Origin of the sequence: Blautia sp. MB18-30, assembly GCF_023669475.1 — a bacterium.
GTDB lineage: Bacteria > Bacillota > Clostridia > Lachnospirales > Lachnospiraceae > Blautia_A > Blautia_A fusiformis.
The window spans coordinates 1-57671 of the sequence record NZ_JAMOYY010000004.1 but is presented as its reverse complement, the minus strand read 5'-3'; the positions used below and the strand labels follow the sequence as shown (position 1 = coordinate 57671).

General features: G+C 44.9%; 54 protein-coding genes, 1 tRNA gene, 1 other RNA gene and 1 pseudogene (1 of these 57 running past the window's edge). 45 read left to right on the top strand and 12 right to left on the bottom strand.

The window, feature by feature from the left end; translation table 11 throughout:
- From NCY57_RS02785 to NCY57_RS02760, 6 genes are all read left to right on the top strand, one after another.
- On the top strand, nucleotides 1-916 hold the 3' portion of the coding sequence (locus NCY57_RS02785) for a DUF5702 domain-containing protein (RefSeq protein ID WP_022426241.1). The gene continues 578 nt to the left of window position 1, outside the view; only the last 916 of its 1494 coding nucleotides appear in the window; its start codon lies beyond the left edge, outside the window; it ends in the stop codon at nucleotides 914-916.
- A 195-nt stretch (nucleotides 917-1111) separates the two neighbouring features.
- Nucleotides 1112-1711: a hypothetical protein gene (locus tag NCY57_RS02780; protein WP_250789462.1), complete on the top strand. Its 600-nt coding sequence runs from the start codon at nucleotides 1112-1114 to the stop codon at nucleotides 1709-1711.
- An 11-nt stretch (nucleotides 1712-1722) separates the two neighbouring features.
- Nucleotides 1723-2139 carry a prepilin peptidase gene (locus tag NCY57_RS02775; protein WP_173761354.1) on the top strand — a complete coding sequence of 139 codons (417 nt, stop codon included), beginning with the start codon at nucleotides 1723-1725 and terminating at the stop codon, nucleotides 2137-2139.
- Entirely contained in the window at nucleotides 2136-2567 is a 432-nt protein-coding gene (locus tag NCY57_RS02770) for a TadE family protein (protein ID WP_021652838.1), read from the top strand. The genes NCY57_RS02775 and NCY57_RS02770 overlap by 4 nt, the downstream gene beginning before the upstream one ends.
- 1 nt (nucleotide 2568) lies before the next feature.
- Nucleotides 2569-3999 carry a DUF6382 domain-containing protein gene (locus NCY57_RS02765; RefSeq protein WP_173758273.1) on the top strand — a complete coding sequence of 477 codons (1431 nt, stop codon included), beginning with the start codon at nucleotides 2569-2571 and terminating at the stop codon, nucleotides 3997-3999.
- Between the two features lie 157 nt (nucleotides 4000-4156).
- Nucleotides 4157-4759, top strand: coding sequence for a rhomboid family intramembrane serine protease (locus NCY57_RS02760; protein WP_114001496.1), 603 nt, complete (start codon nucleotides 4157-4159; stop codon nucleotides 4757-4759).
- Here NCY57_RS02760 and NCY57_RS02755 read toward each other — a convergent pair.
- Complete coding sequence (locus NCY57_RS02755) at nucleotides 4726-5400, bottom strand: two-component system sensor histidine kinase NtrB (RefSeq protein WP_173758274.1); 675 nt, start codon at nucleotides 5398-5400, stop codon at nucleotides 4726-4728. The two genes, NCY57_RS02760 and NCY57_RS02755, sit on opposite strands and share 34 nt — an antisense overlap.
- A gap of 130 nt (nucleotides 5401-5530) precedes the next feature.
- Between NCY57_RS02755 and NCY57_RS02750 the strand changes: the two genes are divergently transcribed.
- Both NCY57_RS02750 and NCY57_RS02745 read left to right on the top strand, forming a co-directional pair.
- Nucleotides 5531-5935 (top strand): HIT family protein, encoded by a 405-nt coding sequence (locus tag NCY57_RS02750; protein ID WP_015525628.1) that lies wholly within the window; start codon nucleotides 5531-5533, stop codon nucleotides 5933-5935.
- A gap of 23 nt (nucleotides 5936-5958) precedes the next feature.
- Complete coding sequence (locus NCY57_RS02745) at nucleotides 5959-6486, top strand: RNA polymerase sigma factor (RefSeq protein ID WP_118368464.1); 528 nt, start codon at nucleotides 5959-5961, stop codon at nucleotides 6484-6486.
- A gap of 64 nt (nucleotides 6487-6550) precedes the next feature.
- On the opposite strand, the gene NCY57_RS02740 is transcribed toward NCY57_RS02745, so the two are convergent.
- Nucleotides 6551-7618: an undecaprenyldiphospho-muramoylpentapeptide beta-N-acetylglucosaminyltransferase gene (locus tag NCY57_RS02740; RefSeq protein WP_092072263.1), complete on the bottom strand. Its 1068-nt coding sequence runs from the start codon at nucleotides 7616-7618 to the stop codon at nucleotides 6551-6553.
- 92 nt (nucleotides 7619-7710) lie between these two features.
- On the opposite strand from NCY57_RS02740, the gene NCY57_RS02735 reads away from it, so the two are divergent.
- From NCY57_RS02735 to NCY57_RS02720, 4 genes are all read left to right on the top strand, one after another.
- On the top strand, nucleotides 7711-7938 hold the full coding sequence (locus tag NCY57_RS02735) for a hypothetical protein (protein WP_250789461.1): 228 nt from the start codon (nucleotides 7711-7713) through the stop codon (nucleotides 7936-7938).
- A gap of 155 nt (nucleotides 7939-8093) precedes the next feature.
- The gene (locus NCY57_RS02730; RefSeq protein WP_250789460.1) at nucleotides 8094-8543 is read left to right on the top strand and encodes a DUF4367 domain-containing protein; all 450 of its coding nucleotides are present in this window, start codon (nucleotides 8094-8096) and stop codon (nucleotides 8541-8543) included.
- A gap of 66 nt (nucleotides 8544-8609) precedes the next feature.
- A complete protein-coding gene (locus NCY57_RS02725) occupies nucleotides 8610-9089 on the top strand; it encodes a DUF6147 family protein (RefSeq protein WP_250789459.1) in 480 nt (159 codons plus the stop codon).
- A 354-nt stretch (nucleotides 9090-9443) separates the two neighbouring features.
- On the top strand, nucleotides 9444-11060 hold the full coding sequence (locus NCY57_RS02720; protein ID WP_173761360.1) for an MBL fold metallo-hydrolase RNA specificity domain-containing protein: 1617 nt from the start codon (nucleotides 9444-9446) through the stop codon (nucleotides 11058-11060).
- A 117-nt stretch (nucleotides 11061-11177) separates the two neighbouring features.
- Here NCY57_RS02720 and NCY57_RS02715 read toward each other — a convergent pair whose 3' ends face one another.
- A complete protein-coding gene (locus NCY57_RS02715) occupies nucleotides 11178-11426 on the bottom strand; it encodes a TIGR03905 family TSCPD domain-containing protein (protein WP_015525634.1) in 249 nt (82 codons plus the stop codon).
- Nucleotides 11427-11600: 174 nt separating this feature from the next.
- Here NCY57_RS02715 and NCY57_RS02710 point away from each other — a divergent pair, with 174 nt between their 5' ends.
- From NCY57_RS02710 to NCY57_RS02670, 9 genes are all read left to right on the top strand, one after another.
- Nucleotides 11601-12302: a 5'-methylthioadenosine/adenosylhomocysteine nucleosidase gene (locus tag NCY57_RS02710; RefSeq protein ID WP_015525635.1), complete on the top strand. Its 702-nt coding sequence runs from the start codon at nucleotides 11601-11603 to the stop codon at nucleotides 12300-12302.
- A 78-nt stretch (nucleotides 12303-12380) separates the two neighbouring features.
- Nucleotides 12381-12761 carry a hypothetical protein gene (locus tag NCY57_RS02705; RefSeq protein ID WP_021652849.1) on the top strand — a complete coding sequence of 127 codons (381 nt, stop codon included), beginning with the start codon at nucleotides 12381-12383 and terminating at the stop codon, nucleotides 12759-12761.
- A 113-nt stretch (nucleotides 12762-12874) separates the two neighbouring features.
- Nucleotides 12875-14044, top strand: a complete 1170-nt coding sequence (locus NCY57_RS02700; protein WP_015525637.1) for a class I SAM-dependent methyltransferase — start codon at nucleotides 12875-12877, stop codon at nucleotides 14042-14044.
- Nucleotide 14045: 1 nt separating this feature from the next.
- Nucleotides 14046-16499, top strand: a complete 2454-nt coding sequence (locus NCY57_RS02695) for a C39 family peptidase (RefSeq protein WP_250789458.1) — start codon at nucleotides 14046-14048, stop codon at nucleotides 16497-16499.
- 139 nt (nucleotides 16500-16638) lie between these two features.
- Nucleotides 16639-18129, top strand: coding sequence for a UDP-glucose--hexose-1-phosphate uridylyltransferase (galT, locus tag NCY57_RS02690; RefSeq protein WP_044962316.1), 1491 nt, complete (start codon nucleotides 16639-16641; stop codon nucleotides 18127-18129).
- Between the two features lie 54 nt (nucleotides 18130-18183).
- Nucleotides 18184-19665, top strand: coding sequence for an InlB B-repeat-containing protein (locus NCY57_RS02685; RefSeq protein ID WP_250789457.1), 1482 nt, complete (start codon nucleotides 18184-18186; stop codon nucleotides 19663-19665).
- 203 nt (nucleotides 19666-19868) lie between these two features.
- Nucleotides 19869-21260: an asparagine--tRNA ligase gene (gene asnS / locus NCY57_RS02680; protein ID WP_173758277.1), complete on the top strand. Its 1392-nt coding sequence runs from the start codon at nucleotides 19869-19871 to the stop codon at nucleotides 21258-21260.
- Nucleotides 21261-21371: 111 nt separating this feature from the next.
- A complete protein-coding gene (locus NCY57_RS02675) occupies nucleotides 21372-22433 on the top strand; it encodes a metallophosphoesterase family protein (protein WP_250789456.1) in 1062 nt (353 codons plus the stop codon).
- Between the two features lie 27 nt (nucleotides 22434-22460).
- Nucleotides 22461-24008, top strand: a complete 1548-nt coding sequence (locus NCY57_RS02670) for an ATP-binding protein (protein WP_250789455.1) — start codon at nucleotides 22461-22463, stop codon at nucleotides 24006-24008.
- Nucleotides 24009-24175: 167 nt separating this feature from the next.
- Here NCY57_RS02670 and NCY57_RS02665 read toward each other — a convergent pair whose 3' ends face one another.
- The 4 genes from NCY57_RS02665 to murC form a co-directional block, all read right to left on the bottom strand.
- A complete protein-coding gene (locus NCY57_RS02665) occupies nucleotides 24176-25360 on the bottom strand; it encodes a ribose-phosphate pyrophosphokinase (protein ID WP_015525646.1) in 1185 nt (394 codons plus the stop codon).
- A 1-nt stretch (nucleotide 25361) separates the two neighbouring features.
- A complete protein-coding gene (locus NCY57_RS02660; protein ID WP_092072239.1) occupies nucleotides 25362-26348 on the bottom strand; it encodes an ATP-binding protein in 987 nt (328 codons plus the stop codon).
- Between the two features lie 22 nt (nucleotides 26349-26370).
- Complete coding sequence (locus NCY57_RS02655; protein WP_015525648.1) at nucleotides 26371-27468, bottom strand: DnaD domain protein; 1098 nt, start codon at nucleotides 27466-27468, stop codon at nucleotides 26371-26373.
- 330 nt (nucleotides 27469-27798) lie between these two features.
- On the bottom strand, nucleotides 27799-29178 hold the full coding sequence (murC, locus tag NCY57_RS02650; protein ID WP_015525649.1) for a UDP-N-acetylmuramate--L-alanine ligase: 1380 nt from the start codon (nucleotides 29176-29178) through the stop codon (nucleotides 27799-27801).
- Between the two features lie 313 nt (nucleotides 29179-29491).
- Between murC and NCY57_RS02645 the strand changes: the two genes are divergently transcribed.
- The 4 genes from NCY57_RS02645 to NCY57_RS02630 all read left to right on the top strand — a co-directional run bounded on the left by NCY57_RS02645 (nucleotide 29492) and on the right by NCY57_RS02630 (nucleotide 33895).
- Entirely contained in the window at nucleotides 29492-30769 is a 1278-nt protein-coding gene (locus NCY57_RS02645; RefSeq protein ID WP_059086196.1) for a glucose-1-phosphate adenylyltransferase, read from the top strand.
- The gene (gene glgD / locus NCY57_RS02640) at nucleotides 30766-31887 is read left to right on the top strand and encodes a glucose-1-phosphate adenylyltransferase subunit GlgD (protein WP_021652857.1); all 1122 of its coding nucleotides are present in this window, start codon (nucleotides 30766-30768) and stop codon (nucleotides 31885-31887) included. The genes NCY57_RS02645 and glgD overlap by 4 nt, the downstream gene beginning before the upstream one ends.
- 57 nt (nucleotides 31888-31944) lie before the next feature.
- A complete protein-coding gene (gene spoVG, locus NCY57_RS02635) occupies nucleotides 31945-32241 on the top strand; it encodes a septation regulator SpoVG (protein WP_015525652.1) in 297 nt (98 codons plus the stop codon).
- Between the two features lie 265 nt (nucleotides 32242-32506).
- A complete protein-coding gene (locus NCY57_RS02630; RefSeq protein ID WP_250789454.1) occupies nucleotides 32507-33895 on the top strand; it encodes a PcsB-like coiled-coil domain-containing protein in 1389 nt (462 codons plus the stop codon).
- A gap of 155 nt (nucleotides 33896-34050) precedes the next feature.
- On the opposite strand, the gene pduB is transcribed toward NCY57_RS02630, so the two are convergent.
- Complete coding sequence (gene pduB, locus NCY57_RS02625; protein ID WP_015525654.1) at nucleotides 34051-34773, bottom strand: microcompartment protein PduB; 723 nt, start codon at nucleotides 34771-34773, stop codon at nucleotides 34051-34053.
- A 278-nt stretch (nucleotides 34774-35051) separates the two neighbouring features.
- On the opposite strand from pduB, the gene NCY57_RS02620 reads away from it, so the two are divergent.
- From NCY57_RS02620 to NCY57_RS02595, 6 genes are all read left to right on the top strand, one after another.
- Complete coding sequence (locus tag NCY57_RS02620; protein ID WP_118607955.1) at nucleotides 35052-35603, top strand: biotin transporter BioY; 552 nt, start codon at nucleotides 35052-35054, stop codon at nucleotides 35601-35603.
- Complete coding sequence (locus NCY57_RS02615; protein ID WP_178818107.1) at nucleotides 35593-36033, top strand: DUF1284 domain-containing protein; 441 nt, start codon at nucleotides 35593-35595, stop codon at nucleotides 36031-36033. Before NCY57_RS02620 ends, NCY57_RS02615 begins: the two co-directional genes overlap by 11 nt.
- 404 nt (nucleotides 36034-36437) lie before the next feature.
- Nucleotides 36438-36608 (top strand): hypothetical protein, encoded by a 171-nt coding sequence (locus NCY57_RS02610; protein WP_250789453.1) that lies wholly within the window; start codon nucleotides 36438-36440, stop codon nucleotides 36606-36608.
- Between the two features lie 186 nt (nucleotides 36609-36794).
- On the top strand, nucleotides 36795-39944 hold the full coding sequence (locus NCY57_RS02605; RefSeq protein ID WP_250789452.1) for an Ig-like domain-containing protein: 3150 nt from the start codon (nucleotides 36795-36797) through the stop codon (nucleotides 39942-39944).
- A gap of 209 nt (nucleotides 39945-40153) precedes the next feature.
- A tRNA-Pro gene (locus NCY57_RS02600) sits at nucleotides 40154-40227 on the top strand.
- 135 nt (nucleotides 40228-40362) lie between these two features.
- Nucleotides 40363-41475, top strand: coding sequence for a DUF6128 domain-containing protein (locus NCY57_RS02595; protein ID WP_250789451.1), 1113 nt, complete (start codon nucleotides 40363-40365; stop codon nucleotides 41473-41475).
- 55 nt (nucleotides 41476-41530) lie between these two features.
- Here the strand turns inward: NCY57_RS02595 and NCY57_RS02590 are convergent, their stop codons facing one another.
- Nucleotides 41531-42226, bottom strand: a complete 696-nt coding sequence (locus NCY57_RS02590) for an anaerobic ribonucleoside-triphosphate reductase activating protein (protein ID WP_021650953.1) — start codon at nucleotides 42224-42226, stop codon at nucleotides 41531-41533.
- Nucleotides 42227-42389: 163 nt separating this feature from the next.
- Between NCY57_RS02590 and NCY57_RS02585 the strand changes: the two are divergent.
- The 3 genes and pseudogenes from NCY57_RS02585 to NCY57_RS02575 form a co-directional block, all read left to right on the top strand.
- Nucleotides 42390-42578, top strand: a pseudogene (locus tag NCY57_RS02585) (family 1 glycosylhydrolase); the annotation flags it as partial.
- A gap of 303 nt (nucleotides 42579-42881) precedes the next feature.
- On the top strand, nucleotides 42882-43442 hold the full coding sequence (tadA, locus tag NCY57_RS02580; RefSeq protein ID WP_330638960.1) for a tRNA adenosine(34) deaminase TadA: 561 nt from the start codon (nucleotides 42882-42884) through the stop codon (nucleotides 43440-43442).
- Between the two features lie 122 nt (nucleotides 43443-43564).
- Nucleotides 43565-44002 carry a GatB/YqeY domain-containing protein gene (locus tag NCY57_RS02575; protein WP_022426683.1) on the top strand — a complete coding sequence of 146 codons (438 nt, stop codon included), beginning with the start codon at nucleotides 43565-43567 and terminating at the stop codon, nucleotides 44000-44002.
- 94 nt (nucleotides 44003-44096) lie between these two features.
- Here the strand turns inward: NCY57_RS02575 and ffs are convergent.
- Both ffs and NCY57_RS02565 read right to left on the bottom strand, forming a co-directional pair.
- An RNA gene (ffs, locus tag NCY57_RS02570) (signal recognition particle sRNA large type) lies at nucleotides 44097-44358 on the bottom strand.
- Nucleotides 44359-44411: 53 nt separating this feature from the next.
- A complete protein-coding gene (locus tag NCY57_RS02565; RefSeq protein ID WP_250789450.1) occupies nucleotides 44412-45173 on the bottom strand; it encodes a hypothetical protein in 762 nt (253 codons plus the stop codon).
- Between the two features lie 290 nt (nucleotides 45174-45463).
- Here NCY57_RS02565 and NCY57_RS02560 point away from each other — a divergent pair, with 290 nt between their 5' ends.
- The 8 genes from NCY57_RS02560 to NCY57_RS02525 all read left to right on the top strand — a co-directional run bounded on the left by NCY57_RS02560 (nucleotide 45464) and on the right by NCY57_RS02525 (nucleotide 53189).
- Nucleotides 45464-46546 (top strand): 6-phosphofructokinase, encoded by a 1083-nt coding sequence (locus tag NCY57_RS02560; RefSeq protein WP_021977972.1) that lies wholly within the window; start codon nucleotides 45464-45466, stop codon nucleotides 46544-46546.
- Between the two features lie 70 nt (nucleotides 46547-46616).
- Nucleotides 46617-48239 carry a DNA polymerase III subunit gamma/tau gene (gene dnaX / locus NCY57_RS02555; protein ID WP_092072216.1) on the top strand — a complete coding sequence of 541 codons (1623 nt, stop codon included), beginning with the start codon at nucleotides 46617-46619 and terminating at the stop codon, nucleotides 48237-48239.
- 31 nt (nucleotides 48240-48270) lie between these two features.
- The gene (locus tag NCY57_RS02550) at nucleotides 48271-48627 is read left to right on the top strand and encodes a YbaB/EbfC family nucleoid-associated protein (RefSeq protein WP_015525666.1); all 357 of its coding nucleotides are present in this window, start codon (nucleotides 48271-48273) and stop codon (nucleotides 48625-48627) included.
- A complete protein-coding gene (gene recR, locus NCY57_RS02545) occupies nucleotides 48627-49223 on the top strand; it encodes a recombination mediator RecR (protein WP_015525667.1) in 597 nt (198 codons plus the stop codon). The genes NCY57_RS02550 and recR overlap by 1 nt, the downstream gene beginning before the upstream one ends.
- 87 nt (nucleotides 49224-49310) lie before the next feature.
- Nucleotides 49311-50429, top strand: a complete 1119-nt coding sequence (locus tag NCY57_RS02540; protein ID WP_059086187.1) for a LacI family DNA-binding transcriptional regulator — start codon at nucleotides 49311-49313, stop codon at nucleotides 50427-50429.
- Nucleotides 50430-50703: 274 nt separating this feature from the next.
- The gene (gene fsa, locus NCY57_RS02535; protein WP_015525668.1) at nucleotides 50704-51357 is read left to right on the top strand and encodes a fructose-6-phosphate aldolase; all 654 of its coding nucleotides are present in this window, start codon (nucleotides 50704-50706) and stop codon (nucleotides 51355-51357) included.
- A gap of 66 nt (nucleotides 51358-51423) precedes the next feature.
- Nucleotides 51424-52263, top strand: coding sequence for a transketolase (locus NCY57_RS02530; RefSeq protein WP_015525669.1), 840 nt, complete (start codon nucleotides 51424-51426; stop codon nucleotides 52261-52263).
- A complete protein-coding gene (locus NCY57_RS02525; RefSeq protein WP_015525670.1) occupies nucleotides 52251-53189 on the top strand; it encodes a transketolase family protein in 939 nt (312 codons plus the stop codon). The genes NCY57_RS02530 and NCY57_RS02525 overlap by 13 nt, the downstream gene beginning before the upstream one ends.
- Here NCY57_RS02525 and yyaC read toward each other — a convergent pair.
- Nucleotides 53162-53749, bottom strand: coding sequence for a spore protease YyaC (yyaC, locus tag NCY57_RS02520; protein WP_114001482.1), 588 nt, complete (start codon nucleotides 53747-53749; stop codon nucleotides 53162-53164). The two genes, NCY57_RS02525 and yyaC, sit on opposite strands and share 28 nt — an antisense overlap.
- Before the next feature lie 157 nt (nucleotides 53750-53906).
- On the opposite strand from yyaC, the gene NCY57_RS02515 reads away from it, so the two are divergent.
- From NCY57_RS02515 to NCY57_RS02505, 3 genes are all read left to right on the top strand, one after another.
- Nucleotides 53907-55169 carry a LysM peptidoglycan-binding domain-containing protein gene (locus tag NCY57_RS02515; RefSeq protein ID WP_250789449.1) on the top strand — a complete coding sequence of 421 codons (1263 nt, stop codon included), beginning with the start codon at nucleotides 53907-53909 and terminating at the stop codon, nucleotides 55167-55169.
- A gap of 66 nt (nucleotides 55170-55235) precedes the next feature.
- Nucleotides 55236-56468 carry a DUF5711 family protein gene (locus tag NCY57_RS02510; RefSeq protein WP_250789448.1) on the top strand — a complete coding sequence of 411 codons (1233 nt, stop codon included), beginning with the start codon at nucleotides 55236-55238 and terminating at the stop codon, nucleotides 56466-56468.
- Nucleotides 56469-56478: 10 nt separating this feature from the next.
- Entirely contained in the window at nucleotides 56479-57186 is a 708-nt protein-coding gene (locus NCY57_RS02505) for a CvpA family protein (protein ID WP_021650939.1), read from the top strand.
- Nucleotides 57187-57671 lie beyond the last annotated feature (485 nt).

Genomic DNA, 57671 nt, shown 5'->3' with positions numbered 1-57671 from the left:
AAAAAACCAGGGAGATTTTTCGGATGCAGGAAATGGGGATGATTTTACCGGTGGTGTTGATGAAAGCGTGGAAAATCCTATTCCGATCATCAGAAGAGTCCGTAAAATGGGACTTCTTGATCTGGTAGTACCATCCGAACGGGGAATATCGGATGCGGTTACAGACAGAAAAAGCCTTACATCCGGAAGAAAGCTCCAGACAGGACTAATGTTGGATACGGATATACGATCCGATAATTCGTATACGTCCGGAATATTGTTTGGACAGTATCTGCTAAAGAAACTGGGAAATTATCGAAGACCGGCAGCGGCAGGGTTGAATTATCAGGTGGAATATATTCTTGGAGGGAAGAACAGTGATCGGGAAAATCTGAAGTCCGTGGCAGGAAAACTTCTGGTGATCCGTCAGGGGGTTAACATGGCGTATCTGCTTTCAGATGGTGGAAAACGGATACAGGTCGAAACACTGGCGTTGGCGATTGCATCAGGTTTTCTGATCCCACCGGCGGCAGCAGTGATCGAAGCGGCACTGATCTTTTGCTGGGCATTTGCGGAGAGTATTCTGGATGTCCGGGAACTTTTTGCAGGAGGACATGTACCTCTTATAAAAAACTCCTCAGACTGGCAGCTGTCTTTGAGTAATCTGCCCAATATCCTGGACAAACTGGATTCTTCAAGAAAGGATGCAGGGAATGGAATGTCTTATGAGGATTATCTTCAGGTTCTGCTTATGGCGAAAGGAAAACAGGATAAAGTTCTGAGAGGAATGGACATGATCGAGTGCTCTGTACGTGAAAAGGGAAAAAGACCAGGTTTTCAGATGGATCACTGCATCACTGCCATGGAAGCGTCTGCAGATGTAAAAGCAAACAGACGGAAAATATTTACAGTTACACGTCAGTATGCGTATGAATAGAAAGAGAGGTGTACAGGGATGCTTTTTCAGAAAGAAAAAGAAGATAAAAATCAGATAAACAGACTGGATCAAAAAAGAGAAAGGCGCTCTCGAAGAGCTTTTTTCCTGCTTTCCCCGATAAGCCGGAAAACGCTTTCTGGAAAAGTATCCCTGTGCGCCTTTCTGAAAAAAGCAAGTCTCACCCTGGAGACGGCGATGGCTTTGCCGCTGTTTTTTTTCGGAGTGCTCACGCTGCTTTCTTTTATGGATATTTACAAGGTACAGACGGAGCATCTGACCGGCTTGTGCCAGAAAGCAAAGGAAGCAGGTATGTATGCGTATGGTGCCGGCGGTTCAGGTACAGAAACGATCACATTGCCGGACATATATTCCTATCAGCCCATAGGCGGTCTGATCCCGCTTCCTAAAATATGGTTCCATAATACGGTAAAGGTTCATACGTGGAATGGTGTGGTATACGAAAATGGAAAGGATACAGTGGAGAGCCAGCCTATGGTGTATGTGACAGAATCAGGAAGTGTGTATCACAGAAAATTGGGGTGCAGTTATCTGAATCTGTCTGTTCAGCAGATATCAGGCTCTTCGGTTAAAGCTTTAAAAAATGCATATGGAGAAAAGTATCAGGCCTGTGAGCTGTGCAGTCGTGGGCAGGAACCGGCCGGAGTGGTATATATCACAAAAAAGAGTAACCGTTTTCATAACAGGGAAAGCTGCAGCGCATTGAAACGATCTGTACGGATGGTGAAAGAAACCGAGGTTTCCGGTGAAATGAGTGCCTGCGGACGATGTGGCTGAAGGGAGAGATCATGAGCAGTGTAAAAATTTGCATGACTGTACTTCTTGTAATTAATACCTGGACAGATATCCGAAAAAAAGAAATCTGTTTACCGGTGCTTTTTATATTTCTGGCAGGCGGGATCCTGTGGCGGATCAGGCAGGGGCTTCTCTGGCCGGCAGGGATTATTTCCATGGGAATCGGAGTATTTATAATTTTGATCGCTTTGATCAGTGGAGGAATGGTCGGATTTGGAGACGGATTGCTGATACTGACAATGGGCTCTGTGCTGGGAGCCGGAGAACTGGCAGGGATCCTCTGTGGTGCATTATTGTTGTGTGGAATCTACTCAGGCATTGAGTATCTTATGCTAAAAAAGAGTCGAAGTGAGGAAATTCCTTTTGTACCGTTTCTGCTGATCGGATATTTGGGAGGGATATTTTTGTGAGAAAAATAAAAAAGGGAAGCTTTACAATAGAAGCTGCATTGCTCATGCCGCTGGTGCTTATGATACTGATCGGAGTGCTGTATCTGGATTTTTTTGTACATGACAGAGCATATCTTACTGCGGCAGCTTATGAGGCAGCAGTCAGCGGCAGTATGGAAGGATATAAAAAGAAAGGAAACATATATGAAAAGGCGGATATACAGGGTAGAATGCTGGGAGATATCGGGCTGCCGGGAGGAGAGAATCTGAGCATGCAGACAAATGCAGGAAAAACTGTGAAAGTAACTTACAGACTGGAAGTACCTGCCGGTTTCCTGGGGCAGAAATGGAAGCTGGAAGTCAGTGGTAAGGCAAAGCCTCTGCGGCCTGTGGGATGGATCCGCAAGGTAAAAGGAACTGTGGATATGCTGGGAGAGGTGACGCCATAAAATGAGAACGGAATATAAAAGAGATATGAATCATAATTATCTGATCCTGACAGGAGATGAGAGAATCGATACAGATTCTTATCAGGTAAGGATGATCGTGGCCAATGCTGTGCCTGATCTTCTTCAGTGTCGGATACAGGGAATCGACGGAAAATTCATGGTGTATTATGATATAACTTCCAGGCATTCCATGACTGCGCTTTTTGAGGAAAAAAAGATGGATCTGGAGTCGCTTCAGGTGATACTGGGAGGCTTTATACAGATCATGGAAGAAATGTCCGAGTATCTTTTGAATCCCTGTCAGTTGATCCTGGAACCGGAATATATCTATCTGGATGCGGAAAGAAAAAGTGTCCGATTTTGTTATCTTCCGGGATTTCATGGGGAAATACAGAAACAGTTTCAGAGTCTTGCGGAGTATATCCTTCCAAAGCTGGATCATGAAGACGGAAAAGCGGTCATGTTGGGATATAATGTATACAGACGTGCACTGGAGGACAGCTTTCATCTGGAATACATCAAGGAAGAGTTATATAAAATATGTAACAGCGACGAGGAAGATTTTTCTCCATATGAAAAAAAGAAAACAGTGCTCCAGGAAGAAAACAGGATGACAGAGGAGGAAAAAGCAGAGGATCTGTGGCAGGTGGAAGGCTGGGAAAGAGTCAGTGTGTCCGGAAATGAAAAACAGAAAAAATATTCAGCGGACTCACAGAAGCGGAAAACAAACAAAATATGGAAGCCAGTGGCTGGATTTGGTGCAGCATTGGGGCTTCTTCTGGGAATTACGGCAGGAATGGCCGGCGGATATATTCCAAGAATAAGCAAAGAAATTTTTCTTCTGGGAATTCTTGCAGCAATGATACTGGGGATGCTGAGCTATATTCTGATAAAAAAAGTCTGTGGAAAAAAGAAAAAACTGGATACGCCGGTGCCTGAGCAGAAATATGGTGCGGCGGAAAAAGAGGCAGCTGTATATTCTGAAGATCAGAAAGAATCTGGTACGCTGTCAGGGAGCAATGCCGATGACAGCAGAAAAGAACTGGAAAAGATCAAAAAAAATATCCCGACAAAAGCGGAAGATTTTTTAGATGGATTTGGTGAAACAGTAGTTCTTTCGGCAGGTGCATCCAAAGGTCCTGCTACATTAGTAAGTCGGGAACCGGGGGAATTGGCTACCATTTATCTGGAAAGAGATATCACAGTGATCGGAAAACTGGAAACTGCGGCGGATGCAGTGATCAATATACCAACTGTCAGCAGGATCCATGCCAAGATCCGAAAAAGGGAGGGGGCATATTATCTGGCAGATCTGAACTCCAGAAATGGGACTTCTGTAAATGGACAGCTTCTGAAAACAGGAGAAGATTACTTGCTGGAGGATGAGGATGAAGTTGATTTTGCACAGGCCCGTTATATTTTTTTGAAATAACAGAGCGAAAAATCCGGTTTTGTATCGTATTAATATAGGGCCGTAGGTTGTCCGCCTGATGAAAATCTGTTAAAATAATGAAATAAATTTAAATTTTCAGATTATAACAGCGAGTTATGGGGAATATTTCCGGAACCGCTGTGGAAAGAGGCCGGAATTGGAAGAAATAAAAAAAGAACCTGTGACAGTTTTACTGATCCTCATAAATACGCTGATCTTTCTTGTGGTGGAATTTACCGGCGGTTCGGAGAACGGGCAGCATATGCTGGAATGCGGTGCTGCTTATGCACCGCTGATCCTGGAACAGGGACAGTGGTATCGGCTGTTTAGCAGTATGTTTCTGCATTTTGGTGCGCCACATCTGATTAATAATATGCTGGTTCTGTTTGTGCTTGGCCAGAGGCTGGAACCGGTAACAGGAAAGATAAAATTTTTTCTGATCTATATATTTGGTGGTCTGGGCGGAAATATGCTCTCTTTGTTTTTTGATATGTATGCAGGAAACGCTTCTTTATCTGCAGGAGCTTCCGGAGCTGTTTTTGCAGTCATGGGCGGTATGATCTATGTGATCATACGGCACAGAGGAAGAGTGGCGGATCTGACTGTCAGACAGATGCTGATCATGGCCGCATTTTCACTGTATTTCGGATTTGCAAGTGAAGGCGTGGATAACGTAGCGCATATAGGCGGTTTGTTGAGTGGTTTCCTGATCGCTGTAATTCTTTATCATCCCAGAAAAATATGGAAAACAGTTCCCTGACCGGGAGCGCTCTCAAGCGTGATGTCTCCACTGTGTGCCTGAGCGATCTGTTTTGAAACAGCAAGGCCAAGGCCGGTCCCGGATTCTTTGGTTGTAAAAAATGGCTGAAATATCGTAGCCTGCTGTTCCTTTGAGATTCCACATCCGTTATCCCGGATATCAATGCGGATGCCGGAATTTTCCGGAATGACAGAAAAAGAAATCTTTCCTCCGGGAATGGGAACGGCTTCCCATGCGTTTTTCAGAAGATTTAGAAGCATCTGCCGGACACGGATCCGGTCAAGAGCCATCGATGGCAATGAATCCGGAATATCTGTTTCAAGTGTGATCTCCAGATAATCCAGAGTAGGTTTTATGGATGAAAGGATCGTTCGGAGGTAGCTGCAGGTGTCAATGTTTTCTCTTTTGACATGGCCTGCATTATTAAATGCAGAAAGTTCATCAAGAAGTTCTTTTACATAATCAAGATTATCCATAACATCATCCCAGTGCTTATATTCTTTGACCTCAGGATGTGCAGATGCGATCATCTGGAGTCCGCTGTTAATAAGAGTCAGAGGATTCCGGAGTTCATGTGAAAATTTTGAAAGTGTATAATGAAAATCGTTTTTCAATTTACTGACTGTAGTATCGTTGCACATATTATCACCTCGAAAAAATATTAACATCAGAAATTTCAAATATCAACAAGAACAGTATTGAAAAATTCGAGAAAATACGACAAAATAAGAATATAGATAAAATAATTTTGCAAACAAGGAGGACAAAATAATGGGAGATTGCATATTTTGTAAAATCGCAAATGGAGAGATTCCATCAGCAACACTTTATGAGGATGAGGAATTTCGCGTGATTCTGGATCTGGGACCGGCAAGCAAAGGACACTCATTGATCCTGCCGAAAAAGCATGCAGCGAATATTTATGAACTTCCGGATGAGACTGCTGGAAAAGCAATGATCCTGGCTAAAAAAATGGCAGGAAAGCTGAGAGATGCACTGAACTGTGATGGATTTAATGTTGTGCAGAACAATGGAGAAATCGCAGGACAGACTGTGTTTCATTTTCACATGCATCTGATTCCGAGATATGAGGGAGATGGTGTTGGTTTAACCTGGAAACCCGGAGAACTCAGCGATGAGGTGAGAGATGAAATCTTAAAGAAAATTAAAGAATGACAAATAGCCACTAAAGAGGAAAAATGAATAATCAGACATTTGAAGAGTTTTATCTTAAATACCGAAAAATATCCAGAGGGTATGCGTATGGAGTTCTCCATGACTGGAGTGCTGCTGATGATGTCAGTCAGGATGTACTTTACAAAATGTATACTATAAAGGATGGCCTGAATATTGATAATGAAAAGATGATGTTTTCTCTGATCAAGAGGGCATCTATGAATAAGGCTTTGGATTATATAAAGAAATCAAGCTCCAAGCATGAGTTTGTCTGTCAGGAAGAAGTTGCGGCATTTCTGGAAGAACAGAATTCGGTCGATGCGGAAGAGGTATTTCTGCGTAAAGAGAAGAAAGAATTTATGTATATGGTGCTGAGAAGATTTCGAAAGAAACAGCCGATAAATTATGAGATCTTAATTCAGGTCAAATATCTGGAGATTTCCGTTGAAACAGTTGCAGAAGAATATGGTCTGACGAAAAGTGGTGTCAATAACAGGATATATAAAGCGAAGCGCTGGCTGCAGGAAGAATTTCGCAAAGTATACGAATAAAAGAAAACCCTGCCAGCCCGGAAGGGAGTGGCAGAGTTTTCATATGGCTGTTGTGGAAATATAGTCAGGCTCTGGCGCATTCTTCAATAAGATCAGTGATCTTACTGATGGAATCTACCTGGCCGTTTCCTGCCATAGCATCTGTATATTTCTGACGATCGGTATAGAGCTGGCGGATGGTTTCCAGAAGCTTTTCTTCTGTAATCTCCTCTTCTTCCAGCACTTTACTGAAGCCCTGGCGTTCAAAGGATCGAGCGTTAAGGATCTGGTCACCACGACTGGCTTTTGCAGAAAGCGGGATCAGAAGATTTGGCTTATGAAGTTCGCGGATCTCACAGATTGCGTTAGCGCCTGCGCGGGAGATCACGATATCAGCCATGGCAAACAGATCCGGAAGCTCGTCCTGGATATATTCATACTGGACGTATCCGGCAGTACCGTTGAGAGATTCATCGGTTTTTCCCTTTCCGCAGAGATGAACAACCTGGAATTCCTTCAGAAGTTCAGGGAGGATCTTGCGGACATTATCATTGACAGAAGCAGCTCCCAGACTACCACCGATAACCATAAGTACCGGTTTGTCAGCAGTGAAACCACAGAATTTACGACCGTTTTCCGCATTTCCGGAAAGAAGTTCCTGGCGGATCGGAGTTCCTGTAAGAACTGCTTTGTCAGCTGGAAGATTGGCGACTGTCTCAGGAAAATTACAGCAGATTCTGGATGCAGAAGAGAGACAGAGTTTATTGGCAAGACCTGGAGTCATGTCGGACTCGTGGATCAATGCGGGGATTTTTAAACGTTTGGCCGCGATCACAACGGGAACCGTAACGAAACCGCCTTTAGAAAAAACAACGTCCGGTTTCAGCTCTTTCAGAATCTTTCTGGCCTGGCTGAATCCCTTCAGTACACGAAAAGGGTCAGAGAAGTTTTTGAGATCGAAGTAACGTCTCAGCTTTCCGGATGAGATTCCATAATATGGGATTCCAAGTTCTTCGATCAGTTTTTTTTCGATTCCTTCGTAGGAACCGATGTAGGAAATCTTATAACCAAGTTCCCTGAGCTTTGGAATCAGGGCAATATTTGGAGTTACATGTCCGGCAGTACCACCGCCGGTAAGTACGATGTGTTTCATTTGGATTCCTCCTGAATAGTCATATACTATCATTAAATATGAACTCTAACGGAGGAATTGTCAAGGAAAGATAGGATTACAGGAGAAAAATAATGGAAAATTTCAGGGATGCTGAACTGAAAAAATGGTTGGCAGAAGAATATGAAAAAGAAACCGAAGAGATGGAAAAAATCCTGTTTCCAGATGGAGTGATTCCTGATGATGGAGAAACAGAAGAGGAGGCAAAGGCTGCTTATCAGAGGCTTGTAGAAAAACTGAAAGCAGATGGTGTTTACAAAGAAGACGAAACTTTAAAACTGATGATCATAAAGAGAATGTAAAAATCGTTTATCTGCCCGAAAAGAAAAGTCATAAAGCAGCTCGCGTAGCGGCAGCAGTACTTGTATGCTCAGCCGGTATCTTCGCCGCAAGCATGACCAGCCAGGCGAACAGGAGGTATTTTATTGATTCTGTGAGGTATTGGGTTGGACATGATATGAAGATTGTGGTAGATAATGATAGAACGAATGAGAAAGAATGTGAAGATGAGCAGACAGCGTTAGATAATATTGAAAAAGAGATTAGTGCAAAAGTTCCACAATTTATGTATCGTCCAGATGGTTTTGAGTTTAAAGATTATTATGTGAGTACTTCGGCGGGATATGCAGTAATGGAATATTATTATGGGGAAAATATAATAATGGTATATATAGGAAGATATGATCAAGAAGCTAAAAGCAGTGCTTATATTTTAGATGGGAAAGTAATTGATAAGGTAAATCTTGAGAATGAAAATATTACAGTAAATATTGAAAAAGTAAAAGATGATGCAGATACAAATGAAAATTATGTAGCATGTTGGAAAGATGAATCGATATTTTATCAGATTACAGGTAAAATGCAAAAAGAGGAATTTATAAAATTTATAAAAAATATAGTTTTCTAAAGCGATTATGGAGAATATATATCGTAATATTATTGTAATGGAAGTTTAGCGGTGAAAAGGTGATACATGAAAGAGAAAATAAAGAAAACAATAATGGCGGTATTTTTAGTATTCTGTTGTTGTATGTTGCTGGGAATTCCTGTAATGGCAGAAAACTTATCAGATGATTTTTCAGTAGAAACCGATACGGATGCAGATTATGCAGAAGATACAACCTATAGCGTATTACGTGGAAATAATTTAAATTTGGGAAATTCAAGTATTAAGAAATTAGCTAGCAATAAAGTGATTATTTCTGGTCTTACGCAGTGTCATCACTCTTGCGATATAGTTTATTTAAACATGTATTTAGAACGAAAAGTTAATGGTACTTATTCAACATATAAAAGTTGGAGTTTTACAAAAAAAAATGCAACTAATTTAGTTAAAGATATTACAGTAATCGTGCCAAGCGGTTATTACTACCGTGTACGAGGCTATCACGCAGCTAAAGATGGCAGTAAAGAATCAACCACAACCTTAACCAATGGTATTCTTGTAAAATAATAAATCAACAAAATAACACACCCCCCAGCGATGCCACTCCCCCAAAAAAAATAAAAAATCCAGTAAACTTTACATTACCTTCGCTGGGGAATGTCTAAAAATTCTGAATAATATCAAAAAATCTAAAAAAATCCCCTTAAAAAAAGAAACATATTTCACAAAAAGACTGTCAAAAAACATATATTTCGTGTATAATAAATACAATAACAAACCGTTAATAAACAAAAAGTCGATTATTCTTTCTTGGAATTGTATATCACAGCGTTTCTGGACGATCGGATATCACAGAGAGATCCTTCAGGCTTTTTTTGATATGGAAATTTCAGAACGTGGGACGGAAAAGGGGGCTTGTGCATGAAGATAACATTTATCGGTGCTACGCATGAGGTGACTGGAAGCTGTTATTATCTGGAAGCGGCAGGACGGAAGTTTCTGGTGGATTATGGAATGGAGCAGGGACCGGATTATTATGAAAATAAGGAGCTTCCGGTGGCTCCGGGTGATCTGGATTTTGTGCTTCTGACACATGCACACATGGATCATTCCGGAAATCTTCCGGCCTTGTATGCAAAAGGCTATCAGGGGCCGATCTATGCGACAGAGGCAACTTGTAATCTCTGCGATATCATGCTTCGTGACAGCGCACATATCCAGATGTTCGAGGCTGAGTGGAGAAACCGAAAGGGGCGGAGAGAAGGAAAACCGGAATTTATTCCTGCATACACGATGGAAGATGCCATGGGTGTGCTCCGGAACTTTGTCAGATGCCCATATGATAAGATCATCAAACCGGCAGAGGGAATCGAAGTAAGATTTGTGGATGCAGGACATCTTCTTGGCTCCAGCAGTATTGAAGTCTGGATGACGGAAGAGGACAAAACAGAAAAGATCGTTTTTTCCGGCGATATCGGAAATATCGATCAGCCGCTGATCAGGGATCCGGTATATATCCGAGAGGCAGATTATGTTGTGATGGAATCTACCTACGGAGACCGCAGTCATGGAGAACGTCCGGATTATCCGGCAATACTGGCAGAGATCATCCAGAGGACCTTTGACAGAGGCGGCAGTTTGGTGATCCCGTCCTTTGCAGTAGGCCGTACTCAGGAAATGCTGTATTTTATCCGACAGATCAAAGAACAGGGACTGGTTCACGGCCATGATGGTTTTACGGTATATGTAGACAGTCCCCTTGCCAATGAGGCAACTACGATCTTCAGTGAGAATGCATATACCTGCTATGATGAGGAAGCAATGGATCTTTTGAATAAAGGTATCAATCCGTTATCCTTCCAGGGATTGAAGACCTCCGTTACTACCGATGATTCCAGAGCTATCAATTTTGATGAGGACTGCAAGGTGATCATTTCCGCCAGCGGTATGTGTGATGCTGGTCGTATCAAACATCATCTGAAACACAATCTGTGGAATCCCAGAAATACCATTCTTTTTGTTGGATACCAGGCTATCGGAACTCCGGGACGGGCATTATTGGAAGGTGCTGTGGAGATGAAGTTGTTTGGTGAGACTGTGCAGGTAGCTGCTGAAATATGCAAAATGCCGGGAATCAGCGGTCATGCTGATGTAAACGGACTTATAGAATGGGCGAAAGCCTTTGAGACGAGACCAAAACACGTATTTGTTACGCATGGTGATGATACGGTGACGGAGATTTTTGCCCAGAGGCTTAAAGAAGAGCTTGGGTATGATGCAACAGCACCCTTTAGTGGAACTGAATATGATCTTCTGGAGAACCGGTGTATCCATGAGGCTGTCGGTGTTCGGATCGTAAAGGCAACTGCTTCGCCGAAAACAACCAAGGCTGCCCGTGCATATGAGAAGTTGCTGGCTATGGGACGTCGCCTGATGTCCGTGATCCGGAAGAATGAAGGCTGCCCCAATAAAGATCTGGATCGTTTTGCAAGAGATATCCAGTCACTGTGTGACAAGTGGGATAGAACAGATATTTAACCGGATAACAAAGATAACATTGAAACAATTATTTTGTCAGATCATCCTAAAATCACCCTGCGGAAATTTTTCGCAGGGTGATGATAAATCCGATATACAAAATAAGATTATGTGAGATCAGCCTTCGTTCAATGCCTGGCGGATGGCTTTTGCAAGCTGATCCGGACATGAAGTTGGTTTGAATCCGCAGCGGATGCCTTCCAGACGGGAGATCACTTCATCTGCATCCATTCCCTCTGCAAGCTGTGCAACACCCTGTGTGTTTCCGGAACATCCGCCTGTAAACTTGATATTGTGAACTTTTTTATTATCGTCGATCTCGAACTCAATTCCCTGAGCACAGACGCCTTTTGTCTTATAAACCATTCTGGTTACCTCCTGTTCTGTTTATTTATCGATTATAGCATCTCTCAAAAAAAGTTTCCATAAAAAATAAAATTTGTTATAATGAACAATGTAGAAAAAGAAAAAGATACTGCTGAACGGAAAAAACTGTGAAATTCAGCGGGATATCATATTGAAAGAGAGGATTTACAGATCATGAAATGTGTTGGAATCATAGGAGCAATGGAACAGGAAGTAGCAAGACTGAAAGAGGTTATGGAGAATGTATCCATTACTACCAGAGCCGGAATGGATTTTTATGAGGGTGTTCTGGAAGGAAAGAAGGTAGTTGTGGTACAGTCTGGGATCGGTAAGGTAAATGCCGGCATGTGCACCCAGATCCTGGCAGATCTCTTTCAGGTGGAAGCGGTGATCAATACCGGTATCGCAGGAAGCCTTAACAATGATATCAATATTGGAGATATCGTACTTTCCACAGATGTTCTTCATCATGATATGGATGCAACCGGATTCGGATATCCGAAGGGACAGATCCCGCAGATGAAAGAGTTTTCCTTCCAGGCAGATGAGTGCCTTCGTAAGATCGCACATGATGTATGCGAGGAAGTAAATCCGGAGATCAGGGTTTTTGAAGGAAGAATTGCTTCCGGAGATCAGTTTGTATGTGATCAGGGTGTAAAAGATAATATTGTAAAGGAATTCAGCGCCTATGCTGTTGAGATGGAGGGCGCAGCGATCGGACAGGCAGCAGCTCTTAACGGGATTCCATTCCTGATCATCCGTGCTATCTCAGATAAAGCAGATAATAGTGCAAACATGGATTATCCGGCTTTTGAAAAGCTTGCAATTGAGCATAGCGTACGTCTGACCCAGGGAATGCTGAAACGGATGGCCTGATCGGAACTTTGGAGGGAACCGTCATTTTTCTTCTGCATATACTGTAAGAGATAGCAGAGAGAGGACAGCAGAAGAGTTATGATCTATCCAGATTTTTATCCGTTTTATGCTACACAGGGAAGTCCTGGTTTTTATAATGAAGAGAGAGAACAGGAAAAGGAATTTGATCTGATGAGATCATACTATCCGGATACAGCCCGAAGGATCCAGGAAAAAGCGGAAGCACAGTGTCAGCTTTTGGATTATGAGGGAAGCCGGCTGTATGATGAATATCCGGATCGTTTCATGCTCTATCACATCTGTCACCAGGTGAAAGGACAGATGGAAGGAGATACCAGTGTACAGGAGATTCCAGGAGGGTTCCTGGATGATCTGATCGAAGTGCTGGTGTATCAGGAGATTTCCAGACGAAGATGCAGGAGGAGAAGGTGCAGAAAATGTTTCCGCACTGAGTATTAAAATGGCGGTTTACCCATGAACGATACAGTGATACTGGCAGAAGCGACCAAAACTGGTTCGCACAACATCTGTCCATATACAATAAAACAAAAAGTGAATATAATGGAAGTATGATGAAAACAATAAGGGAATTTTTAGAAGAACAGATTAATGAACAGCTGATACAGGCTGTTGTCAGTGGCCGCAGGACTGGCGAGGGACCTTCCAAGGTGAAGCTTCGTCCTGTGGAGCTGAAGGGTCAGATTTTTTACCAGGCGTCCATGACAGAAGGGACGAAGGTTTATCATAAGAATTTTACCAGGGAAGAGATGATCGCTTATCTGGAGCATGCCATGGAGGAATTTCGTCAGCTTCAGGCAACCGGACGCAGTCAGGATGGAAGTATCCTTATCAGCAAGAAAGGGAAAGCAACCATCAAAACAAAACAACACGGGCCTGCACAGAATGAGAAGATAAAGATCGCTCCTCATAACCGGGTGAAACAGTACATTCTCAGAGAGGGAACGGCAGCTCCGTTTCTGGTGGATCTGGGAGTTATGACAAAGGATGGAAAGATCGTTGCTTCCAGATATGACAAGTTCAGACAGATCAATCGCTTTCTGGAGTTTATCAGGGATATCCTTCCGAAGCTTCCTAAAGACAGAGAGATCACGATCCTGGATTTTGGCTGCGGAAAATCCTATCTTACTTTTGCTATGTATTATTATCTCAGAGAACTGGAGGGTTTTGATGTAAACATCATAGGGCTGGATCTTAAGGAAGATGTGATACGGCATTGCAGTGAATTGGCCAGATCTTATGGTTATGACAAGCTGCATTTTTACCAGGGAGATATTGCAGGGTACGAAGGCGTTTCTTCTGTGGACATGGTGGTGACACTTCATGCCTGCGATACAGCAACAGATTTCGCTCTGGCCAAGGCAGTGGAATGGGGGGCTCAGGTGATCCTGTCTGTTCCATGCTGTCAGCATGAACTGAATCGTCAGATCCGAAACGAAATGCTCCAGCCTGTTATGCGTTATGGGATCCTGAAGGAAAGAATGGCAGCTCTGATCACAGATGGTCTTCGTGCCGAGCTTCTGGAAAGCAAAGGATATGAAACCCAGCTTCTTGAATTTATCGATATGGAACATACACCAAAGAATATTTTGATCCGCGCAGTAAAAACCGGAAAGAAAAAGAGCAGGGACAGTTTTTCGGATACCATGAAGGCTCTTCATGTGGCTCCTACCCTGGACAGGCTTCTTTATCCGGAAGAGTCAGCCTCACAGAAGGGAGAATGACATGATGAAGATCCTACGTAAGGGAGCGATACTGCTGGTGATCTTTGTGGCAGTAGTAGCCGGGACCTCATTTCTGATGAACAGTCAGTCTACAGATAACCGCTCAGATATGAACGATGCCACACTTCCGGAGGTTATGGTAAAGATCGGAAGTACCCAGGCAAATAAGATGTATGGATACAGACAGCAGATGCAGACCGATTTCATGAGAGGAAGTATTACTCCGCTGGATACAACCAAAAAAGTGTCTTTTGAGATCAACCCATATGCTGATACAGTAACAGGGCTTGCTTATGAGGTACGGACTTCAGATGGAAGCAAGGTTATGGAGAACCGTAAGATCAAGAATCTCACAAAAGAGGACAACGGCTGTTTAAGTACAGAGATTGAGATCGGCAGTGACCTTCGCATGAACCAGGAGTATTCCATGCAGATCACGCTGGATACCAGTGAGGGGGAAGTTTACTACTATACAAGAGTGGTTTCCAGAACCCAGTTGAATACAGAAGCGTATCTTCAGTTTGTCAAGGATTTTTCCACAAAGTGTCTGGACAAGGAACAGGCAGATGCGCTGACCGGATATCTGGAAGCGGAGGATATTTCCAGCGGAACGAATTACAATAATATTTCCATCAATTCCGGACTTTCCAATATCAGCTGGGGATCCCTTTCTCCGAAGCTCTACATGGAAGGAGTTCCGCTGATCGATGATATCAATGAAACGACTGCAAGTATCACGCTGGATTATCAGGTTTCCGCACAGGATGATGAGGGTAAAACCGAAATTTATGATGTTACGGAATTTTACCGTATGCGTTATACAGAAACAAGGATCATGCTGCTGGATTTTAAACGTTCTGCAACGAAGGTATTTGATCCGTCTCAGAAGGTAGTTTCCGATGCAGGCCTGCTTCTGGGTGTCCGTGACAAGAATGTCACCTATGCTTCAGACAGCAGTGGAAAGATTGTTGCTTTTGAGCAGGATGGGGATCTCTGGTCTTATGCACCGTCCAGCGGAAAGATCACAAGGGTCTTCAGCTTCCGCAAAGAGGAAGATAACGATTCCAGATATGTGCGCAACGAACATGATATCAAGATCATCCGAGTAGCAGATAACGGGGATGTGGACTTTGTATTGTACGGTTACATGAACCGTGGTGTTCACGAGGGGTACAGCGGTGTCTGTGTTTATCACTACAACAGCGACCGTAATGTGGTGGAAGAAAAAGTATTCATACCAAGTACAGAATCCTACGAGTTCCTGAAGGAAGATCTTGGAACACTCACTTATGTAAACAAAAACAATCAGCTGTTTCTGCTGTTTGCACAGAAGCTGTATCAGGTAGATATTGAGACAGGAACCTCCCAGGTTCTGGAAGAAGGGATCAAACAGAACCATTTTGTTGTGTCAGATACCAAGGCACATGCAGCATGGCTGATCGAATCCGGAGATGATGCAGGGAAGATCCGGGAAATTGAATTTGATTCTCTGAAAACAAGAGATATTTCGCCGGAAAGCGGAAAAAATCTGAGAGTTCTGGGATTTATGAATGAAGATCTGGTATATGGGATCCTTTCCGATGAAGACATTCTTACGGATGCCAATGGACATGAAACAGAGGGAATCAGCACATTCCGCATCGAGAGCTTTAAAGGAAAGGTGAAAAAAGAGTATCGTCAGGACGGCCTTTATATCACCAACGTAACGGTTGGCAGCACCATGATGGAGTTTGAACTTTCTGCAAAATCGGGGAATGCTTATACAGTCCAGAAAAAGGACAATATCATGAATAACAAAAAAGCATCCGGAAGCCAGATAGATGTAGCATTGATCACTACAAACCGTGCAGGAACGCTGATCCGCCTGACCATGACCCAGAAACCGGAGACAGACAGTCCGCTGCTTGTTTGTTCCAAGATCGAGAGTACTGAAGACTCATCGGTAACATTGGATACTACCGTTCCACAGGGAGAACTTTATTATGTTTATGCATATGGTTCTCTTGACCGTATCTATACCGATCCGGCTGCAGCTGTGAAACGCGCGGATGCGCAGACTGGAGTGGTACTTAACCGTGCGCAGCAGTATGTCTGGGAACGTGGAAACAAAAAAACAAAGCTTCAGATGAATATAGAAGATGTACCGGAAAGTATACGTACAGCCAACTGGAAGAAAAAAGAACTTCAGGATAGCCTTGGTGATATGGGAACGGTGATCGATCTGACCGGCTGCACTCTTGACAATGTTCTTTATGAGGTCAGTGCCCAGAGACCGGTGATCGCCAAGACAGGAGAAAATTCCAGTGTGGTGATCGTAGGCTATGATGAATATAATACCTATCTTTATGATCCGGCAACAGGGCAGATCAGCCCGTATGGAATGAATGACAGTACAGCGCTGTTTGAGAGTGCCGGAAATGTATTTCTCACCTATATAGAAAACGTCACAGAGTGATGCTTACAGAGCAGGCCGGATGAAGGCTATGGGTTTACAGCAGGATGGCAAGACGGGAGTTCCCGTTTGGCATAAATCGGAAAACAGGAAAAAAGTTCCTGTTTTCCGGGAAAAGCGCGACAGGAAAGGGGAAAAAGCAATGTTAAGTGAAAGTATTAAAAAACTGGTACAGTATGGAGTGGAGAGTGGTATTACTCCGGAATGCGAAAGGATTTATGCAACCAATCTTCTTCTGGATGCCTTTGGGGAAAGCGAATATACAGAACCGGAGACAGAGTATGCTAAAATCAATCTTGAGGAGACTTTGAACGAACTTCTTGATGAGGCTGTAAAGAGGGGCATCATCGAGGACAGTATTGTGTACAGAGATCTCTTTGATACAAAACTGATGAACTGTCTGATGCCGCGTCCTGCCCAGGTACAGAGAGAATTCTGGGATGCTTATAAAGAAGATCCGGAAAAAGCCACAGATTATTTTTATAAGCTAAGTCAGGACAGTAACTATATCAGACGTTATCGCGTAAAAAAAGATCAGAAATGGACAGTAGACAGCGAATATGGCAAGATTGATATCACGATCAACCTGTCCAAACCGGAAAAAGACCCAAAGGCTATCGCAGCTGCCAAGCTGGTAAAATCCAGCAGCTATCCAAAATGTCTGCTTTGTCCGGAAAATGAAGGCTATGCAGGAAGAGTCAATCATCCGGCAAGGGAGAACCACAGGATCATCCCGATTACCATCAATGACAGTCCATGGGGCTTCCAGTACTCTCCATATGTTTACTACAATGAACATTGTATCGTATTTAACAGTCAGCATACTCCGATGAAGATCGAGAGAAATACATTTATCAAGCTGTTTGATTTTGTAAAGCTGTTCCCACATTATTTCCTTGGCTCCAATGCGGATCTTCCAATCGTAGGAGGTTCTATCCTCAGCCACGATCATTTCCAGGGCGGGCATTATACCTTTGCCATGGCGAAGGCAGAGATTGAAAAGCATGTGACGATCCCGGGATACGAAGATGTGGAAGCCGGCATTGTAAAATGGCCTCTTTCCGTACTGCGTATCCGCAGCAAAGACGAGACGAGACTGATCGATCTGGCAACACATGTACTGGCAGGCTGGAGAGGATATACGGATGAGGCTGCATTTATCTTTGCAGAAACAGACGGAGAGCCGCATAACACCATCACACCGATCGCACGTAAAGTGGGAGATACCTTTGAACTGGATCTGACATTACGTAACAATATCACAACAGAGGAGCATCCGCTGGGGGTTTATCATCCGCATGCATGCTATCATCATATCAAGAAAGAGAATATCGGTCTTATCGAAGTTATGGGACTCGCTGTTCTTCCGGCACGTCTGAAAGAAGAGCTGGAGCTTCTTGAAGAATACATTTTAAGCGGCAGGGACATCGCTTCCAATGAAAAAATCGAGAAACATGCTGCATGGGTTGCAGAATTTCTGCCAAAATATGAGAAACTTGATAAAGATAATATCCAGGAAGTCCTTCGCAGGGAAGTGGGCAATGTATTTGTTCATGTACTGGAGGATGCCGGTGTTTATAAATGCACACCAGAGGGCAGGGATGCATTTATGAGATTTATCAATACTCTGTAAAAAAGTACGGAGGCATCCGGGGATGGATATGTATTTCAGGAGGAGTTTGTTTATATGAAAAACAGAGAAAAAACCGGAAAGGCCTTTCAGGTAAAATGGCTTTTGCTGGCACTTGTGGCAGCTGCACTGATCTTTGTGCCGGCTGCATCGCATAAGGTGTCGGCGGCGAAGCTTGTTTATACCGTTAAGTTCAATAATAATTCAGGTACCAGCAAAAGTAAGACGTATACCGCACTGACACGGAACGTGACATTAAATACTACGATCAAGCTTCCGGCAGTACCCAAGGCTGTGGGATATCAGAATCTCGGATGGACTACACGGAAGGGGAGCAGTAAGGTAGTATATAAAGCAGGTGCCCGCGTAAAGGTCAGAAAAGATATGACTCTGTATGCGGTCCGCAGAAAGAGTAAGTATTATACCGTAAACTTCTATCTTGGAAATGGAAGCACCAATTCCGCATATAAGAAGCTGCAGAAAAAAGTAGAAGAGGGTACATATTACACATTGCCTGCAGTTCCATCCAGATCGGGATATGTAAATCTTGGCTGGTCAACAGCAAAGAACGGCAAGGCATCTACTGCAAAAAAAGTAGGAACGAAGATTAAAATCTCCGGTAATATCAGATACTATTCCGTACAGATGCAGTCAGTAAAAGTAAATCTCCGCAAGGCAAACGGAACCGTATGGAAGACAGTAACACTTGGAAAGGGCGGTTACCTTAAGCTCCCATCTGTATCCAATGCGACAGGTTATACGTTTATGGGTTGGTCTAAGACCAGACGGACCGGTTCTTCCACAGATCCGGATTATGAAGCCGGTGAACTTCTGCGGATCAGCAAAAACACCAATCTGTATGCGACGGTATTTAACCGTGCACTGGAGAAGGACATCAGTTCCGATGAGATGGCTCATCCGGCGATCGGTATGATGTATAGTAAGGTCATTTTTGTGGGGGATTCCCGTACTGCAGGAATACAGGCGACACTGAAAAAACAGATGAGCAGTTCTGTAACAAATGGGGTTTCTTTTGTTGCAAACCCAGGAAAGGGCTTGAGCTGGTTCCGGGATACAGGATATGCACAGCTTATAGAAGAGATCGACAAAACAGAAGGTTCCAAACCGATCGCCGTTATCTTTAATCTGGGTGTCAATGACCTGGGAAATGCAGGCAATTATGTCAGCTATATGACCAGTATCGCATCCACATTGAAAAGTAAGAACTGTAAGCTCTTTTACATGTCTGTAAATCCGATCAACAGTACCATGATTACAAAAGCAGGAAGAGGCGCCCGTACAGAGGCACAGGTAAGAGAATTCAACAGCAAGATCCGTTCCGGTCTTTCTCTGGATTACAAGTACATCGATATGTACAGCGTACTTATGAAAAAAGGCTACGGGACCAATGCTTCCTACAATGGCACAGACGCTGACAGTGATGATGGACTTCACTACACAACAAAGACATTCAAGAGAATCTACTATTACTGCATTACTTATCTCAACACAGGAAGTATCAACGCATCTTATTATTAATGGTATAACAGACAGAAAAATCCCGTCTGCCGGAGACATTCCGCCAGGCGGGATTTTTCTGTTCGGCGGCCCGCTATTTTTCTGTCCGACAGGGCAATTACTCCTTGCACGAACCATGAGAATAGTCTATACTTAATTCGATACGGACGTTTGGAGGTCCGCAGGGACGTGTAATCCTGAATATGAGGAATGAGGTATAGATTATGAAACTGACAACAGTGAAAGAGATTTACAGAAACCGTGAACAGTATCTCGACAAAGAGATCACCGTAGGTGGATGGGTACGAAGTGTTCGTGATTCCAAGGCGTTTGGATTCATCGTACTTCATGATGGAAGCTTTTTTGAAACTCTTCAGATCGTATATCACGATAACATGGAGAATTTCGCAGAGGTTTCCAAGCTGAACGTTGGAGCGGCCATCATTGTTAAGGGAACGCTGGTAGCTACCCCTCAGGCGAAGCAGCCATTTGAGATCCAGGCAACAGAGATATCTGTAGAGGGAGCTTCCGCACCGGATTATCCACTTCAGAAGAAGAGACACAGTCTTGAATACTTAAGGACTATGACACATTTAAGACCGAGAACAAATACTTTTCAGGCTGTATTTCGTGTACGTTCTCTCTGTGCATATGCGATCCATAAATTTTTCCAGGAGAGAGGCTTTGTCTATGTGCATACACCGCTGATCACAGGAAGTGACTGTGAAGGTGCAGGAGAGATGTTCCAGGTAACAACACTGGATCCGAAGAATATTCCGCTGACAGAGGATGGAAGTGTTGATTATTCACAGGATTTCTTCGGAAAGGAGACAAACCTTACCGTAAGCGGACAGCTGAACGGAGAGACTTATGCACAGGCATTCCGCAATATCTACACATTCGGACCGACCTTCCGTGCTGAGAATTCCAACACTACCCGTCATGCAGCTGAGTTCTGGATGATCGAGCCTGAGTGTGCGTTTGCAGACCTTCAGGACGCTATGGAGCTTGCAGAGGCTATGCTGAAATACGTGATCCGTTATGTCTTTGAGAATGCACCGGAGGAAATGAACTTCTTCAATTCCTTCATTGACAAGGGGCTTCTTGACAGACTGGACCATGTGCTTAATTCTGAATTTGCACATGTGACCTATACAGAGGCTGTTGAGATCCTTGAGAAGAACAATGACAAATTTGATTACAAGGTATTCTGGGGATGTGATCTTCAGACAGAGCATGAGCGCTATCTGACAGAGCAGGTCTACAAGAGACCGGTATTTGTTACAGATTATCCGAAGGAGATCAAGGCATTCTACATGAAACTCAACGAGGATGGAAAGACAGTTGCGGCTATGGACTGTCTGGTGCCGGGAATCGGAGAGATCATCGGAGGAAGCCAGAGAGAGGATGACTACGACAAGCTGAGAACACGTATGGATGAGCTGGGTCTGAAACCGGAGGATTACGATTTCTATCTGGATCTTCGTAAATATGGTTCCACACGTCATTCCGGCTTTGGTCTTGGATTTGAGAGATGTGTCATGTACCTTACAGGTATGGGCAACATCCGTGACGTGATCCCATTCCCGAGAACTGTAAAGAACTGCGATCTTTGATCAGAACACTTTTGCACAGCAGGACGTTCTGTGCTCCTGAGATCAGAGAACAGCAGAGAGAAATTGGCAACAGGTATTGATATGTGTGACTGACACACAAGGGAGAACATTATGAGATTTATTCATCTTGCAGACGTGCATCTGGGCGCGGTTCCCGACAGGGGCTGCCCGTGGAGCAAAGAGCGGGAGGAAGAAATCTGGAGCACTTTCCGCCGGGTTATTGCGGGCATCCGCGAAGATCCGGTGGATTTGCTATTTATATCCGGAGATCTGTTCCACCGCCAGCCTCTTATGAGAGAGCTTAAGGAAGTAAATTATCTGTTTTCCACTATCCCGGATACCAGAGTGTATCTGATGGCAGGAAATCATGATTTTATAAGCAGAGATTCTTTTTATAATACGTTTGAGTGGAATTCCAATGTTATATTTTTCAGGAGCAGGGAACTGACCTGCGTTAAAGATCCAAGGCTTGATGTCTATGTATATGGACTGAGTTACTATGACCGGGAAATAAAAGACGGACTTTATGATCAGGCTGTCCCTGTCCAGAAAGAAGGAATCCATATTCTGCTGGCCCATGGCGGCGATGAGAAGCATATTCCTCTCAGTGCAGCAGCTCTGGCGGCGTCAGGCTTCGATTATGTGGCGTTAGGGCATATCCACAAGCCGCAGATCCTGATCCGTGACCAAGCGGCCTTTTCCGGGGCTCTGGAGCCCATTGACAGGAATGATACAGGGGAACATGGATATATGGAGGGACGACTGATTAACGGAAGGATCCGTACAGAGTTCGTTCCCTTTGCCTGTCGTTCCTATCAGCAGCTGGTAATGACACTTCACGAGGAAACTACACAGATATCTCTGGAAGAAGCGGTAAAATCCCAGATTTTCCGCAGAGGAGGAAGGAATATCTACAGGATCGTTCTTCAGGGAATGCATTCGCCGGATCTTCTTCTGATCCCTGAGAAACTGAAAAGTCTCGGAAATGTTACCGATGTTGTGGATGAATCCTGGCCGGCGTATGATCTTGGTGAGCTCTACAAACGCTACAGCGGTACTCTGATCGGTGATTATATCGGCTATTTTCTGGCCAAAAAGGGTATGGATACCGTGGAAAAAAAGGCGCTGTATTATGGGCTTCAGGCATTGCTTGAGACAGGCAGCCGGCGATAAAGGGGCAGCACAGGAGGATAGCATAAGATGGTTATCAGACGTTTAAAAATAAAAAATTTCGGGAAGATCCGGGACAAGGATATGGAGCTTTCGCCTGGGATCAACGTACTTTACGGTGAAAATGAGAGTGGAAAAACTACCACACATACATTTATCCGCTCCATGTTTTACGGCGTTCGCAGACTGCGGGGAAAGGCTGCTCTGAACGATACATATACAAAATATGAACCATGGGAAAATCCGGCAGAATATGGTGGGATCATGTGGTTCACAAGCAAGGGGAAGAAGTATCGTCTAACCAGGAATTTTTATAAAGAAAAGAAGCTGGGAGAGCTTCTCTGTGAAGATGATGGCAGTCTTGTGGATGCGGAACAGGGAGCTCTTGGGACTATTCTGGGAAATGTAAGTGAGGCAGTTTATGATAATACGGTGTCTGTGGCACAGCTGAAAAGCGTTACAGGAAAAGATCTCGTACGTGAACTGCAGAATTACATGGCCAGCTATCAGGGAACCGGTGACAGTTCCATTGACATGGGACGAGCCATGCAGATGCTGAAAATGTCCAGAAAAGGATATCTGACAGAAGCGGCCCGGCGAAAAAAGGAGCTGGAAAAGGAAAAAGAAAAGATTTCCGCAAACATGGAATATATCCGCAGAGAGATCCGTGAACTGGATGAGAAGCGTGATCGGATCATGCAGCAGCAGGACGGGATGAACATAGGGACCAGAGAACGGAGTACTGAGGATCTTCTTGAGCTTCGGATCGATCGTGTAAAAAGAAGGCGGGAGCTGGCGGATGCAGTTCTGGCAGTTGTGCTGCTTGGTGGGATTGCCGGTACCAGCTGCCTGGCGGCTTTTTCCGGGCAGGTCATTTTCAGCGTTCTGGCAGGCGTGGCAACTGCGGCGATTTCTGTAGCGGCATTGTTTTTTCGCATACGGCTCAGCAGGGAGCTGAATAAGAGAGAACGTCAGAGAGAGCGCTGGCTTTCCAGACATGAGGAGCTGACCTGGAACCGGAACAGTCTGGACAGTGACTACGAAGAGAAGCATACAGCGCTGGAGAACCTGCAGGCAGAGTTGACGGAATGTGAAGAAAACACAGAAGTGATCACTCCGGAGGAAACGGAGATCCAGGCGCTGAATATGGCTATGGAGACGATTGAGGCACTTTCCGGAAACATTACGGATCAGGTAGGGGTCCGTCTGAAAAAACGTACATCTGAGATATTAAGTGAGATCACCGGTGGCAGATACCACGAGGTTCTGATGGATGAGGCACTGCATATGTCTGTGAACACAGGGGAGCGTATCGTATCCATTGAGAGACTGAGCCGCGGGACACTGGAGCAGATTTATTTTGCCCTTCGTATGGCAGCAGGAGAGCTTTTCTGCAAAGAGGAACCGTTCCCTGTGATCCTGGATGATGTATTTGGCATGTATGATGAAGAACGTCTTGCAGCGGCTCTCAGGTGGCTGCATAAAGAAAACAGACAGGTGATCATAAGTACCTGCCATAAAAGAGAAATGGAGATCCTGGATAAAGAGAGGATTCCCTATCAGAAGCTTCCTATGTGAGCTTTTGCAGGAAGATTTCAGCATAAAGATCAAAAGCAAAGCAGACAGCAGATGCGGATCATGGATATCCGTCTGTTACAGAAATATAAAGCGGCTGCGCTTTCTGAGAGACTGTTATATCGTTCTCAGAAGGTGCAGCCGCTTTGCGTGCGTTATGATTTATTTATTTATTTCTCATGCTGGCTCATGTAATTTGTTACGCAGCGTTTGATTCTGTCTACCGGATTCAGAAGGTGGCTGACAGAGGTATCATGGTTCAGCGTATCAATGATCAGAGCAATATATTTACTCATATCGCAGCTGATGTAGTATGGCTTCTCAAGAAGCTCCGGTGACTGATAAACCAGGTTAGTAGTAAGGAGCTTGTCGAAGTAGCCCTTCTTGTAAGCATCGTCAAATTTATCAAGACCATCGGTAAAGAATCCGAAGGTAGAGCAGATGTAAACTCTGCCTGCTCCTTTCTCTTTCAGGAGAGACGCAATCTTAATGATCGTATCACCGGAGGAGATCATATCATCGATCAGGATCATATCCTTGCCCTCGATCTTTGGTCCGAGGAATTCATATGCTGCGATCGGATGACGGCCGTTTACATATCTTGAGTAATCCAGACGTTTATAGTACATACCCATATCAACACCGAGGACATTGGCGAGATAGATCGCACGGTTCATGCTTCCTTCGTCCGGGCTGATCGTCATGAAATGATCCTTGTCGATATGAAGTCCCTTTTCATTATTAAGAAGAGCCTTGATGAACTGGTAGGATGGCTGTACAGTCTCAAAACCATGAAGAGGAGTCGCATTCTGTACACGGGAATCATGTGCATCAAAGGTGATGATATTCTCAACACCCATATCGATCAGCTCATGAAGTGCATTGGCACAGTCAAGAGACTCTCTTCCGACACGTTTGTCCTGGCGACTCTCATAGAGATATGGCATGATCACGTTGACTCTGCGGGCTTTTCCGCCTACAGCGGCGATAACACGCTTCATATCCTGGAAATGATCATCCGGGGACATAAGATTCGTGTAAGGTCCGATCGGATAGGATAAGCTGTAATTTGTTACATCTACCATTACGTAGATATCATCACCGCGGACAGATTCGTTGATGGTGCATTTACCCTCACCGGAGCCGAAACGTGGAGTCTTGGCGTCAATAATGTAAGAATCGCGCTTGTATCCCTCGAATGCAAAGGAGTCCATTCCAGGATACTGTCTTTCGGCACGCCATTTGACCAGCCAGTCATTCACCTTCGCGCCTAATGAGCTGCAGCTCTGAAGGGGAATCAGTCCAAGTCTTCCTACCGGGAGTGTGGAAAAATCTTTTGTATTTACCTGTGCCATTTTAATTTCCTCCTAAAAATATTTTCTGTATACGGATGTCTTTCCCGATCAACGATATCATCTGATAGTTGCTGGCAATTCGGGAAAATGTTCTCTCGGAATAGGTATCCGAGAAATTTTTGAGCGTCAGATTCGTGGAAATGATCGTGGATTTCCTGCGCATGATCCGCTCATTGAGACAGAGAAAAAGCTGTGAAGATACGAAACTGTTGGTAAGCTCCGTTCCCAGGTCATCAATGATCAGAAGATCACAGTCATAGATCAGTTCCTCGTCTGTGCCGGTATCTTTTCGGGAAAAAGAATTCGTAGCCATCATATCAAAAAGATCGTAGGCGGAAAAGTACAGGACACAGTGGGTGGATCTGAGAAGCTCTCGGGCGATGCAGTGTGAAAGAAAGGTTTTTCCCACACCGGTATCACCATATAAAAACAGGTTTTCAAATTTATGGTCGAAGTTCTGCACAAAGCGCTGTGCAGTGTCATAGGCCCGTCTGGCTGTTTCCAGGGCAGACAGTCCCGTGGCTTCGTTTTTTATTGTAGCAGAATAATAGTCAAATGAAAAGCTGTCAAAATTCTCTTTTTCGAGAATTTCATTCAGATTGGACTGTGCATAAAGCAGTTCGATCTCAGCTTTTTTAAAACAGGTGCATTTTCGGCTGCCGATATAGCCGGTATCCTGACAGTCAGGGCAGGTGTAAGGCATCTCCAGATAGTCTCCGGGAAAGCCGTTTGCAACAAGAAGGGTGATCCGTTCATCGGAAAGCTCCTGGATGGCTGCCTTCAGATCCGAAGTTCCCTTTTCTTCGCCGTTTAAAAGGCGACGGACTTTGTCAGCACTTAAAGTTGCCACCTCGTCATCAATCTCTTTCAGACGGGGGATCTTTCCGTAGGCTTCGGCTGTGTGCTCCTCCAGAATACGGTGGTTCTGTGCCTGCCGGCGGCTGTATTCTCTCATTATAGTATCATATTGAAAATTCTGTAAAGGCATAAAGCGCTCCTTCCAGGTTCTGTTACTGATTATTTAAAAGACGTTTCTCATATTCCGCAAAATCATAATCACGCTGGTGGAAATTATTGAAGCGGTTGCTATTCTGAGGCTGAGTCTGGGGCTGCTTCTTCCTGGAAACGGATTTCTCAAGCTGGCGTTTTTTGTGTGCGGCATCCAGAAGCCGGATATCCTCCAGCGTATGTACGTTTTTCTTTTTCCAGCCGGAGAGGATCTTATCTGCATATTGGAAACTGGGCTGTCCGGTGGAAAGGACAGTACGGCTACAGGCTTCCTGGATCAGCTCCAGATCAAAACCGTAGGTCTTGCGCCAGGTATCAATGTAAGTGATCTCGTTATCAACAGGATTGCGGCCGCTGATCCCCATAGCCTTCAGGATCGTGTAATAATCCTTGGAAAAACGGGAGCTGGCATCCCGGGCCATCTCGACGGTGGTGATGCCGTCTTTTGCCCAGGCGAGTGCAACAGTTTCAATATAACGCATACTCTTGCGGCCTCTGGAAACACAGTATTCCACCAGATATTCGATGAGATCCGCAGACATATGGAGTTCATCATAGAAAAAAAGGATCTTCTGCATTTCTGTAGGCGTCAGTGTTTTGGTCAGATACTGCTCTGTGATATAGAGAAGCTGACTGATCTCTTCGTTTTGCTTAAGTTCTCTGATCCGGTCAGGAGTGAGACTGAGAATGTAATCAGCGGAGCTTGGGACTCCCGGATCCGTGTTCCCGGAAACGGAAGCAGAATTGCCGGAACCGGTGAAAGTATCCACGGAAGCGCTGCTCTCTCTATGACCGGTATCCGCAAAGGGTTCCAGCAAAGTGATCCCGGAAAGCTTCTGATCTGCAGTATAGGTTAATGCGATCAGTTTCTCACCTTCCCAGTATTTCAGCGCACGGGAAATATCTCTTTCCGTGCAGAAAAGGCTGTCTGCCATATGCTCCAGGCTGAAAGAAGAAGGAGCGGCAGATACCATCCGGAGAAGGTAGATATATACCTTTACGAACTCCCCGTTGGCACGAGGCATGAAATTGTCAATAAAGCGATTGGAAAGAATCGTTACCTCCAGTTCAGAGGAATTCTGAAGTGAAATCAGGCTCATGATCAGCAGCTCCCTTTCTAAAATACAGCAGATATTTCAGGTGATATCCCAAAGTCCGCCATGCTAAAAAGGATTATAGCACAACCGCTTTTACTTGAGAATAGTCTATTTTCACAGAAGTTGTGCACTAATTTCCATGTGGAAAATGTGGATAGTGTGGAAAACTTTGAGGATAACATTATCAGCAACTAACAAAAACCTTAATTTTGTAAGAAAAATGCGGTATTTGTTGAATTTGGCTGTTGAATTATGTCAAGTAGGTTATACACAAAAAAATCCACATGCCAGGCACGTCTGAAATGTGCATAAGCATGTGGATAATGTGGATAATTATTTTCCGAGAAGGTGTTCTCCAATATTTACAACGTCTCCGGCGCCCATAGTTATCAACAAATCACCATGTGCACAACTTTTTAAGAGGAAGCTCTCGATCTCATCAAAAGTCGGGAAATATTCGCAGGGGGTTCCAAGTTCCTGGATCTGTTTCTGGAGATCCTGGGAAGAAATACCAAGATTGTCTGTTTCACGTGCGGCATAAATATCAGCCAGTACAACATGATCGGCCAGAGTCAGCGCTTTTGCAAATTCCGGAAGAAGAGCTTTGGTACGTGTGTAGGTATGAGGCTGGAATACACACCATACCTTCTGATGCGGATAATTCTTTGCAGCATGAAGGGTTGCCTCGATCTCGGTTGGATGATGTGCGTAATCATCAATGATGGTAATACCGCCGATCTCACCTTTATACTGGAAACGACGGTCTGTACCGGTAAAGCTTCCGAGACCTTTGACGATCACATCATTCGGAAGGTCCAGAAGGCGTCCTACGGCAATGGCGGCCAGTGCATTGGATACGTTGTGGATACCCGGTACACGCAGATAATAGCTGCCGATCTTTTTGCCACGGAAGAGAACGGAGAAGGAAGGATGTCCGTATTTATCCCAGGTAATGTCTGCTGCGGTGTAATCGGCATCGTGCTCCAGACCATAGGTAAGAACATTGCATGGAAGCTCCCGGGTGATCGTCTCATACTCCGGTGTGTCGGCGTTGATGATCAGAGTGCCGTCAGCAGGGAGAAGCTCTGCAAATTTCCGGAAGGAATGGCGGATGTCATCGATGTCCTTGAAGAAATCCAGATGATCGGCATCCATGTTCAGGATCACACTGATCTTAGGGAAGAAGCTTAAAAAGCTGTTGGTGTATTCGCATGCCTCTGTGATAAAGGTCTCAGAATTTCCAACGCGGATGTTTCCGTGGATAGCAGGAAGGATTCCGCCAACACTGATGGTAGGATCACAGTCACCCTCAAGAAGGATATGGGAAACCATGGAAGTAGTAGTGGTTTTTCCGTGGGTTCCGGAAATTGCGATCGGTGTATCGTAGTTCCGCATGATCTGTCCCAGAAGCTCTGCGCGGGTGAGCATTGGAAGCCCTTTTTCTTTCGCACAGGCAAATTCCGGGTTGTCCGGGTGGATCGCTGCTGTATAGACAACCACATCTACATCATCCTTGATGTTGGAAGCGCGCTGTCCGTAATAGATCACAGCGCCACGTTCTTCCAGTGTGCGGGTCAGCGGGCTGGATTTGGCATCGGAACCGGAAATCCGGAAATTTTCTTCCAGAAGGATCTCGGCAAGGCCGCTCATGCTGATGCCTCCGATCCCGATGAAATGAATATGGAGCGGTTTATGAAAGTCTATCTGATACATAATAATCTCCTTATATATATGTTATTTTCGTAGCTCTTTTGTCTGTTTTATTATAACGCCAACAGAAACAATTGAAAAGTGGTTCTTTTGGCTAAAAAAGCGGTTTTTTCCGGAATATAAAAGTAACCAGAAAATAACATCGAAAAATGTTGAAAATTACCAGAGAAATGAAAAAAATGATGAGTCTTACCAATTTATAATATACAATAGCGATAAAAAAAGTAAAATACAGCTAAAATAATTGTAAAAAATGTTCACTAATACAGTGAAGTATGCTATAATGGAATAATCATAACATACAAGAGGTGATCGCATGATTAAGAAAGAGATGATTGCCATGCTCTTGGCCGGTGGGCAAGGCAGCAGGTTAGGAGTTTTGACAGAAAAGGTTGCAAAGCCGGCAGTCGCTTTTGGTGGTAAATATCGTATCATCGATTTTCCACTGAGCAATTGTATTAACTCGGGAATTGACACGGTGGGTGTGCTGACACAGTACCAGCCTCTCCGCCTGAATACACATATCGGTATCGGTATTCCGTGGGATCTTGACCGCAATGAAGGCGGTGTCACAGTCCTTCCTCCGTATGAGAAGAGCACAAGCAGTGAATGGTACACAGGAACTGCCAATGCGATCTATCAGAATCTGGCTTATATGGAGCAGTATAACCCGGATTATGTACTGATCCTTTCCGGTGACCATATCTATAAGATGGATTACGAAGTGATGCTGGATTTCCACAAGGCGAACAAGGCAGATATTACGATCGCGTGTATGCCGGTTCCCATTGAGGAAGCCAGCCGTTTTGGTATTATGGTTACTGATGAGAGCAGCCGTATTACTGAGTTTGAGGAGAAGCCGGAGCATCCAAGCAGCAATCTTGCATCCATGGGTATCTATATTTTCTCATGGCCGGTTCTGAAGGAAGCACTGATCGCCCTGAAGGATCAGAATGGCTGTGACTTCGGTAAACATATCCTTCCGTACTGTAAAGAGAAGGGGCAGCGCCTTTTTGCTTATGAGTACAACGGCTACTGGAAAGATGTAGGAACTCTTGGTTCTTACTGGGAAGCAAATATGGAGCTGATCGATATCATTCCGGAGTTTAATCTTTATGAGGAATTCTGGAGGATCTACACCAAGGGAGATGTGATCCCGCCACAGTATATTTCCGCAGATGCAGTTGTGGACAAGTGTATCATCGGTGAGGGAACAGAAATCTATGGTGAAGTACATAATTCAGTGATCGGTCCGAATGTTATCATCGGTAAGGGCAGTGTGATCCGTGATTCTATTATCATGAAGAATACAGCAGTTGGTGAGAACGTTGTTATGGATAAAGCCATCGTGGCAGAAGATGTTGTCATCGGAAATAATGTTGTGATCGGATGCGGCGAGGAGGCACCGAATGTTCTGAAACCGGCTGTATATTCCTTTGGACTTGTGGCTATCGGCGAAAACAGCGTGATTCCGGACAGTGTCAAAATCGGTAAGAATACCGCTATCGCCGGTGTTACAACAAAAGAAGACTACCCTGACGGAGAACTGGCAGCCGGCCAGGTAATTGCAGCAAAGGACGGTGGGAAAGAATGAGAGCGATAGGTATTATTTTGGCAGGCGGTAATAATAACCGCATGAGAGAATTATCAAACAAAAGAGCAATCGCGGCAATGCCTATTGCAGGAAGTTACCGCGCGATCGACTTTGCCCTCAGCAACATGGCAAATTCACATATCCAGAAAGTTGCTGTGCTGACACAGTATAATGCCCGTTCCCTTAATGAGCATTTAAGTTCATCCAAATGGTGGGATTTCGGAAGAAAACAGGGAGGACTTTATGTCTTTACTCCAACCATTACCAGAGATAACAGCTTATGGTATCAGGGTACTGCAGATGCGATCTATCAGAACCTGAGCTTTTTAAAGAACAGTCATGAACCCTATGCGGTGATCGCTTCCGGCGATGGAATCTACAAGCTGGATTACAATAAAGTCCTGGAGTATCATATCGCAAAGCGGGCAGATGTTACCGTTGTATGTACTACATGCAAGGATCAGAGCCAGGTTGAGAGATTTGGTGTTCTTCGCATGAATGAGGACTGTCGGATCGAGGAATTTGAGGAGAAACCGATCGTTTCCTCCTATAATACGGTATCTACTGGTATCTATGTCATCCGAAGAAGGCAGCTGATCGAACTGATCGAGCGTGCTGCCCAGGAAGGAAGGCATGATTTTGTAAATGATATTCTTATCCGTTACAAAAATCTGAAGAGGATTTACGGATATAAGATTGATAACTACTGGAATAATATCTCTACTGCAGAGGCTTATTATCAGACAAATATGGATTTCCTGAAACCGGAGATCCGGAACTATTTCTTCAAACAGGAGCCGGCGATCAAAACCAAGATCGCAGATGTACCTCCTGCTAAGTACAATCCGGGTGCAACTGTGAAGAACAGTCTGGTGTCCAGCGGATGTATCATCAACGGAACTGTGGAGAATTCTGTTCTGTTCCGTGATGTATTTGTAGGAAATAACTGTGTGATCAAAAACTCTGTGATCCTTAATGACGTATATCTTGGAGATAATACGCATATTGAGAATTGCATTGTTGAGAGCCGGGATACCATCCGGGCGAATTCATATTACTGCGGCGAAGAAGGAGAAGTGAAGATCGTCGTAGAGAAAAACGAACGCTACGTATTATAAATGCGGAAGATCAGTTTTCCGCAGATACGGTTAGCGAAATGAAAGGGGCAAGTAGCAATGAATATTACAGATGTACGTGTGAGGAAGGTAGCAAAAGAAGGGAAAATGAAGGCCGTTGTGTCTGTCACAATAGATGATGAGTTTGTGGTACATGACATCAAGGTGATCGAAGGTGAGAAGGGGCTGTTCATCGCAATGCCAAGCCGTAAGGCAAGCGACGGTGAATATCGTGACATCGCACATCCGATCAATTCAGCAACAAGAGAGCAGATCCAGACGATCATCCTGGACAAGTATCAGGAAGTAATGGCTGAGGAAGCTGAGAATGAGGTTCTTATGGAGGCTGCGGAGTAAGAGAAGTAGCTTCAGGGGGGATTACATCAGAGAAGTATTCTCGTAGCTGATGATCTTTGGATTGAAACAGCATAGAATAAAAACTGCCGTTTTACAGATAAATCTGTGAGAGGGCAGTTTTTTTATGCTCCGGAAAACAAAAAAACGCTTTTCAGTTCATAAAAATTTAAATTATTACGTATTTGTTACAGAAATAAAATAAAATTATTGCTTTTTATGAAAAATGTGTTATACTAGAATCCATGAAAGGACGAAAGGTGTTTATATGAAGAATAGAAAAGTTTTCACATTACTGCTTACAGGTATGCTGACCCTTTCCATGGGAAGCACCGTATATGCATCAGGTACAGACGCTGCGATCGCAGAGGCACAGGCGGAGAAACAGGCCGCTGAGGAGGGTCTTGCGCAGGTACAGAGCAGCATCGGCACACTGGAGAGCAAGAAGCAGGAGCTGGAGAGCTATCTGGCTGATTTAAACGCACAGTATGAGGATCTTACCAACAGCATTTCTGAGCTTAGTATCCAGGCTGCTGAGAAGGAAGATGAATTAAATAAAGTAAAAAAAGAACTGAAAAAAGCAAAGAAAGCTTCTGCAGATCAGTATGAATCCATGAAGCTTCGAATCGCATATATGTATGAAAATGCCGGAACTTCCGCACTGGAGACACTGCTTTCTTCCGAAAGCCTTGCAGAATTCCTCAATCGCGCGGAGAATGCGATACAGATTTCTACATACGACAGAGACATGCTGGATAAATATGTGAGTCTTCAGAAGAATATCCAGGAGAATGAGAAAAAGGTTGAGACGGAGTCCGCAGAGATCGATGATCTGATGACGGAGCGTGCAGCTAAACAGCAGGAAGTGCAGTCCATGGCTTCCAGCACAAGCGATGATATTAACTCTTATGTAAACCAGATCAGCGCCAGCCAGGAAGAGGCTCAGCAGCTGATGGCAGATATCAGTAATGCAGACAGCAGTATTACCGCTCTGGTACAGCAGGCAGAGGCGGAGAAGGCTGCAGAAGAGAAAGCTAAGGCTGAAGCGGCAGCAGAGGCTGAGAGACAGGCAGCAGAAGCGGCAGCCCAGGAAGAAGCCGATCAGGATAACGAGGACAGTGAAGAGGCTGATTCTGACGATGATTATGGCTATGATCCGGAGGAGGATACAACCGAGTCTTCCAGTAGCTCTACAAGTACAGACATTGTTGTAGAGGAGGAAGAGGAAGCGGATGATGTACAGTCCGGAAGTTCCGAAGATGTTTCCGAGGACAGCTCCCAGGAGGAGGTTTCTGAGGAGGTTTCCAATGATGAGACAGCTTCCGAGGAGACGGAAGATGCCTCTGCGGATACGTCCGATTCCGGTTCTTTCAGTCAGGGAACATATCTTGGAAACTTTACACTGACCGCATACTGCAACTGTGCACAGTGCTGCGGTACAGCCGGCAATCTTACAGCCAGCGGAACAGTTCCGACAGCAGGACGTACCGTTGCTATGGCAGGTGTTCCGTTTGGGACCAAGCTTCTGATCAACGGCACTGTTTATACGGTAGAGGATCTGGGAACTCCTTACGGACATGTGGATATCTATTGTGGAAGCCATTCTGAGGCATTAAGCTTCGGACTTCAGTCTGCAGATGTATATCAGGTGGGCTGATCCGGAAAAATCCATAGGAGAATATTTAAGAGAAACACAGCGCTGCAGGATCGTATGCTGATCCCTGCAGCGCTGCTTTTGTATGCATGACGCAGATATGTGTTTCGTGAAGTGTAGTGTGTGGAAATTCACAAATTTCCTGCAATCCGGAGATTTTACAGATACGGCGTACCCGGGATCTCCGGATAGGTTCCCATACCGATGAGAAGCTCAAGGCCTGTCTGACGGCCTTCCAGTACAGCAGCTTTTACAGCACTGGCATCACCGGAGATGGCGATGATCACTTCATTGGAATGACTGGTACCGATATTCGGAGTCATATATTGTGTAATGGATACTGCTGCGGATTTCACGGCATTATCTGCCATCACAAGACCGATAGCAGCCGGAGAACCTGCCATGAAACCAAATGCTTCACCCAGAGGTGTGCCGAAGGCTTTATGGATAGCAGGACCTGCACTTGCGGAAAAAGCAAACTCCAAGTGGCCGGATTCGCTGATGTAGACCTCACCTGCATATTTGTTAGTCAGTTCCAGAGCCAGAGAAATGGCGTGACGCACGTCGGATACATCATTTCCGCCAAGGACGATATAGTTTCCATGACCGCCCCAGCCCTTGGTGTCTCTTGGAAGTTCAATGGAAAGGACTTCTGTATTTGTGGCTTTTACTGCATCGTCAATAGCTGTGATCTGACCGGCAGCGCCTGTTCGGGAACTGAAAAGCCCCAGACAGTGGTATTGGGTACCTACGTTCATCTTTTTAAGCAGAGAATCATCAACTCCGGAGATCACGAGTCCGATTGTGTCAAGGACTGCGGTCCCTACAAATTCAGTCCGTGTGCAGTTGGTGCTGATGTTATGAATATCGTGTATATCCATGTGGAAAAATCCCCCTTTTTGCTGAAAACTCATTGGTTTCAGTATAGCATCAGAGAGGGGAATTTGAAAGTGAAAATTGACAATATCATTTGTAAATGGCAGGTTTACATAGTTGTAAACGGCATTGCAAAATGTAAACTTAAAAAATAAAATTAAGTTGACATTAAAATCCTGCTGTGTTAAATTGTTAACAGCGAAAGAGCGGATATCATTTATAAAGGACAGGAATGATCTTCCGACAGGAAAAGCAGAAAAGGAAAGAGAGGATACAGATTATTATGACAACAGTGGCAGCAGGCAGAAGCAAGACGTATGATCTTGTTTACATTGCAGTTTTTGCAGTAGTGATGGCAGTTTGCTCATGGATTTCCATTCCGGCACAGGTACCGTTTACTCTGCAGACATTCGGAGTATTTATGGCAGTTGGTGTGCTTGGAGGAAAAAGAGGAACTCTGGCAGTTCTGGTTTACGTTCTTCTTGGAGCAGTAGGAGTTCCGGTTTTTGCAGGATTTTCCGGAGGCATTGGAGCTCTTCTCGGAAATGCAGGTGGATATATCATTGGATTTATCTTTTCCGCACTTGTTATGTGGGCAATTGAGCACGTTTTTGGCAGAAAGCCGGTTGTTCAGATCATTTCCATGGTCGTTGGACTGATCGTATGCTATGCCTTTGGAACCGCATGGTTTATGTTTGCTTACACAAGAAGCACAGGTCCGGTAGGTCTTATGGCAGTTCTTGGCTGGTGTGTGTTCCCGTTTATCATTCCGGATCTTATCAAGATCGCACTGGCTTATGTTTTATCAGGAAAGGTACGTAAATATGCAAGATAAAAGCAGTGCTGCGGCATATGCTTCTGATGAGGGCACAGAGGAAATAGTCATTCCTCTGCGCCCTCATCATGGTATGTGCCTGGCGTATTTTAAGGGGGAAGGCTACAGTAACGGTTTTACTGCACATATGGCCGAGATGCTGAAGATTTTTCTGGAGGGAAAGAAAATAAGGCTTCATGTGGATACGGATGAGATCTGCTCTGCCTGTCCGAATAATCTGGGCGGACATTGTGAAGCCGGAGATAAAGTGGCAGAGTATGACAATGCCGTGCTGGAAAAATGTGGACTGAAGGCCGGACAGACATTGCACTTCAGTGAATTTACAAAAAAAGTCCAGGAAAAAATCCTTGCGGCAGATAAACGTAAGGAAATCTGTGGAAACTGCCAGTGGAACAGTATCTGCGAAGAACAGAAGAGCCGCTGGGCATAAAAGAAAGCAAAAATATAGAAATATAAAAAAGTATATGATCTGAGAATGCCGGAGGAAATGGCAATGGCTGTTGCATTTCCTGAAATGATGTCTTGGAATATATACTTTTTTTGTTTGAAATATTAGATAATAATATAAATATTTTGAAAACAATTTTTAGTTGAGAAAAAAACAACAATAACCGCGAGGCTTTTTTGCCAGATATGTATAGACAAATAATTTAAGCATTGATAAAATGACGACATGTTAGTTTAGACAAACTAAAGCGTGCTTGACAGAGCACTTCTGCAGAAACTGACATATGTTGAATATCCTGCAGAAGAAATTTCAATTAACCAGAGCAGCTGTAAGGTCATGATCTGGTATAAAGTCGTGTAATATAAAAGACAAAGAGGAGGACAGGTATGCATAAGTGGAAGCTTTTTAAGAAGTCAGCTGCACTCGTTCTGAGTTCAGCGGTGATCGCGTCAGGAGTGCCGGTAACGGCAATGGCGTCTGAGGCGGAAGTTTTTAGTGACGTGTCAGAAGAAACACAAGGAGAGACAGCACAGGAAGAAGGAGAGAACGAGGATTAGGAGTCGGTTTCCCAGGACCAGCTGGAAGTTGGTGAAGCTGATATTCAGTCGGAAGAGCCGGAAGAAAGTGATGCAGAAGCTATTCAGGAAGAAGTAGCAGAAATTTCAGCAGAAGAGATTCAACAGGAAGAGGAACCGCAGATCCAGGAGGATACAGAAGAGGCATTCGGTGATGGAGAAGCATTTATGGCAGAAGCAGGCGAGGTTCTTCAGGATGCTTCTGAGATCACTGTTGCAGGAGTGAAATATCTCTGGTCCATGCAGCCGGCAGAGGGATATACACAGATAGGAACAACAGGCGTTTATGCAAAAGTAGCAGACGGGCAGACAGCTCTGAACGGAAAACTGTACGGAACGACAACTTTAAGTTATTCGGAATTTTATGCCGGGGATACCACTCAGGAGAGCTATGACGCTATCACTTCGGCAACAACGAGTAAAAATCAGATTTTTGCTAATGAGGACAGCACAGAGGTGACCTCTTCCGGATATCAGATCCAGGGTGTGAAGAATGTAAGTGTTGCAGTGGACGCGGAAACCTATGTAGATGCACAGGCGCTGAAAGCTGCTTCCAAGCTTCCGAGAGAGGGTGTCTATACAGAGGCAGCAGATATTACGCTGAATGAAGCGCCGTCACAGGAAACAGGACAGTATAAAACTCTGAATACAGACGGAACATACAGTGCAACAAAATTCGATGTAAAAGCAACGGTCACAGATGCATCCGCCCAGATCCAGGCACCGTCGATCTGGGGTGATTACATGCTGGTGGTAAAAGAAGCCGGCACAAAATATCTTCGCAATTCCAGACAGGGTGATTTTGCTGTAGGCGGAAATACACTGGGAGTGATCCTTGAAACTGCCAGTGGTAAGAAGGTAGGACTTCGTCATACCTATGAAATCTGGGTACAGCCCTACGAACTTGCGTTTTCAGCAGGATCCGGGCTTATCGGGGAAAAAATATCAAAGGTGACTTATATTACTCCGGACGGTTCCTATGTATATGAGTTCGGAGACAAAGCTCCTCTTGTGAAAAAACAGCCTGAAGCAGGAATGAAGGTACAGGCGGCTTTTGTAAAAGAAAATACAACTCAGGTTAAAGTAGATGGCCTTGACAAATATGAAAATCCTAAGGTTTCCGTATACTACACAACAGGAAGTGGTCATGGTAAAAAGACAACATATGTTGTAGATCATGCAGTGGCAGAGAACGGGGTGGTAACCTTTGACAGCAGTGTATCCAGGGCCGGGGATGAGATCTATACGGTTATGATCTCTAGCGATAATTATGTGGATATGAAAAAAAATATCACACTGACAGGTCAGCCGATCACGGTTTCCAATGTTTCCTATTACTGGGTAAAGGGAGCGGTGGATGGATATACACAGATTCCGGGAACAGATATTTATTATAAGGTGGCAAATGGACATCAGGCACTGACAGGAACACTTTACGGTACGGCATCTCTGTCATACGAGGAATTTTATGCAGGAGATGCAACGAGCCGCAAATATGATTCCGTTACATCTGCCACAACCAGAAAAAGCACTGCTTTCGGAAATGCAGATGTTCAGAATCTGACAGAAAATGGCTATGAGATCGCAGGAGTAAAAAAGGTTAATGTAGCTACAGATGCAAAAACGTATGTAGAGGCGCAGATCCTTTCAGAAGCGGGAGAACTTCCGGAAAGCGGAGTATATACAGAAGCAGCAGGGATCACCCTGGGACGTACTCCGACGGTAGAGTCTGGGCAGTATAAAACACTGAATACAGATGGAACATACAGTGCTACAAAATTTAATGTAAAAGCAACTGTGACAGATGCGGAGGCAACACTCAAAACATCTTCTCGCTGGGGAGATTATGAGATTGATGTAAAAGAAACCAGCACAAAATATCTCCGCAATACAAAGAGTGATTCCGATTTTGCAGTTAACTCCGGGATTCAGGGAATGATCCTGGAAACAACAGACGGCGGAAAATATGGCATGCGTCATATGAACGAGATGTGGCTGAAGGTGTATAAGGTTGCCTTTGCAAAAGATACAGGTCTTGAGGGAAAAACCGTAAACAAGATCACGTACATTATGGCAGACGGCGCGTATGTATATGAATTTGCAGATGGTATTTATGTTAAACCGCAGGCAACAGAAGAGATGGCTGTTTCTCCGGAATTTACGGACAGCACCCATGTTAAGCTTGCAAATCTTGATAAATACAAAAATCCGAAGGTATCTGTTTTCTATACAACAGGTGTCGGACATGCTTCAGAGACAACATATCTTGTACAGGATGCAGTAACTACAGATGGAGTGGTTGCTCTGGATTCCACTGTAGCGAGACCGGAAAATGAAACCTATACAGTAAGAGTTTCCAGTGATGGTCATGCAGATGTTTCTGTTCAGCTGGTGTATGGAACGATTGCTTTTAAAGAAAATTCAGGAGTTCTTTATATCGGAAGCTCCAGACAGCTTGAAGCAACAGGCGAGAATTGCAAGGATGTAACATACGCTTCCGATAATGAAACGGTTGCATCTGTGGACGAGAACGGAAAAGTAACTGCGAAAGCAGCAGGAACAGCCGTGATCACAGCAACATCTGCAGCAGGAAAAACTGCACAGTACAAGCTTACTGTAAAAACGCCATCTGTAAAACTGAATGCATCAGCGAAGACGCTTTATGTAAAAGGATCTCCAGCTACAGTGACGCTGAAAGCAACGACCGCAGGTGTTACCGGAAAAGTAACCTATACAAGCAGTAAACCATCTGTTGTAGCTGTAGCCGCAAATGGAAAGGTAACTGCAAAGGCGGCAGGTACAGCTGTGATCACAGCGAAATGCGGAAATTATAAAGCAACCTGCAAGATCACAGTTAAGAAGCCGTCTGTAAAAGCTTCGGCTTCAGCGAAGACTGTATTTGTGGGTGGAACAAGCCAGATCAAAGTGAAAAAAACAGGCGTTAGCGGAAAAGTTACTTATACAAGCAGTAATAAATCCGTTGCAGTGGTAAGCGCAGGCGGAAAAGTAACAGCAAAAAAAGCAGGAACAGCTACAATTACAGTAAAATGCGGAAGCTACAAAGCAACCTGCAGGATCACAGTAAAAAAAGGTAGCCTGAAGATCACATCCAAAACAGCTGTAAGTGTAAAAGCAAAGAAAACAACAGCCATCAAGGCAGTTGCTACTTCAAAGGCAAAGATCACCTACAGAAGCAGCAATACAAAAGTTGCTACTGTAAGCAGCAAAGGTGTTGTTAAAGGTGTGAAAAAAGGAAAAGCTGTTATCTATGTAAGCAGCAACGGAATCACAAAAAAGGTAACAGTTACAGTGAAATAAGCATATATTTCACTTGAATATACTTGATATGTTATAAAGAACCTTTCCCAAAACTGCTTCGGGTCTGCGAAAATGCATGCCCGAAGCAGGAAAAAAGAAAAAATTCGATTTTTTTGAAAAATTTTAATTTTTTCTATTGACAAAGTACAGAAACTCTAATATAATAGCTCTTGCAGTTGAGCAACACACAAACAACTGAAACAGAATAACGAAGCGTGGCTCAGTTTGGTAGAGCGCTGCGTTCGGGACGCAGAGGTCGCAGGTTCAAATCCTGTCGCTTCGACTAACAGCTTGAGAATCCCTTGGTTGAGGGGTTCTTTTTTATGTTTGTACATCCTGGAGCTTTTTTCAGTTGATGGAATGATTTCTCTCGATCTTCATATATATTAACGAAACCGAAATACCGGAGGGACGTGCGTTGGCTGGATATCAGCGTTTTGTTGCGTATGTGTACGAGTATCGGAAAGGAAAAAAAGATGGCAGCAGCGGTTATGTGAGGGTGGAGGCCAGGGATAGAAAATGCCGGGTGGAGGTTCATCTGCGCTGCGTTGGACTGGAGCCTGGAAGTCGGTGCAGAGTGTATGGGTTTGTGCGGCAGGAAGGGCTGATGGATGGTATTTTGATCGGAAGCTGTGTTACCGGGCGGGAACGGATCGAGTGCGCACTGGAGACGGATACAGGGGATATTGGAGGCATGGGAAAAAGTCTTCAGGAGCTTGGAGGACTGCTTCTGATCTCCGATGCCGGCGGATTCTGGGGAACGGAATGGGATGATCAGCCGATCCGGCCGGAGAATTTCCGCGAGTGGAAGAAAAAAGAAACGGAATCTCGGAAGGAAACGGAGAAAACAGGAACGGAATATCAGAAGGCGGCGGAGAAAACAGGCAGAGAGCGGGAAGAAAAGGAAGAAGAAAATCAAAAAGATGGAACCTTGCCAGAAGTGCAGGAAAATCAGAAGGAGTCAGACAGGATCATGACGGTGGAGGAGATTCAGGAGGATGTATTAAAGACATCGGAAACCGGAAATTCATATCAGGCTCCCAGTCCGCATCCGCCGGAGCCACTGCGACCAGGCCAGTCATCACCGCATCCGCCGGAACCACCACGACCAGGCCAGCCGTCACCGCATCCGCCGGAACCACCACGGCCAGGCCAGCCGTCACCGCATCCGCCGAAACCATCGCGACCGGAGCCATCTCGTCCACTTCCGGGAATACCCTGTGATGATCCCTTTAACGACGGCTATTTCACAGACTGCCGCAAGATCAGACCATCGGACTGCAGTGCCTTATGCAGAAAAAACGGCTGCTTCTGCAGCAACCGTTTTGTCATGTACGGATATCAGAATTTCGGCCATCTTCTGCTGTGCAGAAATCCCCGGGGACAGTACATACTGGGGGTACCCGGTGGATACAGCCAGCAGGAACGGTTTATGGCCAATATGTTTGGCTTTCCCTACTTTAAGGAATGTCCGGATATTCATATCCCAGGCGGAAAGGGAGGATACTGGTACTGTTTTATTAACATCTGATCAGAAAAATTTCGGCATCCATGCAGATAAGCAAACAGTTTTGCAAATCCGCAGATCACAGCTCCATACCACGAATTTCTACTACCGGGATCGTCTGAGACAGGATATCCCGGTAGTTTTTCATTTCTTCCTCGGAGCAGGCAGAGAATCCCGGTATCAGAACTCCGTCGGAATCCCGGTAAGCCTGGAGATAATAAGCTTTTGCACCGCTTAACCATCGGCTGATCTCCTGAAAATCTTTTTCGGAATGAAGTTCCCTCACAACTGTTGTACGAAATTCATAATCAAGGTGTCCGTCCAGCAGCCATCCGGCAGTTTCCCGGATCCCATCCAGATCAGCATGTACACCGGTAAGCACATGATAGTTGGAAGGACAGGCCTTGATATCCATGGCAACCTTGTTGATCAGGTCAGCTGCTGCGAGATTTTTTACCACGGAGGGACGGGAACCGTTGGTATCGAGCTTCACATCATAGCCCAGCTCCCTGATCCTGCTGAGAAATTCCGGCAGCTCCGGTGCAAGTGTGGGTTCACCGCCGGAAATACAGACGCCATCGAGAATCCCCTTTCTTTTTTTTAGAAAAGCCAGGATTTCCTCCTGGGAATATTCAGGCTGGGTGTCAGGCTCCACGACAAGAGCTCCATTCTGGCAGAATGGGCAGCGGAAGTTGCAACCGCCTAAGAATATGGTACAGGCTACCCTTCCCGGATAATCCAGCAGGGTTGTTTTGTTAAATCCACATATTTTCATAGGAAAATCCCCTTGTTTCTCTTATTTATGATACTACAAGCATACTCTCCCCCGAAAAAAGCTGCAAGCCTTTTTAACCGAATCAAGTAAGTTTCCTGCGGAGCTGCGAAAAGCAGTAAGCAGAGATGGTGACTTGCTCATGGAAGAAAAAAACATATAATTTATGGGGTACACCTCCTGGGGCTGCATTGACCTTGTCAGCGCATCTACAGCAGAGCTGAAAAAACGCTACGGCTACATCTACGTGGACCGCAACGACGATGGAACAGGTACACGGAACCGTTATAAGAAAAAATCCTTCTATTGGTATAAAGATGTGATCGCTACCAATGGTGAGTCACTTCACAAATAATCTGGCTGCTTGACTTTCCGGAAAAAAGCAGATATAATGCATTCATTGACGCAGACAATGGAGTTCGCGAGAGCTTCCGTTGTCTGCGTTTTTCTGTTATACAATAAGAAAACGCTGCAGAAATTAGTGTGGAAATTTCTGTGGCGTTTTTGGCTGTGTGCAAATATCTGTTTTGCAGCAGATTGACATGAAATACCGGAAAAGCTATAATCGAACGGACAGAAGGCTGAGAGCAGTCTTAGTTTGAACAGATAGAATCCCGGAGCTTTTTCCGGAATGTGAAGTTACAGGAGGAGTAAAAACGTGACAGATCAGGAACGTTTTATGAAAGAGGCAATCCGCCAGGCAAAAAAGGCCCGTGCATTGGAGGAAGTGCCGATCGGCTGCGTGATCGTGCATGAGGGAAAGATCATAGCCAGAGGCTACAATCGTCGCAATACAGATAAAAATACCTTATCCCATGCAGAGCTTAATGCTATCCGAAAGGCAAGTAAAAAGCTGGGAGACTGGCGTCTGGAGGGATGCACCATGTATGTAACGCTGGAGCCTTGTCAGATGTGTTCCGGTGCACTGGTACAGTCCAGGATCGATGAGGTGGTGATCGGCTGTATGAACCCGAAAGCAGGCTGTGCCGGATCTGTGATGAATCTTCTTCAGATCGAAGGCTTTAATCATCAGGTAAAGATTACGGAAGGGGTATTGGAAGAGGAATGCTCCGAAATGCTTTCCGCATTTTTCAGGGAACTGCGGGAGAAAAAGAAGCAGGCAAAAATCCTGAAGAAGCAGGAAGCAGAGCGCCTTGCCGGGCAGACACAGTCAGAGAGAGCAGAACAGAACGAAAAATCCCGGGAGATTTACTCTTGACAGAATCCTGTGAAAATATCAAAATAAAATCATAAATGGATTTCACTATTACAGACAGAAAATCCATTCAGGTCAAACGAAAGTCGTTGATACAGGAACGACAGAAAATGGAGGAACAAAAAATGGAACTTGAAGCTTTAAGAAAAGACATGGTAGCAGCAATGAAGGCCAAAGATAAGGTAACAAAGGAAGCAGTTTCCGCACTGATCGCAGCAGTAAAAAAAGCTGCCATTGATGAGGGATGCCGTGATGACATCAAAGGAGAGCTTGTAGACAAAGTTATCCTGAAAGAGCTGAAAACAGCAAAAGAGCAGATCGACACCTGCCCTGCAGAACGTACAGATCTGAAAGAGGAGTATCAGGCAAGATATGATATCATTGCGAAATATGCTCCGAAGCAGATGGATGAAGCAGAGATCAAGGCTTATATCGAGGAGAAATTTGCAGATGTTCTGGCAACAGGAAATAAAGGCCAGATCATGAAGGCAGTTATGGGAGATCTGAAGGGAAAGGCAGACGGCAAGCTGATCAATCAGGTAGTTGCCGGATATTGTAAATAAAATAATAGTACAAAGAATCCCGCCGGATCAGTCATAAATGACGGACCCGGCGGGAATGCTGTTTATATAGAGATCATATATTATAACCTTTTTTACGCGCGCCGCACCTCGGAATGGTCTCACAGACGTTACCTTTACAGTTAACTCAGCCCAGGCACCCTCACGGCACACAAGAGCTTCTGCTTAGTGCTGCTGCATTCCTGCCCTGACACGGTTCACAGATTCCTGTTGCGTAAGACCCAGACGTCAACGCCACTTATAAAGGGCTGCTCTGCAAGATACAAGCCTCAGATTGGCATCACCCCTGCTGTAGCGGATTGCAGGTACAGGGCACCGCTATCTCCCCGGCTGCGCGGAATTTAATTATAGACTCTGAAACCAGATTTGTCAAGGTACAGACCGAAATAAATCAGTTCATATTAAGTGTACAGTACTGTACCGCCCCGTTTTTGGTGTTGCGAAGGGTGAAGCTGATATAGGCGGACTGCTTCGCGGAAAGGTTTCCGATACGGAGCATGGAAGAAGAAGCCCCGCTATTAGGAGCGTTGTAATTGGTACTATACTGTGTATGGGTCCGGTTGTTGTTGAAAGAAACGCCTGTGATCTTCCAGCCATTTGCAGCGGTGCATTTCATGACAGCATTCTTCTGTGCCTTGTTGGCGTAACGAAAGGCGTTATGACCGGATCTTTTGAATTTTCCGGCAAGATTGCCTTTTACACCTGTGATGGAGACGGATTTCAACGGGTTGACATAACGAAGCACCTTGATGGTGGAAGTATAGGTTTTGTTTCCGACCTTGAAGGAAATCTTTCCGGTTCCGGGCTTTTTAACGGCAAAACCGATATTGTAGAAATGATCGGAGTGAGTGTACGGTTTTGCACCCTTGCGGAAAGCCTCCGTGGTACTTTTGAATCTGCTGGAACCGAAGTAATCCAGTGCGATCACAGATCCTCCGCTGACTACTTTAACATTGGATTTGAGAATGTTCTGTTTAGCAGGAATATTGCTGATCGAGATCTCATCGTATCCCAGGTCCTTTCCGGATGTGGGCATATAAACGATCCGGGTTTTGGAATAATTGATCGCTGCACTGGCGGCGAGAGGAGTCATGGCGCATACCATGGCTGCGGCTAATAAAGCGCAGGATAGTTTTTTGAGAAATTTTTTCATAGGACTCTCCTTTCTAGATGAAAATTTTCTGTAAACATACGAAAGTTACTGATAATTTTATTTTACGATGAGATACAGGTAAAGTCAATCAATACACTCGCTGTTTTCGTGCTTTTTTGGCTATTGTACACTGCCTGAAAATGCTTTATAATATTATATTGTGTAAAACTCTGTGAAAAGAGAGGATACAGTAGTTGTTCTGCAGAAATACGTCAGGTGGAATATCTGTCTTATATGCAGACAGCAACAAATAAAATGTGCACATAAGAGGGCACAGAATGGAGGACGCTATGATTAAAAGAATCGGTCTGCTGACAAGCGGTGGTGACTGTCAGGCACTGAACGCAACCATGAGAGGCGTTGTAAAGGGTCTGAGCAACAGCGTTGAGAACCTTGAGGTTTATGGATTTGATGACGGATATAAGGGACTGATCTACGGGAAATACCGTATGCTTACAGCCAGGGACTTTTCCGGAATCCTGACTCAGGGCGGAACTATTCTCGGAACATCCAGACAGCCATTCAAACTGATGCGGGTTCCGGATGAGAAGGGACTGGACAAGGTTGAGGCCATGAAACAGACTTACTATAAGCTCTGTCTTGACTGTCTTGTGATCCTCGGCGGAAACGGAACGCAGAAAACCGCCAATCTTCTCCGCGAGGAAGGCCTGAATATCATCCATCTTCCGAAGACCATTGATAATGATATCTGGGGTACAGATATGACCTTTGGCTTCCAGAGCGCTCTGGAGATCGCAACAAATGCCATTGACTGCATCCATACAACAGCTGCATCTCATGGACGTGTATTTATTGTTGAGATCATGGGACATAAGGTCGGAAGCCTTACACTGAATGCCGGTGTTGCAGGCGGAGCAGATGTGATCCTGATCCCGGAGATCCCATACGATATCAATAAGGTTGTAGAAGCCATCCAGAAGCGTAACAAGGCAGGCAAGCGTTTTACCATTCTTGCAGTAGCTGAGGGAGCTATCTCAAAAGAAGATGCAGAGCTTCCGAAGAAAAAATACAAAGAAAAGCTTGCGGAAAGAGCGAAAAAATATCCGTCTGTATCCTATGAGATCGCAGACCAGATCCAGCAGGTGACCGGAAGTGAGGTACGTATCACAGTTCCGGGACATATGCAGCGAGGCGGAGAGCCATGTGCATATGACCGCGTTCTTTCCACAAGGATCGGTGCCGGTGCAGCGCAGGCGATCATGGATGAGGAATACGGTGTTATGATCGGTGTCATCAACGGCAAGATCAAGAGGGTTCCTCTTGCTGAATGCGCAGGCAAGCTGAAGATGGTATCTCCAAAGGATCAGCTTGTAAAAGCAGCCAAACAGATCGGAATCAGTTTTGGCGATTAATGAATTATGAGTCATCTGGCCGCCGCGGGAGTCTTTCCGCGGCGACTGTGGCGAAGAGAAGGAGAGTTTTATGAGTTATACTGCTCTTTACCGTAAATTTCGTCCCGACAATTTTGACGATGTAAAAGGACAGGATCATATTGTGACAACACTGACCAACCAGATCAAGGCGAACCGTATCGGACACGCATACCTGTTCTGCGGAACGCGTGGTACCGGAAAAACTACGGTTGCAAAGATCCTGGCGAAGGCAGTAAACTGTGAACATCCTGTAAATGGCAGCCCCTGCAATGAATGTGCCATGTGCAAGGCCATTCAGGCGGGAACTGCCATGAATGTGATCGAAATCGATGCAGCCTCCAACAACGGTGTTGATAACATCCGTGAGATCCGTGAGGAAGTGGCTTATCGTCCAACAGAGGGTAAATACAAGGTTTATATCATCGATGAGGTGCATATGCTCTCAACAGGTGCATTTAATGCTCTTCTGAAAACATTGGAGGAGCCGCCTTCTTATGTTATTTTTATCCTGGCAACTACAGAGGCCCACAAGATACCGATCACAATACTGTCCAGATGTCAGCGCTATGACTTTCACCGGATATCCATTGATACCATTGCTGCCAGACTTTCCGAGCTTCTGACAGCAGAAGGGGTGGAAGCAGAGGAGAAGGCTGTACGCTATGTGGCAAAAAAAGGCGACGGGTCCATGCGAGATGCCCTGAGTCTTCTGGATCAGTGTATTTCCTTTTATCTGGGACAGGTGCTTACTTATGATAAAGTCCTGGATGTTCTGGGAGCTGTGGATACAGAGGTATTCAGCAGACTTCTCCGAAAGGTTCTTTCCGGCGATGTGACAGGTTCCATCCATGTGCTGGAGGACCTGATCACAGGCGGCCGGGAGCTGGGACAGTTTGTATCAGATTTTACCTGGTATATGCGAAATCTTCTGCTTGTGAAGACTTCCGAAAATCCGGAGGAAGCCATTGATGTTTCTTCTGAGAATCTGAAGCTTCTGAAGGAAGAGAGCGGGATGACAGATGTGGAGACGCTGATGCGTTACATTCGTATTTTTTCCGATCTGTCCAATCAGATCCGTTTTGCAAGCCAGAAGCGTGTATTGGTGGAAATCGCACTGATCAAGCTGTGCAGACCGGCCATGGAGACAAATCTGGACTCTGTTCTTGACAGGCTTCGTGTCCTGGAAAAGCAGATGGAGGAACGGCCTGTGCAGCAGGTGATCGTTCGGGAGAGCGAGGCCGGTGGAGCCGGGGAACCGGGGGCGGCAGTGACCGGTACAGCAACGGTACAGCAGCAGAAACCACAGAAGGCAGCTCCTGAGGATCTTCAGAAGATCGTGGCAGGCTGGCGTGCCATCGTGGGTCAGACTACCGGACTTTTCAAGCAGTCCCTGCAGCGTGCAGTCCCCAAGTATAACGGAGAAACAGGAGATCCCATCCTTTATGTGGAATTCCAGGATTTTCTGGGGATGAATTATGTAGACAATCCGGAGGCGAAGAAAGAGCTTCAGGACATTATTGCTGCCCGGACAGGCAAAAGCGTGGAGATACATATGCTGGTAGCCAACAAACATCAGCACACCAATCTCGCGCAGATCACAGTAGACGATGCACTTCGGGAGAATATCCACATGGATATCGTAGTGGAAGAAGACCCGGATGAGGAGTCATAAATCCGTAAACAAAAAACAGGAGGAAAGTATTATGGCAAAAAGAGGTGGATTTCCTGGCATGGGTATGCCGGGAAACATGAATAATCTTATGAAACAGGCGCAGAAAATGCAGCGTCAGATGGAAGAAAACCAGAAAGCTCTTGAGGAAAAAGAGTTTACAGCAACAGTAGGCGGCGGAGCTGTTTCCGTTACAGTTTCCGGTAAACGTGAAATAACAAAGGTCACACTTTCCGAGGAAGCGGTAGATCCGGATGATATCGAGATGCTTGAGGACATGATCGCGGCAGCAACAAATGAGGCGCTCCGTCAGGTTGAGTCCGAGTCAGCAGCAGTGATGTCCAAACTCACAGGCGGCCTTGGCGGTCTTGGCGGAGGTCTTCCTTTCTGATGGAATATTACAGCAGCCATATCAATAAACTTATTGAGCAGCTTTCCCATCTTCCGGGGATCGGAGCCAAATCTGCCCAGCGTCTTGCATTTCATATCATGAATATGCCGAAGGACCAGGTGGAGCAGCTGACCGCCTCCATTACCGATGCAAGGCAGAATGTTCAGTACTGTAAGTGCTGTTACACGCTGACAGATCAGGAGCTTTGTCCGATCTGCGCCAATCCCAAAAGGGATCACAGCACGATCATGGTGGTTGAGAATACTAGGGATCTGGCAGCATATGAGAAAACAGGTAAATTTGACGGTGTATATCATGTACTTCATGGTGCGATCTCCCCGATGCTTGGGATCGGGCCGGATGATATCAAACTGAAGGAACTGATGAAGCGCCTTCAGGGGGATGTAAAGGAAGTTATTGTGGCAACCAATTCCAGTCTTGAAGGCGAAACGACAGCTATGTACATCAGTAAGCTGATCAAACCGACCGGGATCAAAGTAAGCCGTATCGCCAGCGGAGTTCCGGTGGGCGGTGATCTGGAGTATATTGATGAGGTGACACTTCTCCGGGCACTGGAAGGAAGAGTGGAACTATAACCGGATCAGGTGAAAAATTCCCTGAGGGATTGCAAAAAGTGATAAGCAGCCAGGAAATTTCCCCAGATTATAAAGGAGGTGAGACTGGTGGCAAAAAAGAAAGCAACCTCATCGGATGTGGCAGCACGCGCAGGAGTTTCCCAGGCAACGGTATCCATGGTGCTGAACCGGAAATATAATGTTTCTTTTTCGAGAGAAACTGTGGAGCGGGTGGAGCAGGCGGCCAGAGAGCTTGGCTATGAGCTTCCCGGACGTCGGAAACACAAAGCTGACAGAAAAGAAAAGCTGATCGTTGTTTTCTGCCCCACACTCACCAGTCCCTATTATGTACTGTTGCTTCAGGGGATCGAGGCTGTGGCCAATGAGCAGGGATATGGGGTATTTATCTGCAACACCCAGCGCGATGCGGGGCTGGAAGAAAAATATCTCCGTATGATGCAGACCATGCGGCCGGCAGGGATCATCTATACCTGCAATCCTCATCCGGATTTCCAGCATCAGGTAGAAAAGATCGCAAAAGAAACACCGCTGGTCATCATCAGCAACAAGGAAAAAACAACCACGGTAGATGCTATCAATCAGGACAACACAGTGGTAGGAAGGCTGATGGCCAGACATCTTCTTGATCTGGGGCACACGGATGTGGCATTTATCACGCCGCCTCTTACCAGACGGCAGTGGCAGCGCTCCAAGCGTGTGGAGGGCTTTGTCCGCGAGTTTGAAAAAGAGGGAAAAAAAGATCATGTGCTCATCAAGGCGGCAGATGAATCCAATGACAGAAAGATCCCGCGGATGGATTCCGAGTATGCCATGGGCTACGAACTGACCATGGAGCTTCTCCAGGAAGGACAGAAATTTACGGCTATCGCAGGACAGAATGACATGATGGCTATAGGCGCCATTGATGCGCTGCATGAAATGAGGATACACGTTCCGAAGGATGTTTCTGTCATAGGGTGCGACAATATTTTTTATTCCGGCATCCGCAGGATCTCCCTGACAACCATTGATCATTTTGTTGCGCTGAAGGGAAGAGATGCCTGTGACATCATCATCCGTAAGATCGACATGAATGATAAATTTTACCTGGATGAAAGACCTGCCAGCCTGTATAATATCGAATATACCCCGAAGCTGATCACGCGCCGCACGACGGGGTATGCAAGACTGGACAGAAACCAGTCTGATGAACAGAAAAATAAATAATAGCGCAAAAATTATTAATAATAATATATAGAGAGAGTTTCCATGACACATTTGAATAGAAACCTTGTTAGCTACGATAATTACGGCGATATTCGAATTGAGGAAAATGGAAAGAAGCTGTTTTGAGTGAAAAAATTGACAGACACTATTAATAAAATGTTATTTTATTAATAGAATATTTATTAATAAAAAACAGGTGTCTTGACCCCCGCAATGAGTTTGTTATAATGGAATCATCAAGAAAAAGAACGAACGTAAACAGGAGGAAAAAACAATGAAATTTTTTATCGACACAGCTAAAGTAGAGGATATCAGAGAAGCAAATGACATGGGAGTTATCTGTGGAGTTACAACAAACCCGTCTCTGATCGCCAAAGAAGGAAGAGACTTCAACGAGGTGATCAAAGAGATCACAACGATCGTTGACGGACCGATCAGTGGTGAGGTTAAAGCTACCACAACAGATGCTGAGGGAATGATCCGTGAGGGACGTGAGATCGCAGCGATCCATCCGAACATGGTTGTTAAGATTCCTATGACAACAGAGGGACTGAAGGCAGTTAAGGTTCTTTCCTCTGAGGGGATCAAGACAAACGTTACTCTGATCTTTTCTGCTAACCAGGCACTTCTTGCAGCAAGAGCAGGTGCTACATATGTATCTCCGTTCCTTGGAAGACTGGATGACATCTCCACAGATGGCGTTGAGCTGATCCAGCAGATCGCTGAGATGTTTGCAGTTGCAGATATCCCGACAGAGATCATCGCAGCAAGCGTTCGTCATCCAATGCATGTAACTGCATGTGCACTTGCAGGCGCAGATATCGCTACGGTACCGTTCAAGGTAATTGAGCAGATGACACATCATCCGTTGACAGATGCAGGTATCGCTAAATTCCAGGCTGATTACAAGGCAGTATTCGGTGAGTGATCGAAACCTCTTTTATATACAAATTCCCTGTGAACAGCAGGGCACTAAAAAGGAGACATTTATAACATGGATAAGTTAGAACTTCAGAAAGTTGCCAACGAAGTCCGCAAGGATATCGTAACAGCAGTCCATGCAGCAAAGGCCGGCCATCCGGGCGGATCCCTTTCTGCAGCAGACGTGTTCACCTATTTATATTTTGAAGAGATGAACATCGATCCGAAGGATCCTAAGAAGGCAGACCGTGACCGCTTTGTCCTTTCCAAAGGACATACAGCACCGGGACTCTATTCTGTACTTGCAGAGAGAGGATATTTTCCAAAAGAGGATCTGAAAACACTTCGTCATCTGGGCTCCTATCTTCAGGGACATCCGGATATGAAGCATATTCCGGGCGTTGATATGTCCAGTGGTTCTCTTGGTCAGGGAATCTCTGCAGCAGCAGGTATGGCTCTTTCTGCCAAACTCAGTAATGATGACTATCGAGTATATACTCTGCTGGGTGATGGTGAGATCGAGGAAGGCCAGGTGTGGGAGGCAGCTATGTTCGCAGGCTTCCGTAAACTGGACAACCTGGTTGTGATCGTAGATAACAATGGACTTCAGATCGATGGTGACATTGCAGATGTATGCTCCCCGTATCCGATCGACAAGAAATTTGAAGCTTTCAATTTCCATGTGATCAATGTTGCGGACGGCAACGATATGGATCAGCTGAAGGCTGCTTTTGATGAGGCAAGAGCTACAAAGGGTATGCCGACAGCTATCATCATGAAAACAGTAAAAGGTAAAGGCGTTTCCTACATGGAGAACGCAGTAGGCTGGCACGGAAAAGCTCCGAATGATGAGCAGTATGCACAGGCAATGGAAGATCTGGAGAAGGTAGGTGAAGCATTATGTCAGAAGTAAAGAAAATCGCAACGAGAGCAAGCTACGGCAGTGCCCTCATAGAATTAGGAAAAAAACACGAGGATCTTATCGTTCTTGACGCTGACCTTGCTGCAGCTACACAGACAGGTATGTTTAAAAAAGAATTCCCGGAGCGTCACATTGACTGCGGTATCGCAGAGTGCAACATGATGGGTATTGCAGCAGGAATCGCTTCCACAGGTAAGGTTCCCTTTGCAAGTACTTTTGCAATGTTTGCAGCAGGACGTGCTTATGAGCAGGTTCGTAACTCCATCGGATATCCGAAGCTGAATGTAAAGATCGGAGCAACTCACGGCGGTATTTCTGTAGGTGAAGACGGCGCCACACATCAGTGCCTGGAGGATTTTGCCCTGATGAGAGTGATTCCGGGCATGGTCGTTGCAAGTCCTTCTGATGATATCGAAGCAAAAGCTATGGTTGCTGCTGCTTACGAGCATCAGGGACCGGTATACATGAGATTCGGACGTCTTGCTGTTCCGGTTATCAATGACAGACCGGATTATAAATTTGAGCTTGGTAAGGGCATCGTTCTCCGCGAGGGAAAAGATCTTACCATCATCGCAAACGGACTTTGCGTTGCACCGGCTCTTGAAGCAGCTGAGAAGCTTGCAGCAGACGGAATCGATGCAAAAGTGATCAATATCCATACCATCAAGCCTCTGGATGAGGACCTTGTTGTTGCAGCTGCCAAAGAAACCGGCAAGGTTGTAACTGTTGAGGAGCATTCCATCATCGGCGGTCTTGGCGGAGCTGTATGCGAGTGCCTGGCTGAGAAGGCACCGGTACCGGTTAAACGTATCGGAATCCATGATGTATTCGGTGAGTCCGGTCCGGCATTAGAGCTTCTTCATAAATACGGTCTCGATGCAGAGGGTATCTATAAGCAGATCAAGGAGTTCGCATAATCAAGATCAACAGGGGATAAGTCTGTTTCTGCAGGAAGTATCTTAAGGATCCCGCAGGCGATCACATCTGCAAGTGCTACCACGGTGGAGAGCCGGGTAGTCTGCAGGGTAAGCTGCTCCATGATTCCGGCAGTATTTACAATGCCGGTGATATGGATGTCCCCTACAGGTGGAAGATCTTTCTGAACACCAGCACCTGGGTAAAGTGCACCATTTCCAATGGTCACATAGCCCAGGTGTTTTTTTTGTCCAAGAGAAGCATCTATGGCGATTACAAGGGCGTGTGGATGAAGCCTTGTGATAAGCGATGAAGTTTTTTCCAGGTTCAGGGCATGGACCGGGCAGGAAAGAGTGCCGTAGACAAAGATATGTCCGGTTTCATGAGGATGAAGAAGGTGTCCGATATATGGGCCTAAACAATCTCCGGTAACACGATCACTGCCAATGCATAAAAATACGATCTCAGTCCATTTTTTAGGACAGTGAAGAATGCATTTTTTCAGAAGATAAGCAATCTCGCCGGATGAACCGCTTTTTCCGGCATCAATGTAAAAAGCCATGAGAAACCTCGATTCTTTTTTCACTCTATCATATCCTGAAAAAAGGAAAAATATGCATGGTGCGGAATCTGTCGCTAAATTCTGTGGACAGACTCTTACATTCTGCTAAAATCCGCATTTTTACTGTGCTATGCTTGGACAGAAGGAGTGATATGAGATGATAGAAGTCATTTATAAGGAGGACACAACAGAACAGGAAGCCGCACAGGAATCGTTTTCCATGCCTAGAAATGTAAGGCAGATCGGGCTGGCGAACGGAGATTACAGGATTTATATAGAAGATTATGTATACACATTTCTCTGCAGCCTGGCAGAAGATGAAAAGCCGGAAGGCCAGGGAAGTGTGGCGGTACTTACAGGTGAAATTCAATGGACTGCAGATATGACCTGTATTTTTATAAAAGGTGCCATTGCAGCAGACGGCATGGAGGCTGCGGCAGAACATATTGACTTTTCGGAAAAACTCTGGCAGAAACTGCAGGAGGATAAGGATCAGTATTTTCCGGAGCAGGAGATCGTGGGATGGTTTTTTGCACAGCCTCAGATAGCAATGGAGATCACGGAGCTTTTTGTGAAAGTACATCTCAGACATTTCGGAGGGGAAAAGATCCTGATGCTGATGGATCCTGGAGAACGGGAGGATGCCTTTTTCCGTTATGATGGCGGCATGATGGCAAAACTGAGCGGGTATTATATTTATTATGAGAAAAATTCTCAGATGCAGACGTATATGATCGAACGCAGCCAGAAAGAGGGCGGAGAAGCATCCGAGGAAGTGGAGGACAGGGCTGTCAGAAATTTCAGAAAGATCATAGACAGTAAAAATCCGGAGGAACGGGGAGAAGAGAAAACTTCTGTTTTTTCTTATGCGGCTACGGTGTGTCTGGCACTGGCAGTTCTTGTGGCTGGAGTGGGCTTTTATCGGAATCAGCAGAAAAAAACAGAGGTTCCGGAAGATTATCGCGCCGCTTCTGCTTCGGTGGTGCAGATAACACCTGCAGTAACAGAACCGGTGCGGAGTGTATCGGTTTCGCCAAAGGCGGTGCAGACGCAGAAACCGGTGCAGACACAAAAACCGGTACAGACGCAGGAAGCTGTGCGGGGAACTCCGGTCCCGACGGAAACCACGCAGAAAAGAGAAAAAATCTCAATAACACCAGAACCTCGAAGTTCAAAAAAACAGTCTGTTTCAGAAGCAACGCAAAAAAAGGATAATAAAACAGAAGAGAAAAAAACAGAAGAGACTTCAGTGGCTGCAGAAAATCCAAGGGAAACTTATGTGATCCGCCCGGGAGACACCTTGTATCAGATCAGTCTGAACCGCTATGGCACTGTAGAGGCGATGGAACAGATCTGTGCATTAAACGGAATTTCTGCCAATGAGATCATTTATCCCGGGCAGGTAATTGTACTACCCTGATGGAGTGTGCTATAATAACTGGAAAACCAATTACAAAATAAAATACTTAAGGTAAGGGATACAGTTGTGAATATCATAAAAAAAATACAGAAAAAACAAAAGCGCAAAAAGCTGATGAGGCAAAAAGCCAGGCTTGCACAGGAACATGCTGCACAAGAAGGCGCTCACTACGGGAGAACTTCTCATCGCCGAAGGATTTCAAGAAAGGGGAAAAAGGTGATCACAGCGGCAGTGATCGCTGCTGCAGTCTGCCTGGTTTTTCTCTATGCAGAAAAAAGAAGCTATCACAGCTATAAAGTATTAAATACAAGCGAACAGGAAGATGTTGTGTCCACACAGTATGTGGACATGGATGGAGATATCCTGAGATACAGTCCGGATGGAGTATCTGTTGTGGACAACAGCATGAATACGATCTGGAATGAAACCTATACAATGCAGAATCCTATTGCAGATGTGAATGGAAGCAGGGCGGTTGTTGCAGACAGCGAGGGAACATCGCTTTATATCTGCGACAAAAAAGGTGTGACCGGAACTGTAACAACATCTTATGCTATTGTAAAAGTGCGGATCGCATCGAATGGAATGGTTGCAGTGATCCTGGACAATGATGATAATACCTGGATCAATTTTTATAATCCGGATGGCAGTCTGGTCGCGGAAAATCTGACTAAGATCGATGATCCGGGATATCCCATGGATGTAGCAGTGTCTGATAACGGAGTGATGATGGTAACATTCCAGTATGTTGATGGAAGCAAGACTACCAGCTATGTGGCATTTTATAATTATGGGGATGTAGGGCAGAATGAGGATGATCGGATCGTAAGTGGTTATACCTATGAGAATGTAGTGATCCCGCAGGTGGAATGTATCAGTGACAGTAAGTATATTGCTTTGCGAGATGATGGATTTTCTACTTACCAGGGAAGCCAGATTCCTAAAGAAAGCAAAACAGTCAATGTAAAACAGGAGATCGTAAGTACATTTTTCAGTGATGACAGGATTGGCCTGGTATTTAAAAACAATAATAAAGATGATCTGTATACAATGGAAGTCTATAGTATGAGCGGACAGCTGAAATTCCGTAAAAATTTCAATATTCCATATACGACTATAAAAATGAGCGGAGATAATATCATCATGTATAACAGCTCGCAGATCTGCGTGATGAACAACCGTGGCGTACAGAAATATGCCGGAAATGTAGATGGAACGATCCGGGATTTCTTTAAGATCGGATGGAATAAATATCTTATGGTACTGGATACAGGCGTCAGCACCATAAAATTCAGTTAAGGGGGCAGATATGAACTGGACATGGCTTGGACTGGCTGTGCTGGTCCTGCTTGCCTTTTCCATGGTGGATGGATACAGGCATGGCTTTGTAAAAGAAGTAGTATCTGCATTGCTTGTTCTGATCTCCGTTGCTCTGGTATGGCTGATCAATCCTTATGTGAATCAGTTCATACGTGAGAATACGTCTGTTTATGAAAAAATCCAGACTGCCAGCGGATCATTTGTGGATTCTCTGGCAGATGGAAAAGAAACCATGGATGAGGAGGAACAGAAGGCGTTGATCAGCAGTATGGATATTCCGGATCTCCTCCAGAAGGGGATAACAGAAAATAATACGGCATTGGTGTATCAATATCTGGCGGTTAATACATTTGCAGGGTATATTTCCGGATATCTGGCCAATGTAGCAGTGAACTGTCTTTCTTTTTTGGTATCATACATACTTTCCTCAATCCTGATCCATGTGCTGGCGTATGCCATGGATCTCCTGGCAAGATTGCCGGTCATCCGTGGGATCAACAAAATAGCCGGCGCCGTAGTAGGAGGCATGAAGTGTATTGTTTTTGTATGGGTCGGAATGCTGGTACTTACGATTTTATGCAACACGGAAATAGGGCAAAAGGGTCTGGGACTGATCCGGGGTGATACAGTACTGGATTTTCTTTATGATAAAAATATTTTTATCCGTATTTTTACAGGAATATTTTATGGTGGGTAAAAGAAACCGCATTTTGCAGACGAAAAAGCACCAGGATACAGGTGGTGACCATGTCTGTGAAATGCGGTTTTTGGCGAAAAAATACGTTTTTCAGAAAAAAATGAAATTTATGTAAAAAACATGTTGACAGGTAATGGAAAAAATGCTATTCTATCAGAGTTGTTAGGAACAAATTGTTTTTAAGAAACAGATAAATACATCTGCTTTCAGAAAAATAAAAAAGTAGTTGACAAAAGACAGAAGATATGATAAAGTATCCAAGTCGTCAACAAAACGACAACAAAATCTTAACTCAAAAATGTTTGAAAAAAACTTAAAAAAGTGCTTGACAAACAAAAAGAGATGAGATAAAATAAATGAGCTGTCTGAGAGACAGACACAACAAACCTTGATAACTAAACAGTGAAACACATACGATTCTCGAAAATTTCTTTACATTTAAAGAACGGTTTAAACAAACCAAAAGCAGTAAAAACGAGAGATAG

Excerpts from the sequence above, each read along its gene's own strand:
- NCY57_RS02685 (WP_250789457.1), top strand. The coding sequence starts at position 18,184 with ATGAAAAACAGAGAAAAAACCGGAAAGGCCTTTCAGGTAAAATGGCTT.
- NCY57_RS02515 (WP_250789449.1), top strand. The coding sequence starts at position 53,907 with ATGATAGAAGTCATTTATAAGGAGGACACAACAGAACAGGAAGCCGCA.
- NCY57_RS02780 (WP_250789462.1), top strand. The coding sequence starts at position 1,112 with ATGGCTTTGCCGCTGTTTTTTTTCGGAGTGCTCACGCTGCTTTCTTTT.
- NCY57_RS02695 (WP_250789458.1), top strand. The coding sequence starts at position 14,046 with ATGATGAAGATCCTACGTAAGGGAGCGATACTGCTGGTGATCTTTGTG.
- NCY57_RS02730 (WP_250789460.1), top strand. The coding sequence starts at position 8,094 with ATGAAGATTGTGGTAGATAATGATAGAACGAATGAGAAAGAATGTGAA.
- NCY57_RS02675 (WP_250789456.1), top strand. The coding sequence starts at position 21,372 with ATGAGATTTATTCATCTTGCAGACGTGCATCTGGGCGCGGTTCCCGAC.
- NCY57_RS02620 (WP_118607955.1), top strand. The coding sequence starts at position 35,052 with ATGACAACAGTGGCAGCAGGCAGAAGCAAGACGTATGATCTTGTTTAC.
- yyaC (WP_114001482.1), bottom strand. The coding sequence starts at position 53,749 with ATGGCTTTTTACATTGATGCCGGAAAAAGCGGTTCATCCGGCGAGATT.
- murC (WP_015525649.1), bottom strand. The coding sequence starts at position 29,178 with ATGTATCAGATAGACTTTCATAAACCGCTCCATATTCATTTCATCGGG.
- NCY57_RS02710 (WP_015525635.1), top strand. The coding sequence starts at position 11,601 with ATGAAATGTGTTGGAATCATAGGAGCAATGGAACAGGAAGTAGCAAGA.
- galT (WP_044962316.1), top strand. The coding sequence starts at position 16,639 with ATGTTAAGTGAAAGTATTAAAAAACTGGTACAGTATGGAGTGGAGAGT.
- NCY57_RS02720 (WP_173761360.1), top strand. The coding sequence starts at position 9,444 with ATGAAGATAACATTTATCGGTGCTACGCATGAGGTGACTGGAAGCTGT.
- NCY57_RS02750 (WP_015525628.1), top strand. The coding sequence starts at position 5,531 with ATGGGAGATTGCATATTTTGTAAAATCGCAAATGGAGAGATTCCATCA.
- NCY57_RS02655 (WP_015525648.1), bottom strand. The coding sequence starts at position 27,468 with ATGAGCCTGATTTCACTTCAGAATTCCTCTGAACTGGAGGTAACGATT.
- glgD (WP_021652857.1), top strand. The coding sequence starts at position 30,766 with ATGAGAGCGATAGGTATTATTTTGGCAGGCGGTAATAATAACCGCATG.
- NCY57_RS02660 (WP_092072239.1), bottom strand. The coding sequence starts at position 26,348 with ATGCCTTTACAGAATTTTCAATATGATACTATAATGAGAGAATACAGC.
- recR (WP_015525667.1), top strand. The coding sequence starts at position 48,627 with ATGGAATATTACAGCAGCCATATCAATAAACTTATTGAGCAGCTTTCC.
- NCY57_RS02715 (WP_015525634.1), bottom strand. The coding sequence starts at position 11,426 with ATGGTTTATAAGACAAAAGGCGTCTGTGCTCAGGGAATTGAGTTCGAG.
- NCY57_RS02530 (WP_015525669.1), top strand. The coding sequence starts at position 51,424 with ATGGATAAGTTAGAACTTCAGAAAGTTGCCAACGAAGTCCGCAAGGAT.
- asnS (WP_173758277.1), top strand. The coding sequence starts at position 19,869 with ATGAAACTGACAACAGTGAAAGAGATTTACAGAAACCGTGAACAGTAT.
- NCY57_RS02565 (WP_250789450.1), bottom strand. The coding sequence starts at position 45,173 with ATGAAAAAATTTCTCAAAAAACTATCCTGCGCTTTATTAGCCGCAGCC.
- fsa (WP_015525668.1), top strand. The coding sequence starts at position 50,704 with ATGAAATTTTTTATCGACACAGCTAAAGTAGAGGATATCAGAGAAGCA.
- NCY57_RS02645 (WP_059086196.1), top strand. The coding sequence starts at position 29,492 with ATGATTAAGAAAGAGATGATTGCCATGCTCTTGGCCGGTGGGCAAGGC.
- dnaX (WP_092072216.1), top strand. The coding sequence starts at position 46,617 with ATGAGTTATACTGCTCTTTACCGTAAATTTCGTCCCGACAATTTTGAC.
- NCY57_RS02610 (WP_250789453.1), top strand. The coding sequence starts at position 36,438 with ATGCATAAGTGGAAGCTTTTTAAGAAGTCAGCTGCACTCGTTCTGAGT.
- NCY57_RS02525 (WP_015525670.1), top strand. The coding sequence starts at position 52,251 with ATGTCAGAAGTAAAGAAAATCGCAACGAGAGCAAGCTACGGCAGTGCC.
- NCY57_RS02615 (WP_178818107.1), top strand. The coding sequence starts at position 35,593 with ATGCAAGATAAAAGCAGTGCTGCGGCATATGCTTCTGATGAGGGCACA.
- NCY57_RS02700 (WP_015525637.1), top strand. The coding sequence starts at position 12,875 with ATGAAAACAATAAGGGAATTTTTAGAAGAACAGATTAATGAACAGCTG.
- NCY57_RS02665 (WP_015525646.1), bottom strand. The coding sequence starts at position 25,360 with ATGGCACAGGTAAATACAAAAGATTTTTCCACACTCCCGGTAGGAAGA.
- NCY57_RS02575 (WP_022426683.1), top strand. The coding sequence starts at position 43,565 with ATGGAACTTGAAGCTTTAAGAAAAGACATGGTAGCAGCAATGAAGGCC.
- NCY57_RS02740 (WP_092072263.1), bottom strand. The coding sequence starts at position 7,618 with ATGAAACACATCGTACTTACCGGCGGTGGTACTGCCGGACATGTAACT.
- NCY57_RS02725 (WP_250789459.1), top strand. The coding sequence starts at position 8,610 with ATGAAAGAGAAAATAAAGAAAACAATAATGGCGGTATTTTTAGTATTC.
- NCY57_RS02745 (WP_118368464.1), top strand. The coding sequence starts at position 5,959 with ATGAATAATCAGACATTTGAAGAGTTTTATCTTAAATACCGAAAAATA.
- NCY57_RS02670 (WP_250789455.1), top strand. The coding sequence starts at position 22,461 with ATGGTTATCAGACGTTTAAAAATAAAAAATTTCGGGAAGATCCGGGAC.
- spoVG (WP_015525652.1), top strand. The coding sequence starts at position 31,945 with ATGAATATTACAGATGTACGTGTGAGGAAGGTAGCAAAAGAAGGGAAA.
- NCY57_RS02775 (WP_173761354.1), top strand. The coding sequence starts at position 1,723 with ATGAGCAGTGTAAAAATTTGCATGACTGTACTTCTTGTAATTAATACC.
- NCY57_RS02590 (WP_021650953.1), bottom strand. The coding sequence starts at position 42,226 with ATGAAAATATGTGGATTTAACAAAACAACCCTGCTGGATTATCCGGGA.
- pduB (WP_015525654.1), bottom strand. The coding sequence starts at position 34,773 with ATGGATATACACGATATTCATAACATCAGCACCAACTGCACACGGACT.
- NCY57_RS02560 (WP_021977972.1), top strand. The coding sequence starts at position 45,464 with ATGATTAAAAGAATCGGTCTGCTGACAAGCGGTGGTGACTGTCAGGCA.
- NCY57_RS02755 (WP_173758274.1), bottom strand. The coding sequence starts at position 5,400 with ATGTGCAACGATACTACAGTCAGTAAATTGAAAAACGATTTTCATTAT.
- NCY57_RS02705 (WP_021652849.1), top strand. The coding sequence starts at position 12,381 with ATGATCTATCCAGATTTTTATCCGTTTTATGCTACACAGGGAAGTCCT.
- NCY57_RS02605 (WP_250789452.1), top strand. The coding sequence starts at position 36,795 with ATGGCAGAAGCAGGCGAGGTTCTTCAGGATGCTTCTGAGATCACTGTT.
- NCY57_RS02630 (WP_250789454.1), top strand. The coding sequence starts at position 32,507 with ATGAAGAATAGAAAAGTTTTCACATTACTGCTTACAGGTATGCTGACC.
- NCY57_RS02735 (WP_250789461.1), top strand. The coding sequence starts at position 7,711 with ATGGAAAATTTCAGGGATGCTGAACTGAAAAAATGGTTGGCAGAAGAA.
- NCY57_RS02505 (WP_021650939.1), top strand. The coding sequence starts at position 56,479 with ATGAACTGGACATGGCTTGGACTGGCTGTGCTGGTCCTGCTTGCCTTT.
- NCY57_RS02550 (WP_015525666.1), top strand. The coding sequence starts at position 48,271 with ATGGCAAAAAGAGGTGGATTTCCTGGCATGGGTATGCCGGGAAACATG.
- NCY57_RS02765 (WP_173758273.1), top strand. The coding sequence starts at position 2,569 with ATGAGAACGGAATATAAAAGAGATATGAATCATAATTATCTGATCCTG.